Source organism: Clostridium akagii DSM 12554, assembly GCF_000686725.1.
GTDB classification, from domain to species: Bacteria; Bacillota; Clostridia; order Clostridiales; family Clostridiaceae; genus Clostridium_I; species Clostridium_I akagii.
The window spans coordinates 1-57,671 of record NZ_JMLK01000018.1 but is presented as its reverse complement, the minus strand read 5'-3'; the positions used below and the strand labels follow the sequence as shown (position 1 = coordinate 57,671).

At 30.2% G+C, this 57,671-nt stretch carries 58 protein-coding genes and 3 pseudogenes (1 of these 61 running past the window's edge); 5 read left to right on the top strand and 56 right to left on the bottom strand.

Annotated elements, in window-relative coordinates; translation table 11 throughout:
* Both BR66_RS0110875 and BR66_RS0110870 read right to left on the bottom strand, forming a co-directional pair.
* Positions 1 to 222 carry the 5' portion of a hypothetical protein gene (locus BR66_RS0110875; RefSeq protein ID WP_026882971.1) on the bottom strand. It extends 15 nt beyond the left edge of the window, so only the first 222 of its 237 coding nucleotides appear in the window; it begins with the start codon at positions 220 to 222; its stop codon lies off the left edge, out of view.
* Between the two features lie 50 nt (positions 223 to 272).
* Positions 273 to 992: a flavodoxin family protein gene (locus BR66_RS0110870; protein WP_026882970.1), complete on the bottom strand. Its 720-nt coding sequence runs from the start codon at positions 990 to 992 to the stop codon at positions 273 to 275.
* Positions 993 to 1,203: 211 nt separating this feature from the next.
* On the opposite strand from BR66_RS0110870, the gene BR66_RS0110865 reads away from it, so the two are divergent.
* On the top strand, positions 1,204 to 1,845 hold the full coding sequence (locus BR66_RS0110865) for a TetR/AcrR family transcriptional regulator (protein WP_026882969.1): 642 nt from the start codon (positions 1,204 to 1,206) through the stop codon (positions 1,843 to 1,845).
* Positions 1,846 to 1,981: 136 nt separating this feature from the next.
* Here the strand turns inward: BR66_RS0110865 and BR66_RS0110860 are convergent, their stop codons facing one another.
* The 16 genes from BR66_RS0110860 to BR66_RS0110785 all read right to left on the bottom strand — a co-directional run bounded on the left by BR66_RS0110860 (position 1,982) and on the right by BR66_RS0110785 (position 15,535).
* Positions 1,982 to 2,464, bottom strand: a complete 483-nt coding sequence (locus tag BR66_RS0110860; protein ID WP_242841145.1) for a cysteine hydrolase family protein — start codon at positions 2,462 to 2,464, stop codon at positions 1,982 to 1,984.
* A gap of 147 nt (positions 2,465 to 2,611) precedes the next feature.
* The gene (locus tag BR66_RS0110855; RefSeq protein WP_026882967.1) at positions 2,612 to 3,529 is read right to left on the bottom strand and encodes a prenyltransferase/squalene oxidase repeat-containing protein; all 918 of its coding nucleotides are present in this window, start codon (positions 3,527 to 3,529) and stop codon (positions 2,612 to 2,614) included.
* A gap of 127 nt (positions 3,530 to 3,656) precedes the next feature.
* Entirely contained in the window at positions 3,657 to 4,451 is a 795-nt protein-coding gene (locus BR66_RS0110850; RefSeq protein WP_051624194.1) for an alpha/beta hydrolase, read from the bottom strand.
* Between the two features lie 165 nt (positions 4,452 to 4,616).
* Positions 4,617 to 5,525: a PhzF family isomerase gene (locus BR66_RS0110845; RefSeq protein WP_026882965.1), complete on the bottom strand. Its 909-nt coding sequence runs from the start codon at positions 5,523 to 5,525 to the stop codon at positions 4,617 to 4,619.
* Positions 5,526 to 5,573: 48 nt separating this feature from the next.
* Entirely contained in the window at positions 5,574 to 5,996 is a 423-nt protein-coding gene (locus BR66_RS0110840) for a hypothetical protein (protein ID WP_051624193.1), read from the bottom strand.
* A 276-nt stretch (positions 5,997 to 6,272) separates the two neighbouring features.
* The gene (locus BR66_RS0110835) at positions 6,273 to 7,091 is read right to left on the bottom strand and encodes a TIM barrel protein (protein ID WP_026882963.1); all 819 of its coding nucleotides are present in this window, start codon (positions 7,089 to 7,091) and stop codon (positions 6,273 to 6,275) included.
* A 138-nt stretch (positions 7,092 to 7,229) separates the two neighbouring features.
* On the bottom strand, positions 7,230 to 7,808 hold the full coding sequence (locus BR66_RS0110830; RefSeq protein WP_026882962.1) for a hypothetical protein: 579 nt from the start codon (positions 7,806 to 7,808) through the stop codon (positions 7,230 to 7,232).
* A gap of 69 nt (positions 7,809 to 7,877) precedes the next feature.
* The gene (locus tag BR66_RS0110825) at positions 7,878 to 8,483 is read right to left on the bottom strand and encodes a DUF1847 domain-containing protein (RefSeq protein ID WP_026882961.1); all 606 of its coding nucleotides are present in this window, start codon (positions 8,481 to 8,483) and stop codon (positions 7,878 to 7,880) included.
* 34 nt (positions 8,484 to 8,517) lie between these two features.
* On the bottom strand, positions 8,518 to 8,643 hold the full coding sequence (locus BR66_RS26640) for a hypothetical protein (protein WP_278246808.1): 126 nt from the start codon (positions 8,641 to 8,643) through the stop codon (positions 8,518 to 8,520).
* A 51-nt stretch (positions 8,644 to 8,694) separates the two neighbouring features.
* Complete coding sequence (locus tag BR66_RS0110815) at positions 8,695 to 9,378, bottom strand: YjjG family noncanonical pyrimidine nucleotidase (RefSeq protein WP_026882960.1); 684 nt, start codon at positions 9,376 to 9,378, stop codon at positions 8,695 to 8,697.
* Between the two features lie 694 nt (positions 9,379 to 10,072).
* The gene (locus tag BR66_RS23620) at positions 10,073 to 12,778 is read right to left on the bottom strand and encodes a glycoside hydrolase family 48 protein (protein ID WP_242841144.1); all 2,706 of its coding nucleotides are present in this window, start codon (positions 12,776 to 12,778) and stop codon (positions 10,073 to 10,075) included.
* Positions 12,779 to 12,833: 55 nt separating this feature from the next.
* On the bottom strand, positions 12,834 to 14,159 hold the full coding sequence (locus BR66_RS23615) for a glycoside hydrolase family 9 protein (RefSeq protein WP_084156485.1): 1,326 nt from the start codon (positions 14,157 to 14,159) through the stop codon (positions 12,834 to 12,836).
* 167 nt (positions 14,160 to 14,326) lie between these two features.
* A complete protein-coding gene (locus BR66_RS0110800) occupies positions 14,327 to 14,563 on the bottom strand; it encodes a BhlA/UviB family holin-like peptide (protein WP_026882959.1) in 237 nt (78 codons plus the stop codon).
* A 14-nt stretch (positions 14,564 to 14,577) separates the two neighbouring features.
* A complete protein-coding gene (locus tag BR66_RS0110795) occupies positions 14,578 to 15,117 on the bottom strand; it encodes a sigma-70 family RNA polymerase sigma factor (RefSeq protein WP_026882958.1) in 540 nt (179 codons plus the stop codon).
* A gap of 90 nt (positions 15,118 to 15,207) precedes the next feature.
* Complete coding sequence (locus BR66_RS0110790; protein WP_026882957.1) at positions 15,208 to 15,396, bottom strand: hypothetical protein; 189 nt, start codon at positions 15,394 to 15,396, stop codon at positions 15,208 to 15,210.
* The gene (locus BR66_RS0110785) at positions 15,371 to 15,535 is read right to left on the bottom strand and encodes a hypothetical protein (protein WP_156946279.1); all 165 of its coding nucleotides are present in this window, start codon (positions 15,533 to 15,535) and stop codon (positions 15,371 to 15,373) included. Before BR66_RS0110785 ends, BR66_RS0110790 begins: the two co-directional genes overlap by 26 nt.
* 817 nt (positions 15,536 to 16,352) lie before the next feature.
* Between BR66_RS0110785 and adc the strand changes: the two genes are divergently transcribed.
* Positions 16,353 to 17,099: an acetoacetate decarboxylase gene (gene adc, locus BR66_RS0110775; RefSeq protein ID WP_026882955.1), complete on the top strand. Its 747-nt coding sequence runs from the start codon at positions 16,353 to 16,355 to the stop codon at positions 17,097 to 17,099.
* 163 nt (positions 17,100 to 17,262) lie between these two features.
* Here adc and ctfB read toward each other — a convergent pair whose 3' ends face one another.
* The 5 genes from ctfB to BR66_RS25185 form a co-directional block, all read right to left on the bottom strand.
* The gene (ctfB, locus tag BR66_RS0110770) at positions 17,263 to 17,928 is read right to left on the bottom strand and encodes a butyrate--acetoacetate CoA-transferase subunit B (protein ID WP_026882954.1); all 666 of its coding nucleotides are present in this window, start codon (positions 17,926 to 17,928) and stop codon (positions 17,263 to 17,265) included.
* Positions 17,929 to 18,582: a butyrate--acetoacetate CoA-transferase subunit A gene (gene ctfA, locus BR66_RS0110765; RefSeq protein ID WP_026882953.1), complete on the bottom strand. Its 654-nt coding sequence runs from the start codon at positions 18,580 to 18,582 to the stop codon at positions 17,929 to 17,931.
* Positions 18,583 to 18,951: 369 nt separating this feature from the next.
* Positions 18,952 to 21,531: a bifunctional acetaldehyde-CoA/alcohol dehydrogenase gene (adhE, locus tag BR66_RS0110760; RefSeq protein WP_026882952.1), complete on the bottom strand. Its 2,580-nt coding sequence runs from the start codon at positions 21,529 to 21,531 to the stop codon at positions 18,952 to 18,954.
* A 367-nt stretch (positions 21,532 to 21,898) separates the two neighbouring features.
* Positions 21,899 to 22,705: a sporulation transcription factor Spo0A gene (gene spo0A, locus BR66_RS0110755; RefSeq protein ID WP_026882951.1), complete on the bottom strand. Its 807-nt coding sequence runs from the start codon at positions 22,703 to 22,705 to the stop codon at positions 21,899 to 21,901.
* A gap of 213 nt (positions 22,706 to 22,918) precedes the next feature.
* The gene (locus BR66_RS25185) at positions 22,919 to 23,086 is read right to left on the bottom strand and encodes a winged helix-turn-helix transcriptional regulator (RefSeq protein WP_242841147.1); all 168 of its coding nucleotides are present in this window, start codon (positions 23,084 to 23,086) and stop codon (positions 22,919 to 22,921) included.
* Positions 23,087 to 23,646: 560 nt separating this feature from the next.
* Here BR66_RS25185 and BR66_RS0110750 point away from each other — a divergent pair.
* Both BR66_RS0110750 and BR66_RS0110745 read left to right on the top strand, forming a co-directional pair.
* Complete coding sequence (locus BR66_RS0110750) at positions 23,647 to 25,140, top strand: glycoside hydrolase family 43 protein (RefSeq protein WP_242841146.1); 1,494 nt, start codon at positions 23,647 to 23,649, stop codon at positions 25,138 to 25,140.
* 259 nt (positions 25,141 to 25,399) lie between these two features.
* Complete coding sequence (locus tag BR66_RS0110745; RefSeq protein WP_026882949.1) at positions 25,400 to 26,560, top strand: endo-1,4-beta-xylanase; 1,161 nt, start codon at positions 25,400 to 25,402, stop codon at positions 26,558 to 26,560.
* Positions 26,561 to 26,749: 189 nt separating this feature from the next.
* Here BR66_RS0110745 and BR66_RS26410 read toward each other — a convergent pair.
* The 7 genes and pseudogenes from BR66_RS26410 to BR66_RS23610 all read right to left on the bottom strand — a co-directional run.
* A pseudogene (locus BR66_RS26410) lies at positions 26,750 to 26,830 on the bottom strand (MBL fold metallo-hydrolase); the annotation flags it as partial.
* Positions 26,831 to 26,860: 30 nt separating this feature from the next.
* Positions 26,861 to 27,475, bottom strand: a complete 615-nt coding sequence (locus tag BR66_RS0110740; RefSeq protein WP_026882948.1) for a class I SAM-dependent methyltransferase — start codon at positions 27,473 to 27,475, stop codon at positions 26,861 to 26,863.
* 214 nt (positions 27,476 to 27,689) lie between these two features.
* On the bottom strand, positions 27,690 to 28,046 hold the full coding sequence (locus tag BR66_RS0110730; RefSeq protein WP_026882947.1) for a NifB/NifX family molybdenum-iron cluster-binding protein: 357 nt from the start codon (positions 28,044 to 28,046) through the stop codon (positions 27,690 to 27,692).
* Between the two features lie 106 nt (positions 28,047 to 28,152).
* On the bottom strand, positions 28,153 to 28,980 hold the full coding sequence (locus tag BR66_RS0110725; RefSeq protein WP_026882946.1) for an Mrp/NBP35 family ATP-binding protein: 828 nt from the start codon (positions 28,978 to 28,980) through the stop codon (positions 28,153 to 28,155).
* Between the two features lie 45 nt (positions 28,981 to 29,025).
* Positions 29,026 to 29,346: a rhodanese-like domain-containing protein gene (locus BR66_RS0110720; protein ID WP_026882945.1), complete on the bottom strand. Its 321-nt coding sequence runs from the start codon at positions 29,344 to 29,346 to the stop codon at positions 29,026 to 29,028.
* 54 nt (positions 29,347 to 29,400) lie between these two features.
* Complete coding sequence (locus BR66_RS0110715; RefSeq protein WP_026882944.1) at positions 29,401 to 29,862, bottom strand: DUF134 domain-containing protein; 462 nt, start codon at positions 29,860 to 29,862, stop codon at positions 29,401 to 29,403.
* A gap of 176 nt (positions 29,863 to 30,038) precedes the next feature.
* Positions 30,039 to 30,608: an NADPH-dependent FMN reductase gene (locus BR66_RS23610; protein WP_035796021.1), complete on the bottom strand. Its 570-nt coding sequence runs from the start codon at positions 30,606 to 30,608 to the stop codon at positions 30,039 to 30,041.
* A 168-nt stretch (positions 30,609 to 30,776) separates the two neighbouring features.
* Here BR66_RS23610 and BR66_RS0110705 point away from each other — a divergent pair, with 168 nt between their 5' ends.
* Positions 30,777 to 31,232 (top strand): MarR family winged helix-turn-helix transcriptional regulator, encoded by a 456-nt coding sequence (locus BR66_RS0110705; RefSeq protein WP_026882943.1) that lies wholly within the window; start codon positions 30,777 to 30,779, stop codon positions 31,230 to 31,232.
* A gap of 358 nt (positions 31,233 to 31,590) precedes the next feature.
* Here the strand turns inward: BR66_RS0110705 and BR66_RS26405 are convergent.
* The 26 genes and pseudogenes from BR66_RS26405 to BR66_RS0110560 form a co-directional block, all read right to left on the bottom strand.
* Positions 31,591 to 31,686, bottom strand: a pseudogene (locus tag BR66_RS26405) (RNA polymerase sporulation sigma factor SigK); the annotation flags it as partial.
* A gap of 93 nt (positions 31,687 to 31,779) precedes the next feature.
* Positions 31,780 to 32,913 (bottom strand): acyl-CoA dehydrogenase family protein, encoded by a 1,134-nt coding sequence (locus tag BR66_RS0110700; protein WP_026882942.1) that lies wholly within the window; start codon positions 32,911 to 32,913, stop codon positions 31,780 to 31,782.
* An 18-nt stretch (positions 32,914 to 32,931) separates the two neighbouring features.
* A complete protein-coding gene (locus BR66_RS0110695) occupies positions 32,932 to 33,216 on the bottom strand; it encodes an electron transfer flavoprotein subunit alpha/FixB family protein (protein ID WP_026882941.1) in 285 nt (94 codons plus the stop codon).
* Positions 33,155 to 33,883, bottom strand: a complete 729-nt coding sequence (locus BR66_RS0110690; RefSeq protein ID WP_026882940.1) for a hypothetical protein — start codon at positions 33,881 to 33,883, stop codon at positions 33,155 to 33,157. The genes BR66_RS0110695 and BR66_RS0110690 overlap by 62 nt, the downstream gene beginning before the upstream one ends.
* A gap of 14 nt (positions 33,884 to 33,897) precedes the next feature.
* Positions 33,898 to 34,668 carry an electron transfer flavoprotein subunit beta/FixA family protein gene (locus BR66_RS0110685; RefSeq protein ID WP_026882939.1) on the bottom strand — a complete coding sequence of 257 codons (771 nt, stop codon included), beginning with the start codon at positions 34,666 to 34,668 and terminating at the stop codon, positions 33,898 to 33,900.
* Positions 34,669 to 34,671: 3 nt separating this feature from the next.
* Positions 34,672 to 35,805, bottom strand: coding sequence for an acyl-CoA dehydrogenase family protein (locus BR66_RS0110680; RefSeq protein ID WP_026882938.1), 1,134 nt, complete (start codon positions 35,803 to 35,805; stop codon positions 34,672 to 34,674).
* Positions 35,806 to 35,830: 25 nt separating this feature from the next.
* Positions 35,831 to 37,525, bottom strand: coding sequence for a thiamine pyrophosphate-binding protein (locus BR66_RS0110675; protein WP_026882937.1), 1,695 nt, complete (start codon positions 37,523 to 37,525; stop codon positions 35,831 to 35,833).
* Between the two features lie 15 nt (positions 37,526 to 37,540).
* Entirely contained in the window at positions 37,541 to 38,602 is a 1,062-nt protein-coding gene (locus tag BR66_RS0110670; RefSeq protein ID WP_026882936.1) for a prephenate dehydratase domain-containing protein, read from the bottom strand.
* A 35-nt stretch (positions 38,603 to 38,637) separates the two neighbouring features.
* On the bottom strand, positions 38,638 to 39,780 hold the full coding sequence (locus tag BR66_RS0110665) for an acyl-CoA dehydrogenase family protein (RefSeq protein WP_026882935.1): 1,143 nt from the start codon (positions 39,778 to 39,780) through the stop codon (positions 38,638 to 38,640).
* A 67-nt stretch (positions 39,781 to 39,847) separates the two neighbouring features.
* Entirely contained in the window at positions 39,848 to 40,756 is a 909-nt protein-coding gene (locus BR66_RS0110660; RefSeq protein WP_026882934.1) for an amidohydrolase family protein, read from the bottom strand.
* Positions 40,757 to 40,769: 13 nt separating this feature from the next.
* Entirely contained in the window at positions 40,770 to 42,350 is a 1,581-nt protein-coding gene (locus BR66_RS0110655) for an AMP-binding protein (RefSeq protein ID WP_026882933.1), read from the bottom strand.
* Between the two features lies 1 nt (position 42,351).
* A complete protein-coding gene (locus BR66_RS23605; RefSeq protein WP_051624191.1) occupies positions 42,352 to 42,765 on the bottom strand; it encodes a VOC family protein in 414 nt (137 codons plus the stop codon).
* Positions 42,766 to 42,787: 22 nt separating this feature from the next.
* Complete coding sequence (locus BR66_RS0110645; protein ID WP_026882932.1) at positions 42,788 to 43,705, bottom strand: beta-ketoacyl-[acyl-carrier-protein] synthase family protein; 918 nt, start codon at positions 43,703 to 43,705, stop codon at positions 42,788 to 42,790.
* A 53-nt stretch (positions 43,706 to 43,758) separates the two neighbouring features.
* A complete protein-coding gene (locus BR66_RS0110640) occupies positions 43,759 to 44,103 on the bottom strand; it encodes a cupin domain-containing protein (protein ID WP_026882931.1) in 345 nt (114 codons plus the stop codon).
* Positions 44,104 to 44,143: 40 nt separating this feature from the next.
* Positions 44,144 to 44,407, bottom strand: coding sequence for an acyl carrier protein (locus BR66_RS0110635; protein WP_026882930.1), 264 nt, complete (start codon positions 44,405 to 44,407; stop codon positions 44,144 to 44,146).
* 55 nt (positions 44,408 to 44,462) lie between these two features.
* Positions 44,463 to 46,424 (bottom strand): KedN5 family methylcobalamin-dependent radical SAM C-methyltransferase, encoded by a 1,962-nt coding sequence (locus BR66_RS0110630; RefSeq protein WP_051624190.1) that lies wholly within the window; start codon positions 46,422 to 46,424, stop codon positions 44,463 to 44,465.
* Between the two features lie 23 nt (positions 46,425 to 46,447).
* Entirely contained in the window at positions 46,448 to 47,287 is an 840-nt protein-coding gene (locus BR66_RS0110625) for a class I SAM-dependent methyltransferase (RefSeq protein WP_026882928.1), read from the bottom strand.
* A gap of 54 nt (positions 47,288 to 47,341) precedes the next feature.
* A complete protein-coding gene (locus BR66_RS0110620; RefSeq protein WP_026882927.1) occupies positions 47,342 to 48,724 on the bottom strand; it encodes a phenylacetate--CoA ligase family protein in 1,383 nt (460 codons plus the stop codon).
* Positions 48,725 to 48,741: 17 nt separating this feature from the next.
* A complete protein-coding gene (locus BR66_RS0110615) occupies positions 48,742 to 49,191 on the bottom strand; it encodes a GNAT family N-acetyltransferase (protein WP_026882926.1) in 450 nt (149 codons plus the stop codon).
* A 30-nt stretch (positions 49,192 to 49,221) separates the two neighbouring features.
* Entirely contained in the window at positions 49,222 to 50,499 is a 1,278-nt protein-coding gene (locus tag BR66_RS0110610; RefSeq protein WP_026882925.1) for a PLP-dependent aminotransferase family protein, read from the bottom strand.
* Positions 50,500 to 50,519: 20 nt separating this feature from the next.
* Entirely contained in the window at positions 50,520 to 51,527 is a 1,008-nt protein-coding gene (locus BR66_RS0110605; RefSeq protein WP_026882924.1) for a radical SAM protein, read from the bottom strand.
* A 525-nt stretch (positions 51,528 to 52,052) separates the two neighbouring features.
* Positions 52,053 to 52,157: pseudogene (locus tag BR66_RS26800) on the bottom strand (IS630-like element ISBs2 family transposase); the annotation flags it as partial.
* Between the two features lie 665 nt (positions 52,158 to 52,822).
* Complete coding sequence (locus BR66_RS0110585) at positions 52,823 to 54,343, bottom strand: FAD-dependent oxidoreductase (RefSeq protein ID WP_026882922.1); 1,521 nt, start codon at positions 54,341 to 54,343, stop codon at positions 52,823 to 52,825.
* A gap of 788 nt (positions 54,344 to 55,131) precedes the next feature.
* Positions 55,132 to 56,412, bottom strand: a complete 1,281-nt coding sequence (locus tag BR66_RS0110575) for an L-cysteine desulfidase family protein (RefSeq protein ID WP_035796017.1) — start codon at positions 56,410 to 56,412, stop codon at positions 55,132 to 55,134.
* Between the two features lie 633 nt (positions 56,413 to 57,045).
* Positions 57,046 to 57,195 (bottom strand): hypothetical protein, encoded by a 150-nt coding sequence (locus BR66_RS25675; protein ID WP_156946277.1) that lies wholly within the window; start codon positions 57,193 to 57,195, stop codon positions 57,046 to 57,048.
* Between the two features lie 194 nt (positions 57,196 to 57,389).
* On the bottom strand, positions 57,390 to 57,671 hold a 282-nt coding region (locus tag BR66_RS0110560), incomplete at its 5' end, for a sigma-70 family RNA polymerase sigma factor (RefSeq protein WP_026882917.1).

Here is a 57,671-nt window from a genome sequence, read left to right as displayed (position 1 = left end):
TCCTAATCTTTTGATAATATCATATGCTTCACCTTGACTATAGCTAAACTTCATATCCAAGGGTTGAATTCCGTTACTGATTTCTTTAAGTCTAGCTGTACCTGTAACATTATTAGTAGACAGATATCCCATGAATAATAGAACTCCAATGAAAATCAAGATATATTTTTTTGTTGAAACCTTTAACATATCAGTTGATAATTTTGATAAAAATCTCCCCATAATGCTCCCCCTATGTAAGTAATTTTTTTGATTTGTATTCAAGGCTTTACTCAGATCAGACCCCTTTGGTGAAGGCTACTATACGTAGCATGTTCCCTTCCTTCTTTATTCCGCAAAATACTTTTTTTAAAAATAGGCTTTAAGGATATGGAAATAATTATCCGCATAATTAAATTCTGAAAATGATACTTATTCCCACTATTTATGTCCATTGTCATTTTTCTTCCCAGGTCATGAGCTTTATTCATGTCAGCAAGACTTTCACTAACTCTTCTTTCGACTCCTTTAACCATAGTGTTTACTCCTAGAAATCCCGAAACGTAACTCCTTTGAAATATTCCCAGCTTAAATACTCCAGTAAGACCCTTAGCTACTTTTTTTGATGAATTGCCGTAGGATGTAGATATTCCCGCACCATACTTCCCGCCAAGCAAAGAGGCATACATGGTGTAAGGTCCCAATCGTTCAAAAAAACACTTCATAATTGCATTATGTTCCATAGCATAGGTTGGAGACCCCAAAATAATTCCATCAGCTTCATAAATAAGTTTTCTAATGGCTTCAAAATCGTCAAGTACAGGACATTTCCCCTTGGCTGTACAAGTTAAACACCCTGTGCAAAATCCAAGCTTATATTTGGGAAGGAAAATTTCCATTACTGATGCACCTTCTTCTTCAGCACCCTTAAGTGCTTCTCTCACAAGTGCAGCAGTATTTCCATTAAATCTTGCACTGCTTATCACTCCAACTACTTTAATATTTTTTTTCATATTTGCATCTCCTCTTACCATATATACGCGCATAACGTTGTAATCTGCCTATTTGATCAACAAGTATGTATAACCATACTCTTCCTATTTGTTGACAGGAAAAAAATAATATCATATAATATTCGTATACATGTTGTCTACAGATGTTACACGTTGTAACCAAATTATACATCATGTTTATCACAGTTGTCAATCAAGAGGAGAAAATTTTATGGATATTATATCTAGACGAGAAAAAGAGAAAAAGACAAGAGAAGAAGATATCATAAATGCTGCAGAAAAAATATTTACTATAATGGGATTTAACGGAGCTTCAATGGAAGAAATAGCTAGAGAGGCCGAGTTTACTAGAAAGACGGTATATCAATATTTTACAGATAAAGAAGATTTGTATTTTGCAGTGGTAGTTAGAGGATTTAATCGACTTATATACTACTTTCATGAGGAGATTAATGATGGTTGTAGTACCGGCTTTGAAAAGCTTGAGAGTTTAGCATCTGCTTATTATCGATTCTATAAGGATTATCCTGGTACTTTGCAGTTAATGAACTATGTTGGATATATAAAATCAAAAAATCAAAATGTAACCCAATATCTCGAATTCAATAAGTTTACTGACTTACTAGCACAGGAGGTTCTAAATGTTATTGATGAAGGTAAAGCAGACGGAAGTATACGTACAGATCTTGACACAATGAGTGTAACTTATTCTGCTGAATTTTTAATAACAGCATTTTTTAACATGCTTTCTGTGTCCGGTAAAACATTTACAAATCATTTTTCACTCAATCAAGAAGATTTTATCTATCTCAATATGAGTTTATTATGCGATATCTTTCGTGCGAAAAAATAACATGCTTTCTGTGATTTGCTAGTATCATACCTTTTTTTAAAATGTGGGTATGGTACATATGAGTAATTGTAAATTGATGTACTACTTTTATCTCAAATATTAAATAGTTTTTTTACAAACATGAACCTTATATTGTTTAAGCGGTAAATATCACACCACTTTCCTCTAATTTCTTTTTTGTTTTTTTGAATTTGTTATAATTTCCAATACCAACAAGTGATTCATTAAATAAAATTTTATATTGATTAGTTATTCCATCAATTGCTGAAGCACCTACACAGTAATTACCATCTACACCGACTAACTCAAGTTCGCTTGCATTTACCTTTTGTAAATAATCCAATAACTTTTTATTAGAAAAACAACTTGCCTTTCTTTTTTCAAACACATTATCAGATATAACAGAAAGTCCATTAACTAATTTTTTTGGTTTTCTCCCAATTTCCCAAAAGAATCTATTTACAATGTAAATCACTGATTCTTTAGGATATTCAAAAATTTTATCATTGATAGAATGTATCAGTTTCTTAGAATCATAAGGATACATTTTTACATTCCGAGAATCTCCTACGTAGTCTTCCTGCATATCTATAACTAATAAATATTTCATTAAACCCATCAAACCACCTTTTTAAATTACTATTTGTCTGTGTATTTTTCTTCGCATTTTTCAACGATTCCTAAGTAACTTAAACTACTAATTTTTTCAGTAATTCTAACAGTTGATTGTGACTAAATTTATGAAAAATCCTTCCTATTACCTTATCTATATTCGATTAAACTTTAATAAAGATAATAAAGCCTCAAGGGTTAGGATTCCCATCCATTCATTCTTAGCAATTTCCCATTCTTCTAAATACTTGTCCCACTGCCATGTAGTCAATACTTTACCATTTTCTTCAAGTCCATCTATTAAATAATCTAAATTTTGATCTATGAATTTACACTCAATTCCAAAAAAGTTCTTAGAATCTAAGTTTATAAATTTTAATGGTGTCGGTACATAATTTATCCACTCAGATTGGTTTATGTTAACTAATTCAGAAACAGCTAATTTTAGTGTATCTACAATTTGGCTAGAAAATTCTTCGTCTAGAGTATTATACATATGAATATAACTTATTATTTCATGTTCTGAGTTAAACTCTGTACGATTATTTAAATTAGTTATAGCATAATTTCTTAAAGAATCAATATCTAGTTTATTGAGGTATTTTTTATATTTATAAACATACCCTATCAATTCAGCAGTAGGATTTCCCCATGAATAATCAATAACTGTCATATTTATATCATTTCTAAATTCCCACCAAGGTGCATGAGGATAGTTGTTAACAATACTAGGAACACTATACCAACCATTTCTATTACTATCAAAAGTCGTCTCAAGATATTCAACAGCCTTTGCAATCATATTTTGTGCCCTATCACTATTATCTAACTTGCTCAAATGTCTTAAACCAATCGATGTTGCCATTGGTGAGGACTTTATAAGTTTAAAATCGGGTTCTATACCTTTACCAAAACCTCCATCTGTATTTTGAAATGCTTCCAATGAATCTAATATATCTTCACCACTTGAATCATTAAAATAATAATTGAATATAGCTTTTTCCAATGGTCTAACGTCTTTATTCATATAGCTATTTAATTGTTCAAAAAGAGTTTTTGATAACTTTTTCATTTTTATTTCTCCTTTTTTAATTAAACTTATTTACCTTACATAAGCGATCTAATTATCTTTGATTTTCACTATATTTATCAATTGAACATTAATTTTGGGGACTCCCTGTTATATGGATAATTAGAATTTAGTTATCTATAAACTCATGGATATATGAAACAACTTCTTCGTGTTTCCAATAATCTGCATGGTCAATTCCCTTAAATTCTTTTACTATTGCATTTTTGAAATGTTTTGAAAGTGCTTGTGGGATTTTCTTGTTTATTGTTTTGTCACCATCTGATGTAATAAGTAAAGATTCTTCTTGGATGTTTGTAGCATATGTTTTTGCATCAATATTGTCTGTAACAAATATTCTAATTGGCCCAAAGAAGACAGGTATAATTTTATTGTATAAATCACAAATATCACGATAGCCAGCTATCAATACAAGTTTTGAACATTTTCTTTTTGAAGCAAGATATGTTGCAATTCCTGATCCATAGCTATATCCCATAATAACAATATGCGAAGTGTCCACATAATCTTGTTTGATTATGTAATCATATAGCTGCAATGCAGATTCTTGCATTGTCTTTAAATTCATCCTCCCTTTACTTTCTTGAGTTCCTTTATAATCTACACAAGCAAAAATGTAATCATTAAATAGCTTCCCATAACTCAAAGCAGCATTATATGCAATTTCGCCAGAACCACCAAAATAAAGTATAGTTTTCTTTTTCTCATGAAAATTAACACTTCTTACATATCCTACGAGCGAATTACCAATCTCAATTTTTTGAACAGTTTCTTCAGTCTTACCATTTTGTTTTGCACGCTTATAAAAAGAATAACTTATAAACCGCATTATATAATTGAAACCAATTCCCCCAACAAGAATCCAAAACAATACTTTCAAGATTATTTTTATCCATATTGACATTATCATTACCTCGATAATTTCCGATTTATTCGGTTATTATAAACATTTTTATAACGCATTTTCACTATTTTGTCGCTTCATAAATTAATTTATCTATAATTAAAAACCAAATAATTAAATAATAATTTTTTTATATACCTAATAAGATTAATTCACAACCGCCAATTATTTAAATAATAATTCAGATTTAAATACTATTACAGCATTTCCTGAAATTTTAACCTCCATAGGTTCATTATTTTCTATAATTACCTCGACTTCAATAATACCCGAACGTTTTATAGCCTCACCTTGTTTAGCTTTAAATAAAAATATATAATTATCATGATTGATCAATTTATGGTGAATCAAATATGCGCCCAACGGACCGTTGGCATTTCCAGTTACAGGATCTTCATTGATACCTATAGCCGGAGCGAACATTCTACCGTGAACCAAAACATCACTATCCTCGGAATCCACTGTAAAAACATAATATCCATTACATTTAATAATATTGCTCAATTTAGAAAGAGCATCGTAATTAGGTTTTATTTTATTTAATATTGCAATGTTTTTTATACCAATCATAACCTTAGAATGACCTGTTGAAACTACCTGAATTGGATAACTTTCTAATAAATCTTCATCACTTATATTCATTGATGATAAAAGGGTATTCCTGTTTATCCCTTCAATAATATCGCCAAATTCAATTTTGCCTTGCGTCATAGTAATTTTGTAATCTTTATTTTCTTTCACTATATTAACAGGCAAAACGCCTGCACCTGTCTTATGATAAATTTTTGAAGTGTTAAGTTCATTTTCAATAGCATAAGCATAGTAAGCAGCAATAGTTGCATGTCCGCAAATTGGTACTTCATTTGTTGGCGTGAAGAATCTTGTATGAACATCATACTCATTATTATTTGAAGTAAAGATAAAAGCTGTTTCAGAATTATTAAGTTCCCTAGCTATTTTCTGCATTTCCTCTGAAGTTAACCCATCAGCATTTGTTATAACTCCGGCTGGATTCCCAACAAATTTTTCCTTTGTGAATGAGTCTATTTGGTATAAATTATATTTTTTTGTCATGATTTTACCCCCTAGTTATCTTAAATGTATATCTTCCTAATGATAATATTATGCAAAAAAATATCCAATTACTGGACCAACAAAAATTGCTAGATAGATAAGTGTAATCCATGGCTGATAATCAATGTAGAATTCTTTGAAAGAAAGACTCCAAGGATGCTTAATTATCACCCAACCAAAAACATCAAATACAATACAGAGTCCTGCCCATATTGCACCAGTAATAAGAGCATCTTCAAAACTTGGCGCAGATAAACCTCGCATATATAACCAACCGAATACGGAAAAAAGAATAATATTATAAAGTGGGTGCCAAGGTTTTGTTTTTTCATATCCATCACCCATGCTTTTTTCGTCCATCCGACTCATTTTTAACACATAAATATTAAATACTGTGTGTATAACTCCAATAATTGTAACTATAAAATAGCAAGTCCAAAACCATAACATTGACATTCCAAAATTCTTCATGCGTGCCTCCTTAAGCTCAATATTATTTGCAATACAATAATTAATTTTCACCAACTATGAAAGTTATATGATTCTAACGTTTAAGTGCTAATTTCTTAAATTCTTTATATTAGTCATGAATTTTTTTTAATACATTGCATGCTTGTTTTATCCTAATTATATCAATAATTATAACAGATAATGGCTTTTCCAAAGTAGATTTAAAACTTATAAAATCAATAAATATCGGGTTGGAAAGATGCAGTGGTGAGTATATGTTAACATTATATGCGCAGTTTATATTTGCTCATAAGTATTCTTCAATAGTAATGCATCTTTTTCTACTAGAGGGCCTTCTAAAATTATACATCCTTTAACGTTAAAATCCTTTATAGCCTTTAAGCATTCTATATAATTGAAGTCACTTTCTAATAAAGAAAGATGGTTTTTCTCACCTTTCTCATTATAATTTATTCCCCCAATGTGAATATGTAGATCGTCCAGGGCGACTCTGCCCAGATTATTAAGCACGTATTCTAGTATTTTCGTAAATTCATCATAACCCTTCAAACTACCATTTCCTCTTGCATGTATATGAGAGAAATCAATACACAACTTACATGATTCTACCTCTTGGCAGAGTGACACCAATTCCTCAAGCGTACCAAATTGTGTACCTTTCCCGGTAGTTTCAAGCCTATAATCTATACCCTTATATGGAAGTTTCAATAGGTTCTTTTTTATAGTATTATACGCATCTTTCTTTGAATCTTTTAAATAGAAACCTAGATGAAATATTAAACTTCTCCCCTCAACTTTTGATAATCCCTCCACTGCCTTTATTATTCTTTCCAGTGATTGTTCTTGCTTCTCAGTTTCATCAGCATTTAAATTTATATAGTGAGATCCGTGGGCCGACAAATAAAATTCATTATCTAATTTAGTTTTTAGTATTATATGTTTGTTTTTATCTGTTACATTTACATTTCTCACAAAAAGAAGTTCCATTGCATCAAGTCCTATTGATTTTATATATTCAATACCAGAAGCATAATCAAATCGCCTTGATCCATCACCTATTGGCAAACCTGATATGCCAAATAATAATCTATCCATATTTCTTTCCTCGATTTCAACCAAGATTTTAAGATTATTATATGCAAATTGAGTACTTTATACAATAAACATTAAAGAAGCTATTGACAAATTGCTGCATCTATTATATAGCGATAAAGTTAATTAAATTCATCTGCATCACAATAAACTTTTTACGGCTCTCTTTAAAACAGTATCCCAAGGTCTTGATTCAATCACTCTAATACCATTCTGATTACAAGTATCTGCTATCCACTTTCCATATGCAATGCTTATTTCTGCTCTATAATGTTGTAAATCTCCACCTTCTCGTGACAAATAATTCTTCAATATTTGATTTATGTCTGATTCATTCACAAAAATAGATTTTACCTCTGGATTATCGAAAGACATTGTAAATTCGGGATAAATAAAATCGCCTTCAATAATAATAGGTAATTTATCTTCAATATGCCTGTTTACAAGCTCTTGCAATATTGGAATCATTTCTTTGCTTACATCAATCAACCAGTTTACATTGCCATCGATTCCGATATTTTCCCAATTTACACTAGTATTCCAATAGTGTATTGCAGGAAAGCTTTCCTTTGTTGTAACTGTTTTTACGGATATGTGAACATCATCTACTTCCAACACATTCACACCATAGAATCGAGCGATTTCATAAGCTATGCTTGATTTTCCTATTCCTGAAGCCCCACCAATAAATAAAACTGTCCAGTTTCTATCATTATTCACTTGTTGACCTCCTCTACAAATTACTATAATAGATAGATATACATTAATTGTTTTATTACAAAAATATCATTATTTCTTTTTAGGAAATAGCTTGTCTTTATAGTAAGAGTCTGCCTGATATATTGCTCCTAATGGATTATGTGCTAAAACTCTATCTTTTACTGCAAAAACTGTTATTGGAGCTTCTGAATATTTTATAAACAAAGAATCATGTCCAACACATAAGCCCAAAACAATATTTAAATCTGTTTTAGCTTCATTTAAAAAATCCGCTTGCCCTATTGGATTACACATTGGTACATTTGAATCTACATCAATAAAATCTTTTGATATACCTCCATTTTTACAAATTACAGAATTTACAGTAAATCCATTATAACTAAGAACTTTACTTAAAATCTTAGCTTCATTAGATAACCCAACACAAAATGCAATTCCTATATTTTTATACTGACATCTTTTAGCAAAATCTATTGTTTCTTCTAATCTCGTCTTCTCACCATATCCATCACTCACAACTAATGCTGATGCTTTAGCAATTTTAAAATTTTCTTCATCTTTATAAACTTCTTTAATTTTTTTCATTTTATCATCAAGACTTGGACAATTTTTAGGTGCTTTGTCCAGTTCTTTTTTATTACAAGCATGAATAGAACATAACGCACAATTATACATAAAAACCCTTCTTTCATATAATCTTTATAATTATTTAAATACCATAATTAATCCCTCTTCTAGCTGTTTCTATATCTACAGTTCCCCAACCTACCATTTTTCTCAATTTAATGTATTGAGCAATATTGGGTAATTTTTCGATGATTTTTAAATTCTCCATTTGTTTCACCTCTGTTTTCTCAACAAATTTGTATGTTATCTTAGATATATTTTAAAGTAATTTAAATAATTCCTTTAAATCTTTAATCTCATAATCTGGTTTTAACCCAGTTTTATTTTCTTCTCCTATTGAATTATACCAACAGGTGGAAATTTTATAATTTATTCCACCTTGAATATCAGAAGTTAAAGAATCTCCAACAATTAAAGTTGTCCCTTTATTAGCATGTCCAATTTTATTAAAGGCATAATTGAAAATTCCTATATCAGGCTTTTTATATCCAGTTTCTTCTGATACTATTATTTGGTGAATATATTTATTCAGTGGCGAATTTTCAATTCTTGAAATCTGAACATCTTTAAATCCATTGGTCAAAATAGCGATTTTGTATTTAGTAAAAAGATACTTGCATACCTCCTCCGCACCATCTTTCAAATAAGTGCCTCCTGCAAGTAAAGAAAGATATATTTTACTAAACTCATTATAATCAACTTTTTCTTCATCATTTTGAAATAATCTTCTGAATCTTTCAATTCTTAAATCCTCAAAGCCAATCTTATCATTCTCATAATCAGCCCATATTTGTTTATTTATCATTCTATATTTTTCCAGCTCAACCTCTTCCACATATTTGATATTAAAATAATTGAAGGCTTTTTCTAGTGCATTTGCTTCTGCCATATCATAATCAAATAATGTACCATCAGCATCAAGTAAAATCAACTCATAATTCATAACGATTCCCCCTTGTAGTTTATATAACCAATTGTTATTGCCAAAAGTTTGAGCATTTCATCAGATAACTTTCATGATTACAAATTTACAAACTGGCTATTATTAGCCTAATCAGTATATGGATAATGGATATTTAAATAAGTAAGTGAGAGTTTAACCTTATTTGCCATAAAATAAAGTCTATTTTTTTAGTATCTGAAATGCATGTATTTTGATATTCGTTATTGAACAATTCTATCAATACTTTTGCATTATTAAAATACTATTTTTCTAACTTTGTATACTGTTTGCGATTGTACTGAACATATCCTAATACTTCAAGTACACCACCTATACTGGTGAAATTGCATGTTTTGCTACTTGCTCTCTTGGGAAATGATTGTTTATACCACTTCCTATTTATTGATCCTTTTGCTTATAACTCTTTTATTGTTTTTTCTACTTCTTCAAACGTAACTTTCTTCTTATTTCCGTTATTACCTATAGCATAATATTCTTAATTTATCCCATTATACTCCAAATTACGCTCTAAAACTATGCATTAATTCAATATTTTTCTTCATTTAAATCATTAGATTAATTGAGTTATTTTGATTTATATATTCATTTAATTTCATGGCTATGTGATACTGCCTCAAAAGAAAAATAGCACATGGAATCATCCATATGCTATTTTACGTCTTATAATATAATTTTATGGTTCCACTCCACTAATCAACTTGCCACCAATATATGAAGTTATTTTATTTGTAACTGCATAGCTTGATGAAACAGAGTCAAAAGAGTAATCATTACTTTGATTGAAGTTTGACCAATCATTTTTAGCAAATCTTGAAGCTAATTCAAAACTAGCTCCTTGTGCTAAAGTACCTGCTGAGGTTAAAAATCCAATCTCTAAGTAATAGTCAGCATTAGTAGCTGCTGGGGAAAGTTTTACGAAATTTCCAGTGACACTACTAGAACCTGCTGTTGCCCAATCACACCAAAAACTTTGATTTTGAGATCCATCATCAGTAAAGTAATATCTTAGAGTAACATCTGACAAACTAATTGAAGTTGTTCCGTTATTTGTTATCTCTATCTTTGGACTTATAGTGTTCACAGTAGCTTGAGTATTGCTATTATATGCAGCAACCTGTAAATTCCCTACTGGAACCGGTTTTATTGGCAATTTAACCTTGATGTTTATTGCACTTGAAGTGCCTACTACTCCAGAACTATCAGTGGCTTTTGCAGTTATGGCAAAGCTATCTACTCCACTGGAACTAGTGGCATAACCAGATGGTATCCATGAAAAGCTATATGGTGCAGTAGTACTCTCCCCAACCTTAGTGCCATTAACAAAAAAGTCGACTTTTGTTATACTTCCACCATCCTCAGTTGCCGTAGCATTCAAAACTACTGGGCTATAGCTTGTACTATCATCAAAGGATTGTCCATCCAGTGGTGCCGTTATACTTACAGCTATTTGACTACTTGGCAGTGGAGAATTATCAAATAATATCCCATAAGTTCCATTAGCTATAGCTATTTCGCATTGAGCCCAAAAGCGGTGATAATTAAATACTGGAGCTACACCTGAATTATATGCTGTTTGAACTTTTTCAAAATCTGGATCTTTCTTATATTGGCTCCTTATATCAATAAATTTTACTCCTGGCTTAATGGCATCACCATCTGGCATTTTTCCAGAAAAAGTACTTGGAATATAGACTTCTTGATCAAAAATACGATGATAATCTGATCTTGGCTCTTCAACAGATAGACCTTTTTCATCAACATAAGATGTCCACATACTATCTAATAATTTTTGTGCCAAAACTCTTGATGCATCGTCATATTTTGCTGGGGTCCATTTTTTCGTTGCTGCACTATAATAAGATAATGCATTTGCCAGTGAAGCTGCTGGTCCAAGGTCTGTGCTATATACAGTTACATCTACATGCAAATTTGAGTTTCCAGTATAGGTGCCAGTCCATGTATCTGGTTGACCTGTCCAAGCTAGTGTGGATGGTATTTTGAATGTTCCATCACTATTAAATGTAACTTGAGTTTTTATCCAGACAATCCATTTATCTAAGATATTTTTAGCCTTTACATCACCTGAATTATAATAATATTCAGCTACACGCTGCATAGACCAAGCTTGAAAACCAAACCAAGTATTGCTACCAGGATCAGCATATACTGGATTTTCTTGATAAGCCATTCCATAAAAAGTAGCCGTTCCAGCAGGATATTTTTCATATCTTCCATTGTATGAATTAGTAGCTCCACCAGCAATAGCACCTTCATCTGATTGAAGCCATTGGTAAAATTCAATTTGGCGTGTAAGGCTCTTGCCCCAGTCTGTTGCTCCATTTTGTGATTTTGGTTTAAAATCTGCATTATTTGAAAGTATCCATGCTGCCATAGGATTTTGATATCCAAAGTGGCTATGGCTGCAACCTATTCTCCATGCCCAATTAGCTGCAACTCCACCGCCCCAAGCATAATACCAAGATAACAAATAATGTGAAGCATCATAGCCTGTCCCAGCATTATTTACATCCTGTGAACCTATTTGCTTAAAGTATTTATCAAAGAAAGAATATCTTAAATAATCTCCCATCTTTGAAGCTTTTTGAACATAAGTTGAAACATCACTTCCTTGTGCTTTTGCCCAAGTATCTGCCAAATACATAGCTTGTACACAACGAGCATCTGCATCAGGTGCATTTGTATACCTCCACTGCTTTGAATAGCTATTATCTTTCGTAAACAAATCTAAATAGCCATTAGGTCCTCCCCATTTAAAAGCTTCCCAAGATGGTTGTGGAACAGTTTCAAACACAGATTCCTGTTTTCCTCTTTGAAATGTATTAATGTATGATGGTGAAGTTGTTCCATCGCCCCTACTTCCAAACCCATACCAATTGTCCACATCTAAGAGCCAATGCATTCCATATAAATTACTCGTATTGTATGCAGTATTAAGATCCTGACTGATGGGATCTTTTCCAACTTGAACAGAAGTCATAAGCTGGCTTGGATAGTCATCTGGCAACTCATATTCACCAGCATAGGTAGCTGGTTTGCTTGAATTATAACCTGAATTGCCTGGTTGATCTGCGTCAGTTGGAATCATGTATTGCTCCATTGTATTCCATACTGCTCCAATAGTTGAAAAGTCACCAGTAAATCTACCATGCATAGCTTCAAGCCATAGATAATAGCTCAATGCTTCACTAGTTGTTTCATGCCCATAATCTGGAGCTTCACACATAAGTGTCTCAGCAGAATGGTAAGGTATCCCTTTTGAACTAAAGTAACCATTTGTTGCATCATGCAATTTGCTGTAAAGTTCATTGAATCTCCCTTGATAAACACCTGTAACTGAATTAGTAACTGATTTTTTCATAATAATACTTCCTTTCATTTTTTATGATAAAAGAACTTTAAGTTCTAAACCATATTCATATTAATTCTGATATATTTTCTGGTACCTGATTTTGACCATAATATTCAGTCATGCCAGCTAAAGCTCCAACAAAGCCAGAATTATAGTCAATGGCTACCTCAGAATGTTGGTAGTCTTCTATATTGTCCTTATAATTGTCGCTTTGATCTGGTCCACCAACAAGCCCTCCGTATAATATGTGTTTTTCAGGTTGACCATCGGTTTCAATCTGAGACCATCCACTAGCGGCCCTATGGTGTGGGAACATAGGATATTTATCTCCAAAACCAACTTCATAGGACATATTCATAGGATTGCTACCAAGCATATAATCAATTTGTCCTTTAGCAAAATTTAGGTACTTAGGATTATTTGAAGTTTTATAGTATACCTCAGCAAGCATACATTCGGCTGCAGTATATCTTAGTGTTCCCCAAGAATTAATGTACTTTAATCCGCCTGGTGTTGTGGTAACACTGTTTATCCAATAATTAAGATTTTCTTCTATTATTGTTTTATAAATATCATTGGCTGAAATCTGGGCAAGCTTTAAAAATACACCGCCAAGTACATCATCCCAACAATGTGTCCAATGATATTGATAATATTGATTTATGCCCTTTGAAGACATAAAAGAATTAATATCATCCATGTAACTATTATTATTGGTAACAACATAAAGCCATATGCCAGCCCATGCCAGTTCATCCCAGTAACCTGAAGATGTGTAAAATCCACCACTTTGACTAAGTCCTTTATAGTTTTTAGCATAATTATAAAGATTCTTAGCTGCCACAATGCATTGGTTTGCATAATTTAAATCTACATCCTTATAATTAAGATACATAAGTGAAAGTGCAGCCGATATATCACCGCACACATCAGAAGCTGGTGCTCCTGTATTTGCTACATACAATGTTGGACGTGATGTTGTTTGAAGCTCTGGTGGTCCCCAATATGCATGGTCTGTATTTCCGTCTCCGCACTGATAGTAACATGTAGTCGTATTAGCGTAACATTTTAGAAAATAATCGGTGAAATGCTTTAGTACATTTAGCATATATTTATCTTGTCCTTTTTTAACAAATGTGTCTTTAAATTCATAATAAGCCCAGCCAAGAGTAGATGCTGAATAAGCTTGAGGTAGTCCAAATTTAACATGATCTCCTGCATCATGGAAACCTCCTGTAAGATCAATGTTAGCATCTGCACCATCATTTACATGACATGCTCCCCGCCATGGTAACCTATTGTTTCCAGCATCTTTTCCACACCAATTAGCTTCATAAAACAATATTGACTTAGCAAAAGCATCTGCGTAATTATAATTTCCTGTACTCATAATCCCCACCCCTTTGTATAATTTCTGTTAAAAAAATATCACATCACTCCCCTTCGTATAATAGTGTAAGATTTTTTAATCAGCTAATTATGATTGTTACATCTATAAAGAAGATAAAAAATTAAAAATTGTAACCCTGACATATAAAAAGCACTCTTTCTTTTATATTATTTAAAATTATGATTATCTATAGTTTCCTTAATTTCACTAATATTTCGCTCTATATCTTCTATTACTTCAAATTGTTTGGTCAATTTTAAAATTATTTTTTGATAGTTTTTTTCCCTTACTTCTTGTTTCAAATCTCGTTTTTCTTGATTTTTTAATATATAAAATATTAATATTACGGCAAGTGTTGCCCATACTCCTTGAGATGCAGCTAATTTTAGTAGATTAGTGTCCATTTTCTTTCACCCCACTATTCACCAGCATATTTTTTTAAATTAGATAAAGCTCTATTTTTAGCTCTGTTCACAGATTGTCTAGATATATGCAAACGTTTACTTAAATCAGTTACTGGTATATTATCTATAAAAATATTTTCGATGATTTGTTTTTGATAATGTGGAAGCTTGTCCAATAAAAAAGTTACGAATATATGATTATCTATTGATTTTTGTTCATCTTGTAATGTACAACATAAAAGAATGTTAACATTTAATTCGGTTTCTTCACTGGCTATACTTATATATTTCTTAGAAAGACTTATATACCTATTTTTTATTGAAGTGTTAATATATCCAACTATACATTCATCTTTGTTTAAATTACTATTATTAAATATAGGTATCTTTTTTATAGTTTCAATTAGAAATATTATAATATCAGCTTCTGCATCATCATAGTTTAATTTTCTACTGTATTTCCTTATTAAAGGTCTAAACTTTTCGATAATCTCTATCATAGATTCTTCATTACCGCCCTTTGCTTTTTTAACCATATCATTTAACTTCTCCATAATATCCCTCCTTCTACAATCTAATATATAAAAAGAGATTTTCAATATAATTGTAACCCTATTTTTATAAAATTGTTGCTTTTTATTATTTTAAACAATTATGTCAAATACCGTTGCTGACTTTGGGTTATAATTAACCTCACTTATATTGCTTAATGAGAGTAAAACTGATCTTGTTGAATAAGCTTGTACATTAAAAAGACCTTGACTAATTCCTAAATTATATTGATTGGCTGCAAGATCACCATTTTGTTTAACTAAAGAAACCACTTTGTCCATAAAAATTAGCAGCTATTTCAAATACAAAATATCTAATATCATCAAAATTTTCATCATATGTAATACTAATAAAAGGTGTTTCTTGAGCTTCTTTAGCTTCAGGCATCTTGATAATAATTAATGATTTACCATTTGCCATATTCTTTACATTCATCTCAAAATTAGGAGACTCACTATTAATACCACTTTCTGTTTCTTATGATCTAAACATGTATATTTAAACCAATCAGCAGATTTTTAGCTTTTACGCTGTTTACAGTATAAAGAGCGTCTGGCCAATAGTTTTATAGCTTCTACGGTTTAAACGATGTAAGTACAATATGTGGAATTAATCTTATTAATGTGTACAGCCAACCTAATAGATTATATTTTATATATAAAATATTCAACGTATTAACTATAATATAATAATTTTTTGGGGGATTGCTTTTTAATATGAATATTGAGTAAGAGAAAATGCTTAAGAAGATTTTAATGGAGATTGAAAACATTAAGTGTTGAAACAAAGTTTTATATACAAATCAATTGTTTTGTATAAAGTAGATCAAGTTAATTTCACACAACTGTTATTGTGTGGAACTCATTTTTTATAATATAAATTCCTCAAAGAGCGTACCAAATGTTCTTTGAAGTAATCTAATACCTTATTTGACTCCATTGTGCTTTCCTTAATCAATTTTATAAGTTGTTCTCCATCCACAAGTCTACCTCTTTAATTTTATTTTTTTATTTGAACTATAGCCTATCATAATAAATGCTAATAATATTATATATATGTTTTTGGTAAACACAAAAACAATTAAAAACACAGGCCAGCTAATATTTCTAGTACCGGGCTTGTATATGTATTTTACTTTTTATGTATTTTATGTTATATTATATTTGTATATTAGTAATCAATCACACATTTATTTATTATTGTAATACCAAAATTGATTAAAAAGAAGATGTATTTTATGTTAAAAAGTGAAATATCTACAAAGATTACAATGCCACTTACTTCTCCAGCATTTCCTAAAGGTCCATATAAATTTCATAACCGTGAATATCTTAATATAGTATACCGCACCAATGCTGATGACTTACTCAAAGTTGTCCCAGAACCCTTAGCTTTAGATTTAAATGAACCTTTAGTTAGATTTGAAATGATGTTTATGCCGGATTCAAGTGGACTCGGCTCTTATACCGAATGTGGACAGGCTATTCCCGTAAATTTTAATGGTGTAAAAGGTGATTATTTGCATATGATGTATTTAGATAATCATCCGGCAATTGCCGTTGGTAGAGAATTTAGTTCCTACCCTAAGAAACTTGGTTATCCAAAACTATTTGTTGATTCAGATACATTAGTTGGTACATTAGATTATGGAAAATTAAGAGTATTAACTGCTACAATGGGATATAAACACCAACCTTTAGATATAAATGAGGCACGTAATGAAATTTGCCGTCCTAACTTTATGTTGAAAATCATACCTAATTATGATGGAACTCAACGAATTTGCGAGCTAGTATCTGCACAGATTACGGATATTACCATACACGAGGCATGGACTGGACCTGCAAGATTACAATTATTTGATCATGCTATGGCACCATTTAATGATTTACCTGTAAAAGAAATAATATCCTGTTCTCATATCGTTACAGACTTAATTCTTCCTACTCCTAACGTTATATACGATTATCTGAAAAATAATTAAGACCATAAAAAATACCACCAACTGGCTGGCGGTATTTTTTATGGTCTTTTTTAATATTAGATGATCAAAAATATAAAATCTTGTTACTGCCAACTATCCTATAGCAATATTTACAATATATTTATTAATGTTAATTATATAAATCAATTTTTACGATACTAATTTAAACATCCATAAATTTAACTTTATCGTCGATAATTAAATCTGCATCTGTTACAGATTTAATTTCATCAATAGTTGTATCTTTATAAATTTCTTTTAGAATTAACCCCTCAGGTTTTACTTCTATTACGCAAAGTTCTGTAACGATTAAATTTACTTGACCTTTTGCAGTAAGTGGAAGTGTGCACTTTTTTAGAATTTTAGGTTTACCTTTACGTGTGTGCTGCATAGCTATAATTACTGTTTTAGCACCAGTTACTAAATCCATAGCTCCTCCCATCCCAGCTATCATCTTTTTGGGAACAATCCAATTAGCTAGGTTACCATATTGATCCACTTCTAAAGCTCCAAGTACAGTAACATCAACATGACCTCCTCTAATTAAACCAAATGATGTAGAACTATCAAAGAAAACGCCTTCTGGCAATACTGTTGCAAATTGTCCACCTGAATTTATTATATTTGAGTCTTCATAACCAGGTTTTGGAGTTGAGCCCATTCCAACCATTCCGTTTTCTGATTGAAAAGTAATTTTGTACTCCTTAGGAATATAATTTGTAACTAAAGTTGGAAGTCCTATTCCTAAATTTACAAGTTGACCATCTTTTAGTTCTTTAGCAACTCGTTTTGCTATAATTGCCTTAATTAATTTTGTATCTGTAATCAATTAAGCCACCCCTTTTACTATATAATTTACTAATACTCCTGGTGTCATTGCCTCTTCTGTTTCTAGTAGCTCACATTTCACTAAATTTTCCGCTTCAACTATTACTGTTTTAGCTGCCATTGCCATATAAGGATTGAAGTTCTTAGTAGTTCCCTTATAGCAAGTGTTTCCAAACTCATCTACTGTGCTTCCTTTTACTAAAGCTACGTCTGCTTTTAATGGAAGTTCTAATAAATATTCTTTACCATTTATTTTTATCTTTTGTTTTCCATTCTCTACAACTGTTCCCAGACCTGTTTGAGTTAATACTCCACCTAGCCCTGATCCACCTGCACGAATCCTTTCTATTAATGTTCCTTGAGGTGATAGTTCTACATTCATATCACCGTTAATTATTTTTCTTCCTGTTTCAGGATTTGTACCAATATGAGATGCAATAACTTTTTTAACTTGACCATTTACTATTAGTTTTCCTATTCCCTTATCTGGGAAACCAGTATCATTCCCTATAATTGTTAGATTCCTTATATTTAAATTAATTAACATGTCAATTAACCCATCAGGTGTTCCACAATCTAAAAAGCCACCAATCATAATGGTCATCTCATCTTTAAAAATAGGTTTTAGCTCTTGAAATTTAACTACCTTATTCATTTTAATCCCCTCTTTTAATACTTTATTAGTGATTATTTTTTACACTAATTAACATTAATAAGAACTGCCGTCAAATTTTTTATTAAATTATTATAGTCTAGTAACCTTGATCATATAATGTCAAAAGATCATATGAGACTTGTATATTAGTCATCAATACAGTATTGTATCACTAATAATTGTAAATTTAACATTTAAATCCAATAAGTTATTCAAATGTAGTTAAAACGTTATCAAATAAAGTAACAAACATATAATCCCATTGTTTTTAAAACAATGGGATTATATGACGCTATATACTGATTTTTCAGGCTGATTTTTCAGGCTGATTATTTAAAGATAGGAACTAACTAGCTGTAACCCATATCCTTAGTTAAAGGCATTTATGAATATTTCTTTAATTTCACTTGTTAATGGCGATCTAGGATTAGACCCTGTACATTGATCATCAAGTGCTAGTTCTGATATTTTATCTAAAGTTGCATAAAAATTTTTTTCTGAAACTCCAGCCTCCTTAATATTTACCGGCATATCTAACTTTTCTTTTAATTCATGAATTGACTTAATTAAAAGTTCTACTTTTTCACTGTCTGTGTTACCACCAAGTTTTAGATAATCTGAAATTCTTGCATATCTCCATATGACATTGGGATATTTATATTGAGGAAATGATGCTTGTTTTACTGGATTATCTACTGCATTAAATCTAATAACTTCTTCAATTAATAATCCATTGGCAATTCCATGCTGGATGTGATGTTCTGAACCTAAATTATGTGCCATAGAATGACAAATTCCTAAAAATGCATTTGCAAAGGCCATCCCTGCCATAGTTGATGCATGAGCCATCTTTTCTCTTGCTTTCTCATTAGTAGTACCTTCTGAATATGCTTGTGGCAAATACTTAAATATTAGTCTTATTGATTCTAGTGCTAGTCCATTTGTATATTCTGAAGCAAGCACTGATGTATATGCTTCTATGCCATGAACCAAAGCATCTATACCTGATGCTGCCGTTAAATCTTTTGGCATATTCATCATTAATTCCGCATCAACTATAGCCATATCTGGAGTTAATTCATAATCTCCTAATGGATACTTAATTCCTGTTTTTTCATCTGTAATTACAGCAAAAGGAGTAACTTCTGATCCTGAACCTGCTGAAGTGGCAATAGCAATCATCATAGCTTTTTGTCTAAGCTTTGGAAAAGTATATATTCTTTTTCTTATATCCATAAATCTCATTGCTAAATCTTCAAACTTAACTTCAGGATGTTCATATAACACCCACATTATTTTTGCAGCGTCCATTGAAGAACCACCACCAATAGATACTATGGTATCTGGCTTAAATCTTAACATTTCCTCAGCACCTCTTCTAGCTGTAGCTAAAGTTGGAGCTTGCTCTACTTCAGTAAATATCTTAAACTCAATATCCATTTTTTCAAGAATTTTTGTAATAAAATCAACATAGCCTAGTCCATAAATTACTTTATCCGTTACTATAAAAGCTCTTTTTTTATTTAAATCCTTCAATTCTCTTAATGCAAATTGAAGACAACCAAATTTAAAATAAGCTTTTGGTGGTACCCTAAACCAAAGCATATTTTCTCTCCTTTCAGCTATAGTCTTAATATTCAAGAGATGTTTAGGTCCAACATTTTCTGATACAGAATTTCCACCCCAAGAACCACAACCTAGCGTAAAAGACGGCGCAATTTTAAAATTATATAAATCTCCACTTGCTCCTTGTGCTGTTGGTATATTAACAAATGTTCTTACAGTCTTCATAGCATTACTAAATCTATTTATCTTGTCCTTTGCCTTTACCACATCTGCATAAATTGCTGATGTATGTCCAAGTCCTCCTAAATTAACAAGAATTACTGCTTTGTTCAATGCAACATCAAAGTTTTTTGCATTATACATTGCTAGAACTGGAGATAATTTTTCATGTGCAAACGGTTCTTCTTCCCCTAATGAATTAACTTCACCAATAAGAATTCTTGTTGATTTTGGAACATTGATTCCTGCCATTGAAGCTATTTTAACTGCAGATTGTCCTACAATTTTGGAGTTTATACTTCCATCTACGAAAATTGTATTCCTTACTTTATCCATATCATTTTTGTTAATTATATACGCTCCCCTATTTTCAAATTCACTTCTAACCTTATCATATATGGAATCTAAAACTATTACCGATTGCTCCGATGCACAAATAACTCCATTATCATATGTTTTTGAAAGGATAATTGAACTTACCGCCATCTTAATGTGCGCCGTTTCATCAATTATAACGGGAGTATTTCCTGGCCCAACTCCTATTGCTGGTTTACCAGATGAGTAGGCGGATTTAACCATAGATGGACCACCTGTAGCTAGTGTTATATCTGCTTTTTTCATTAACATTTGAGTTGATTCAATTGAAGGTTCTTCTATCCATCCTATTATTCCTTCTGGTGCACCTGCTTTAACTGCTGCCTCAAGTATTATTTTAGCTGCTGCTATTGTTGATTTTTTAGCTCTTGGATGAGGTGAGAAGAGTATACCATTTCTTGTTTTTAACGCTATTAATGATTTGAATATTGTGGTTGATGTAGGATTGGTTACAGGTATTATCGCTGCTATAACACCAATTGGTTCCGCTATTTTAGTAATGCCATAAGGTTCACTCTTTTCAATAACACCGCAAGTTTTCTCATCCTTATACTCATTATAAATATATTCGCCTGCGAAATGATTTTTTATAACCTTATCTTCTACAAGTCCCATACCAGTTTCTTCTACAGCTAGTTTTGCAAGTGGTATTCTTGCATCAATTGCTGCCATTGCAGCTTTTCTAAAGATTTCGTCAACTTGCTCTTGGGAATAAGTTGAAAACTTTCTTTGGGCAAATCTAACTTTTTCTAATTTTCTGTCTAACTCATCAGTTTTTGTAATGTTCATAAATATACACTTCTTTCTTAAATATTTATTATATTCCAAAAACAATGTCTATAGATAAAGTATAGATATTATTTAATGAAAACCTAGTTATATTATTGATAATTATTTAACATTAATATGACAAACCATAAATCATTCTACCAGTTGTATACAATAATCAATATTTTTATTTCATTTTTATTTCGTTGTTATTATATTACAATATTGTAATAATGTCAAAATTTTAACAATTTCAATCACATTTTTGTTTTTTTCTATATTTTGTCATATTTAATTTGTATTACTTTTTAATACAGTTTTAAACAAAAATCCATTGTTTATTTTAATATCTTTGATTAGTATATCACTATGTAAAAAATACTATAACTTATTTTTGTATTTTATTACTAAGCCTCACATTATCAGCAATTGTGGCAATAAATTCACTGTTTGTAGGCTTTACTTTTCCATTTTTCATTACGTATCCAAATAAATTATTGATGGTTTCAGATTTCCCTCTGCTACATGCTACTCCTATTGCATGTCTCATAGATCTTTCAACACGATTAGCTGTAGTATTATGTTTTTCAGCAATTGAAGGATACAGCTTTTTAATAACCCCAGACATTAGTTCCATATCATTCACTACCATCATTATAGCTTCCCTTAAATATATATAGCCTTTAATATGTGCAGGGACACCAATTTCATGAATAATATTGGTTATATGTATTTCTAAGTCACCTTTAGTCTTAGATGATGATGCAGCCTTAAATTTATTTGTTCTCACAAATGAATCCTCTATTTTAACTTCATCATTTGATATTTCCTTAATTCTTTTAATCAAAACCTCCAAATTGAAAGGTTTAACTATATAATAATCTGCTCCTAATTCTAATGTTCTATGAGTAATTTGATCTTGCCCTACTGCTGATAATACAATAAACTTTGGCATTGGCTGAAACTTCCTACTGTTTAATCTTTCAAGAACTCCTATTCCATCTAAATGGGGCATTATAATATCTAACAGTACCAAGTCAGGTCTTTTTTTCTCAATTAAATCTAAACATTCTAAGCCATCTTTTGCTATTCCGGTTACAATTATATCTTCCTTGCCTGACAAAAAATCATTAAGAATATCACAAAATTCCTTGTTATCATCCACTATAATTACATTAATCTTACTATTATTCATGTTATCAGTGTCCTTTCTATACTATGGTAATTATATAATTCGACAATTACCATAATAATTCCTTTAGGCTTCATGTGGTATCTGCATGAAAACGCATAAATTATACGCTAAGGATAAAAATCATAAAGTTCTTAATTTGTCTACAATTCCAATAAATATAAAATAATGTCTTATGCCTGTTTTTCACGAATCGTTGCCGTATATAGCTATTACTTACGAATTTTCATCACAGTGATTTTTCTGGCCGGTTGTTTCAAGATAGTATACGCCCCATTCACAGATTTCCTTTATCAGAAGAATCAATGTGGAACCAAGTTGTGTAAAAGAATATTCTGTCTTAGGCGGAACTACAGGAAATACTTCTCTGTGAATGAGCCACATCATGTATAATATTCACACAACGTGTGCCTTAGTCGGTTGTACCTGGAGGGACGCCATACACGTGATTAAAGGAATGTGACGTATTGAAAAAACTATTTTGACTTAGTTTCATTATTATTTTATCTTGTATATTAATTGAAATTTTTTGCTGAACATCTTAATTATAATTTTGGTATGGATTTATATGATTTCAGACAAATATTATATTAATAAATAAGAATGGTTTACAATAATTTAATATTTCAACGCCTCCTTTGAAATATTTACTGAATACTTGTACTATTAAACAATTAATAATTTGCAAAAATTCCATTTATATGCTAATATACAATTATCAACATATAGCGTAGCCAATAAGTTGCAATTTTAATAAAGGGAGGCGATTTATACAAATGTTTAAAAAATCAAAAGTTTTTTTATTAGCTTTTTCAGTACTATTTGGATTCTCAGTGAATACGTATACAGCTAAGGCAAGTATAACAAAAAAAAATATTACCAATAGTTCAGTTAAAAGCAAATTAGATTCATCTAAGAAAGTTTTGAATTCAGTCTCAGATTTAATGAATCTTTCCACAAGTGACATTCTGCTTACTGGACAAGCTACTTCAACTACTATTACGAGTGCTCTTGCCAAGATTCCAGGATACTCAAATCCTCTTATTACTCATAAGTTCGGAGCAGATCCATATGCCCTGGTTTATAACGGTAGAGTATATGTTTATATGTCTAGTGATGCTTTTGAATATGACAGCAGTGGTAATATAATTGACAACGATTATAGCAATATAAAGACAATTTCTGTTATATCTTCTAGCGATATGGTTAATTGGACAGATCATGGTGAAATTCAAGTATCTGGTTCAAATGGTGCAGCAAAATGGGCCACTAATTCCTGGGCTCCTGCTGTTACTCATAAAGTTATAAATGGTAAAGATAAATTTTTTCTTTATTTTGCAAACAATGCAGGGAGTATTGGTGTGTTAACTGCAGATAGTCCAATTGGTCCATGGGCAGATCCTCTTGGAAAACCTATTATTACAAGTAGTACTCCTGGAGTTAGTGGAGTTACATGGCTTTTCGATCCGACAGTATTGATAGATGATGATGGTACAGGCTACTTATATTTTGGTGGAGGAATACCTGGTGGCAGTAGTTCTACACAAGGTCAAATTGCAAATCCTAAAACAGCTAGAGTTATAAAATTAAGTAGTGATATGATAACCACTACAGGAAGTGCAAGTACAATTGATTCTCCATTTATGTTTGAAGATTCAGGTATACACAAATATAATGGACAATATTATTATTCATATTGCTCTAACTTCTCTGGTACGCATCCTGCAGGAAGCCCTCCTAAAGGTGACATAGCTTATATGACAAGTAGTAATCCTATGGGACCATTTACTTATGTTGGTACTTTTCTTAAGAATCCAGCAACATATTTTGGTGTTGGTGGAAACAACCACCATGCTGTTTTTGAGTTTAATAATCAATGGTATGTTGTATATCATGCTCAGACCCTAGGAAAAGCTATGGGAATTGTAAAAGGATATCGTTCTCCTCATATTAATAAACTCACATATTCAGGAAGTACTATAAATAATGTAACTGAGGATATGCAAGGTATATCACAAGTTGCTAATTTAAATCCATATCAAAGAACCGAAGGTGAGACAATTGGTTGGAATGGTGGCATTGGAACTTCCTGGTGTCAGGCACCAGGAAATCTGGTAAGTAGTATTAATCTGGCCGCTACAAATATAAACAATGGAGATTGGCTTGCAGTATCAAAAGCTGACTTTGGAAGTGGAGCTAAAACCTTTGAAGCTAATATATCATCAACTGTTGGAGGAAACATGGAAATACATTTAGATAGTGTGGATGGACAGCTTATCGGTACTCTTAATGTAAGTTCTACAGGTGGAGAACAAACTTGGAAGCAAATGCAGTGTAACGTGAATACCGTTAGTGGTGTCCACAATGTTTACTTCAAGTTTACTGGGAATAGTACTAAGAATCTATTTAATATTGATTATTGGCAATTTAGTAAATAAAAATAAGAATATAACGTGGGCATGATTTGCCAGTAACAAAATTATAATATATATTTCACTAACAAGAAATCCTTTTCAGCTTATTGATTTTAACAAAATAAATATTCACGAAATAGGACGAATTGGTTGATATATGAGGAGCAAAGAAAGGGGGTTATCGGACTTATAATAGTGTGCTGAGCACATGCAACTTGTAACGACTTATTTCGAAGAATAGACATTTTGTTATTATATAAATATTAACAGGGGGTATTGTTTTATGAAGAAATCACTGAAACATCTACTAATGGCAATGTTAACAATCACAATTTTCATTTCATCCTTTGGAACTATACAGGTTAAAGCCGCAACATCTGACCAGACTTTGTTAAATACGTATGGATCTAAATTGGGGAGGGTTGGTACATGTGTATCATTATCTCAGTTACAAAACTCAGCTACGTTAAGTGTGATTAAACAAAGATATAACAGCATTACTCTTGAAAACGAAATGAAGCCGGATGCATTACTTGGTTCATCTCCGACTTTACTTACTGTTTCACAAGCAAAAGCATTAGGATACTATATTCCAAGTAATTATACAGAGAGTACAGTACCATCGATAAATTTTGCTACAATTGATAAGGTATTGCAAATTTGTTATAACAACGGTTTAGGCGTACGTGGACACACTTTAGTATGGCAATCCCAGACTCCATCTTGGTTATTTAATACAAACTACAGCTCCAGTGGAAATTACGTAAGTTCAACTGTTATGGATGCACGTATGGAATTTTATATAAAAACAGTTATGAATCATGTTTTTTCTAGCAAGTACGGCAGTGTTGTTTATGCATGGGATGTTGTAAATGAATACTTACATTCTCCATCCACCTCAGGATGGGTTCATATTTATGGAAATGTTTCAGATTCTCCTCAATTTGTAAAGAATGCATTCCGTTATGCTTACGAGGCAAAAAGTTCTTTTGGTCTTACTAGCAAAGTAAGTCTATTCTACAATGACTATAATGAATATATGGAATCTTCTGATATCATAAAGATGATTAATTATATTAACTCAGGTACTCGTTATTGTAGTGGTATAGGTTGCCAATCTCACCTCAGTAGTTCATTCCCAAGTGCTGCCTCTTACAAGTTAGCGTTACAGGCATTTGTGAATGCAGGATTAGAAATTCAGATTACAGAACTAGATGCAGGTGCAAATTCAGAAACAGAACAAGCATCCTATTTATATAGTATTATGAAATCAATCTGTGAAGTTAAGCAGGCAGGCGGAAATATTACAGGCATTACATGGTGGGGACTCTCTGATGATTTATCCTGGAGACAACAAGATCATCCGCTACTCTTCTCAACCTTATATGCTCCGAAAGCTTCTTACTATAAAACCCTAGATGCTTTTACAGATGTATTTAATTGACACCAATACCAGTAGCAACTAAAACTCTAATTTGCTCTAGTGCGAGTTCTGATGTTTCCGCTAAGTTGATAGCTGGTTTAATGGTTACCTAATTACAGTAACAAAAATGACAATTTTCTTGGTCATTAAATTAACCATAGGCATTTTATGGCTCCTTCACTAATTTCACATAGTGAAGGAGTCTTTCATGATATAATAAGATACTCCTGGTTCGCCATAAAAATAACGGTCTATAAATGTATTGTTATCAACAAGGACTGTTAACTTCATATTCACTAGTCCTCTTTTCAAATAAATTTATCACTTTTTCCCTATCATTAAAAATAAAGAATACTTCACTGCCGTTTCTTCTAAAATTTTTTCATCATTATAGAAAGTATTAACTTCAATTTCTTTAAACCCAATTTTCAGAGATAATTCTTTTAACTCATTTTGATTAAAACCATTATGACCTTTAAAATCTTTTTCTTCTCTATGAAAACTTCCATCTTCCTCGTCTAAATCAATAATACATAAATATCCATCTTTTTTTAGCAACCTATACAGATTTTTAAGAGTTGTTTCAGTGTCAATAATATGATGTAATGCCATAGATGCATATACTACATCATAACTACTTTCTGGTAGAATATGTTCATTGTTTATATCTGTATTATAAGCTTTCATGTTATGAATTTTATGTTCTTCAATTTTTGAATTCAGCATATTAATCATACCTTTTGATATATCAACAAGAGTTATGCTTTTAAATTTATCATAAAGATTAAAACTTACAAGTCCTGTCCCACAACCAAATTCAAGTGCATTATATCGTTTCTTTATTTGAATAGTCTTACTTATTTCTTCTGCAATTACTTTTGCTCTACTCTTTCTTTTTTCATTATCCCAAGTTATAGCTTTAATATCAAAACCCATAGTAGCCTCCAATTAACTTAACTATTTTTTAGACATAAAAAAAGACCAACAAAGAAAATAAAATTTCAATGTTAGCCTATGATATGTTAGGTTCAATAACTTTGAAACGTATACTTTTTATTTAAGTTCTATTTCTATTATTTTGAAAATATCCTTTTTAATGATACTAATAAAATCAATAACATTTGCACTTATTTTAATTTTCTTTTCATTATTAATGTTTATCATGCTCACAATGATGATTGCAAACTACGTTTTTATCTTCTAAGTTTCCATCAATATATTCTTCAATAACTTTTATGTATTCACCTGATGCTCCTTTTATTACTTGAAGCCCATTTTGCTGTAAACATTGAATTGCACCGTTACCTATACCACCAGTAATAACCACATTTGTTCCCTGACGTAAAAGTAAATCTGCCAAACCCTGATGCTCATGTGCAAGCTCTGCAGTAGATACTTCTTCAGTTTTAATGATTTTTTTGTCTTCTATTGATACTATAACAAAGCTTTTACTGGTTCCAAAATGTTGATTTACCATATTTTCACTATTAGGTATTGCTATTTTCATATTATTATTCCTCCATTTATTATTGTCATATGCTATTTATATTATATGTTATCAATTAGTTATTGTCAAATGCCAATTATTCGATTTATAATCGTAGCCTGTTTGCCTACTCTAGATCTTTAATTATACTATTAGTTATAGGTTTAAAAATTAATTCAACACTTTCATCTCTACTATCATATTCATTTTCATCTAAATTTCTTATACTATTTAGCATAGGAAGTTCTCCAAGAAGTTTCAAATCCATTTCTTTTAGAAACTTATCGGTGTTGTCCCCACTAAAAAGCTTTATTTTTTTGCCACAATCTGGACAAGCTATGTAACTCATATTTTCTATAACCCCTATAACATTAATATTTAACTTTTTTGCCATGTTTACAGCTTTAGAAACTATCATAGAAACAAAATCTTGAGGAACTGATACCATAACTATGCCGTCTATTGGAATAGTTTGCAAAACTGTTAGTGCAACATCACCTGTTCCAGGTGGCATATCAATCACTAGAAAATCAAGATCTCCCCATAATACCCCTGTCCAAAACTGTTTTACCATATTAGAAATTATAGGTCCTCTACTAATAACAGGATCCTCTTCATTTTCTGCTACAAAATTTAATGACATTACCTTCATACCATCACTTGTTTCAACAGGCAAAATCATATCATTATTACCATAAGCTTTTTTATCTTTTAAACCAAGAAGTCTTGGAATACTAGGCCCTGTTATATCTGCATCTAAAACGCCTACGCTATATCCTAATTGTTTTAATTGTTTTGCTATAAGAACAGAAATTGAAGATTTTCCAACTCCACCTTTACCACTCATAACAGCAATTATCTTTTTTACATTATTTAAAGGATTATTTTCAATCATGCACCTTTTTTTATCCTTAGAACATCCATCATTTGACGGACATGAATCACACTCTGCCATAATATCATCTCCTGTATTTATATTAGCTCTACCTCTACTTTCAAGTTATCTTTCTAGTGGCAAAAGAAAAGACCCTGTTCCTCCTGAAATATTAACAACTTTATATCCTTCATCTGATAATTGCGTGCATGTTCTTTCACTTCTTGAACCAGATTGACAAATTATATGGTATTCATTTGATTTATCAATGTATTTTTCTGGATCGGCTAAAATCCTACCCATTGGTATATTTTTTGCTGTTGGTACATGTCCACCTTCATATTCGTACCCTTCCCTAACATCTATTAAATTAATACTTCCTAGTTTACCATCCAAATCATGAACACTTATTGTATTAAAATTATTCTTGTCAAAAATCGAAAACATATTAACCCTCCTGAATTTTTATCTTTAAGTATATCAGTAATTCATTATATATTTTTATAGACTCAATTTATCATCAAAATTCTGCTTATTACATTTCTTGTGACAAAAATTATTAATTTTGTTGCATACTACTTCTTTACTACCACATGATGGACAAACGTTTCTATCCTCTTCATATTTTATTTCATAAATATTACTGCAAGAACTACATTTGAATTTGCATATGTTTCTTGAATAATTTCCACCACTTATATTTATAGCTTTACCGTATGTTAACGCCATAGCAATTTTCTTTCTTGCACTATCAATAATATTCTGAAAAGTTTGCCTTGAAACTTGCATTCTTTCAGCACATTGTTCTTGGTTAAGGTCCTCAATATCTTTAAGCCTCATAGCTTCAAACTCTTCAACTTTTATTAATATTTCTTCTGTTTCACATTTTCTTCTACCCGCTGGTACAAAATAAGTGAAGCTTGGTAAATTTTCTATTCTTCTACACTTTATTGGTCTTGGCATTTTTCCCCTCCATGCTTATGTTGAATAAGCTAATAATACGTTTAAATGGTGTTATTGTCAAATGCCAATATGATCTATCCTTTTCTAATTACTTCACATTAACCATAAAAAAGAGGTGGAAAGCCACCCCTTTTACTTGTGATTCTAGAAAATGTTTATTAAGAAATTGATTGGTCTTATTTGCTTAATAAATCTATAAATTCTGATGATAGGGCCTGAATAGGCTGTCTGTAACGAGCAAAAGCCGCATCAATATCTTTAAACTGACCATACTCATCAAAAAATTGTTCATCAATATTTAGTGGTGGATTTATAGACATGTTATACATATTAAGTCCTTGCGTAACAAGCTTCATTCCAAGTGATGCTTGAAAACCACCATGTCCCCCATAACACATTATGCTAACAGGTTTATTTGCCCACTCGTCATACAGGTAGTCCATAGCATTTTTTAAAACGGCAGGGTATCCCCAGTTATATTGTGGAAATACCAGTACAAACCCATCATACGCACTGATTGTTTCACTCCAAGATTTAGTGTGCTGGTTCTGGTAATTGTGGTGCGCAGGTATCTCGGGTTCATCGAGAAACGGCAGATTTATTTCTGCTAGATCTATTAAATTGAGATTTAAGCCGTTGTTCCTCATTTCTTTTAATACCCATTCGGCTACCGTGCGACCAATACGGCTTGGTCGGTTGCTTCCAATGATTATTCCAATATTAGGTTTTTTATCATTAGTCTTCATTAAATTACCCCATTCGTAGTTTTGAATTTAGTTCGTGTTACAAACAATTATAGTTTGTTTCACGTACAAAGTCAATGGATTCTATGGTATAATGTAAAAAGAAAAAAGTTTTAACCACAAGTTATCGTCCCCTTTTATTCGAATACAATTAAGTCAGGAGTTGAAAACATGAACAATGATTTATTTGAAAATCAAAGCGAACTTTCAAACGTGGATGGTTTGGTACAGCTTTCGTACCTTGTGCAAACCGTTATCGGCAGAGTTGGAGCCACCCATAACCTCTCGATAATTCAAATTCGACTACTCGGAATTTTACGGGATCGTGAGCCAACCATGTTACACCTAGCTCAGTATCTCAACCTCAACAAATCCAGCATAACCGGTCTAGTCGATCGTGCTGAACGTCGTGGACTCGTGGAACGCACAATTTCTCTAAACGATCGGCGTGGATTCAACGTGAAAATAACTTCCGCCGGACTGAAACTTGCACATGTGATTAGTTCTGAGATTGAGTGTCAAGTAAACTCTATAATCGAAGGCCTAACAGAGACTGAACGCTCACATCTCACTGCCATTGAGACCAAAATTTTATGCACTACTAAATCCACAGTTAAAACACCTTAAATGTCCGGTATATTTAATTTTATCACTACCAATACACAAGTTATTTATTTAAAGTTCTCTTATTAAATGTTATATATAAACAAAATTTAAGACAACTCCTAAAACTAAGCAGTAACTACTTTTTTATTTAATTTAATCAATTTTTTCTTTTCCCCTTTAGTAATATTATAAATGTAATTATAGTGCCGCATTGTATTCAATTTTCAAAGGCAATTATTTGATACTTCCTTATTAAGTTTATTATAGATGATTTTTCTGAACTTATTTCTAATTTTAGCATTTTTTAGGTATGAAAAGCTAGCACTAACACTTAATTTATATTTAAAATGTTAATGCTAGCTTTTTATTTATTTGTGACATATAATTTTTTAACCTGAATTTTATTCTGAGCAATCTCCATTACTGAGTCACCTTTACGGCTTAATACATCCATTAGCAAAATTTCATTACCCTCAACATGTTAGATGTATAAGAATATTGTTTAACTAATTAATTATTTTTCCTTCCATATTTTTATTTATTAATTATGCTTATCTCTAATTTAATATTAATATCTATTTAATAAACTTTTTGCAGCTAAGTTATTTAATATTTGATTTGTGCCTTCGTATATTTGAGTAACCTTAGCATCTCTCATTCTTTTTTCCATAGGATATTCCTTTATATAGCCATATCCTCCAAGAATTTGTATAGCATTAGTTGTGACCTTCATTGCTGTATTAGATGCAAAAACCTTACTTATAGAAGCCTCAACCTGTATATCTTCATCATTATCATCTATTTTTTTACATGCATTATATACAAGCCACCTAGCTGCTTCAATTTCAGTATACATATCTACCAATATATGTTTTATAATTTGAAAAGAAGAAATACTTTTACCAAATTGTTTTCTTTCTTTTGCATATCTAATTGAATCTTCAAAGGCACCTTCAGCTATACCTAATGCCTGTGCTCCTATTATAGGTCTAGAATAATTTAAAATCTTTCCTGCCATATGCATTCCTTCCCCAGACTTGTACAATAAGTTTTCCTTTGGAATAATACAATTTTGAAAAATCAACTCACCAGTACTGGAACTTCTCATTCCTAATTTGTCTTCTTTTTTACCAAACTTAAAACCTTCAAATTCTTTCTCTACAATAAATGTAGAGTATTTATCTCCTTTTCCCTTACTTAATACTACATATATATCTGCAATTTCAGCGTTTGTAATCCAACACTTTGAACCATTCATTATATATTTATCATCACATTCTTCAACAATAGTTTTCATTGATGATATATCACTTCCTGCAGAACTTTCACTTACAGCAAATGTTGCTAACTTTTTACCATCAGCAATATCCGGCAGATACTTCTTCTTTTGGCTTTCGTTACCATATAGATCTATCGCTATTGCGCCTAACGAAGATCCAATTAAAGTTAATGCAGTAGATCCACAAACCTTACTTATTTCCTCAATCACTACAGCGAAATCTAGCATGCCGCATCCTAAACCATTATATTCCTCTTCTATTGTAATTGCCCCAAATCCATGATCATAAAGCTGCTTAATTATCTCAGTAGGAACCTGCTGATTCTCATCAAAAAATTTCACTTTATCCTTTAATACTTCATTAGAAAACTTTTTAGCTATTCTCTTAAATTCCTTTTGTCTATCACTTAAATTAAATTCCATTTATCCACCCCCATACTTTTATTTAATGCATTTATTGATACATTTTAATACATCGAAAACATCAGCTACAAAACCTATATCAGAGTAATTAAATATCTCAGCATCTTTGTCTTTATTAACAGCTATAACTTTACTGCTTTTTATCATTCCACAAATATGTTGAGGAGCTCCTGAAATACCTAATGCAATGTATAATTTAGGTGAAATAGTCCTTCCTGTTTGTCCAACTTGATAACGTAAATCAATAATTTCTGCATCTACTAATGGTCTTGTTGCTCCTACTACTGCCCCGATTTTTTTCAACCAATTCAAATACCATCTTCAAATCAGATTCACATGTGAATGCACGTCCCACTCCAATTACAATATCACTATTACATATATCTTTAGTCTTATTTTGTTTTTTTACACTTTCTATTACATTTATTAACTCACTAGTTTCAATCCTTGCTTCTTCAATCTCCAATACTTCACACTCTCTTGAATTATTAACTGTACACTTTAATATATTGCTTATTCCAATAGATATGAAATTAATATTTTCGACTTTATAGGTAGATAATATGTTTCCATAATAACCTTCTTTAATCACAAAAAGGCTGTTTTCTTTCACATATAACGAACTACAATTATAGATGACATCACCAGTAAACTTCGCTGAGAGCTTAGGTAATAAAACTTTATTATTTTCATTTCCCTTTGCAATAACTACATTTATATTATTTCCCTTTACGATATTTGAAATAGTATTTATTTCATTAACTTTATTGTCTGCAACTCTATCAACTACATATAGTTTGTCTAAGTTTAATTTATTCAAATTATTAATTGTTGCATTTTTGTTTTTAAATAATACACCATTAACTTTATAATCACTAAATTCATTACTAATATTATCAATTAAATTTTTAGAATTATCATTAATATTTCCATTATCGCACTCAATAATTATTAAGACTTCTTTTATCATAGCTGCATATTCTCCTACACATTTTTTATACTATTTTTTAAAATACTCACAAACAATTCCATATTATCTTCTTGTTCATTAGTAATTAAATTACACTTTTTTTTATTATTATTTATAATTCTTGTCACACATTCTATACTTGCACTAATATTTTCTCTATCCTTTGCCTTTAATGTTTCAACATTTTTCTTTCTAGCTTTCATAATATCTCTTAATGTGGGATACCTAGGGATATTAATTCCCTTAGTAACCCCTATAATAGCAGGCAGATTACATTTGATTACCTGATGTGTACCTTCTGCTAACTGCTTATCAACGCAAAGTTTTTTATTAGTTAATTGTAACTTTATTACCGAATCAACACTTGAAATATCAAGTATTCCGCCTAAATAATCAACTAATCCAATTATCTTTTTATCAACTATTTCTTTTCCTGTTATAATTAAGTCTATATTTTTTGATATAAATATATCTTTTAAAATTGAAGCAATATTAGATGTAGTTAATTCTGCATTATAATCATCTATATATATACCACTATCTGCACCTATAGCTAATGCATTCATTATTACATCTTTACTGTTTTCATCACCAATAGCAATACAAATAACTTCAACATCTTCATTTTCATAATTTTCTCCAATTCTAAGTGCTTCCTCCAATGCATAGAGATCATAAGCATTAAAATCATATTTCTTGTTTTTATTCACAAGCTTGCATCCATCTTCCACCATTAATTTGCTTTCAATGTGCATAACACTATTAATAAAAACTCCAATTCTCATCACTTAATCCTCATAATTTAGGTTAAATGCTATCATTGATTTCATTCCCGCTAAATGACCTCCAGTAATACTCATTGCTCTTACATCTCTAAATATTTTTTCAATGATATTTCCTTTGATATATCCAAAACCACCAAACATTTGAAGACAAGCATCACAAATTTTCTTAGCTTCAGTCGTATTATATAATTTAAGCATACTTGTATCTTCTGAAATATTAGCATCCTGCTTTTCTATATTTTCGCAAACAGTATACGTTAGTAACCTCATTAAACTTAGTTTAGTTTTCATTTCAGCTAAATCAAACTGCACACTCTGCATATTTATTAATGCATTATTATCAGCTTTTCTAATCTTCATATATTCTAAGGCTTCTTTATAAGCTCTTTCAGCTAATCCTAATGCTATTGAACTATCTCCTAACTTCATTAAGTTGAAAATATCCATCAGAACTTGTCCACCCTGGTTAATTTCTCCTAATACATTATCTTTATTTAACTCAACATCCTTAAAAGAAATTTCTACTAAACCTATTTGTTTTAATCCCATAGGTTCTTGTTCTTTACTTATAGTAACTCCTTTTGCTTTTAGGTCTACAATTAAGAAAGTTAATCTATTAAATTCCATTCCTTCAAATGAATTTGTTGCTTGAACTAAAGCATAATCCGCAATTTTTCCTGATGTAACAAATGATTTAACACCATTTAATATTATTTTATCTCCCTTACCGCTGAAAATAGTTTTTGTTTCAATTTGAGGTTCTGTACAAGACAAAACACCGAGCTTTTCTCCTGTAACGCATTTTGTTAAATACTTTTTCTTTTGCTCCTCTGTTCCAAACTTTAACAATGGATAGCAGAAAGTATAGTTAGCACTTGATACAATATGCGCTAATGATGCATTCACCTTTGCAAGTTCATTTATAACTAAAGTACTAGATACTAAATCCATTTCACTTCCATTATATTTTTCAGGTACCACCATTCCAAAATATCCAACATGAGCTACTCCCTTTAAAATATCTTGAAACTCTTTATCATTTATTTTTTCGCCATTAGATTTACTTTCAATGTTATCCTTTATATATTTTTTGACACTTTCTTTAAGTTCTTTGTGTATCTTTGTAAAATTATACATATTACTCATCCTCTCTATTTATCTCTTATTTTTGTCCCTTTAAAATTTCATTGAAAACTATAGTGCCAGGACTATATTCTTTTTCATCCATTATAAGGTTAAAACATACAGTTTTATTATTATTGTAATTTTTATCCATGCATTCTTTAAACTTCATTATGTCAGTTACTAAAAAACCTATTCCACCAAATGCATTAACCCATTTATCATATCTGACTAATCCTAAATCAGTAGCTTCCGTATCTTTATATAAAATTAATTGTGTACTTTTGCATAATCCCCATGTACTATCATTATGAATAAATATTTTTATTCCTAAACCTGCTCTTCTCAATGTATCTAAATCTACAACATCAAATCCAAAAGATCCATCCCCTGTATATAAAATAACATCATAATTAGGATTTGCTATTTTAGCTCCAATAGCTAGTCCAACGCCAGTGCCCATAGGTCCATACATTCCATCTGGTGCTATTATCAGCTGTCCAGGGAACTGGCATTTTAACAATACTGATGCCCAAAACATTGCATTAGATCCATCAATGACAATAATAGTATTTTGCTTCATATGTTGTTGTATTGCATCAAAGACATCAACAGCTTTTAATTTATTTTCTTCATTAGAGCTATAGCTTTTTAGTAATCTATAGAAATTATCTCTATGCTCACTTAGTTCTTTTAACCAGGATTTGTAATTAAACTCATAATTATTACTTTCGATAATTTTAGTTAATTTTTCTAAATTAATTTTTAAGCTTCCACTGACTTGTACATCGCTTCTAAAATTTGAATTTAGGTTAACTTCTGAATTAATATTAAAACTTACTATCTTATTCACATTTTTAAAATACTTTGAGGAGAATTGACCCATTTGGTAGTCTGAAAAAACTCCAATTGTGATAACTAAATCAGCTTCTTTGTAAGAATATAACTGATTTCCTCCTTCAATCACTCTCCCTGAACCAAAGCATAAACCATCATCAGGAATTACTCCTCTTGCCTTATTTATAGTATAAACAGGAATATTAACCTGCTTTATAAAGTCAAACACTTCTTTTTCTGCCCTGGTATAATATACCTCATCGCCAATAATCACCATTGGTTTTTTAGATGCTTTTATAATATTAATAACTTGTGCCAAATTTTGGTCTGATGAAGATATTAATAAATCAACCGCAAACTTTCTTTCAACTTTCACATCATACTTTATAGAATTTCGTAGTACATCAATTGGAATTTCAAGTACAACTGGCCCTCTAGTTCCAGTATTGGCAATTGTCAAAGCTCGCTCAATATATTCAGGAATTCGATCTGTTGAATATACTACCTTGCTCCATTTAGTGTACTTTTGTACTATTTCCAACTGATCTATATCTTGTAGAACTCCATTATCTTTTTGAGATTTTACTACATTTCCTATTATCACTAACAACGGTGTATGAGCATAAAACGATTTTATGATTCCTGTTAAAGCATTAGTAAACCCTGGCCCACCACTTACAATTGCTACACCAGCCTTTCTTTTCACCTGTGCCCATCCATCAGCCATATATACAGCACCTTGCTCGTGCCTTGTAGAAATTACATTTAAATTATACTGAGAAGCATGTACAAGAATTGGTGAAACCTGGTTACCAACTAGGGTGAATATATCTTTTATGCCCTCTTTGGATAATTCTTGTATAACCAACTCCCCTCCACTAATTAAACTTTTATTCATAACTACACCCTTTTCCTAAAAAGTAATTATTAATAATTTTCCTTCATCTTCTTTAAACTTAACTTTAACATCCAATTTTTTTAATCCTTTATACATTTTTAACGCTTCTAGTAAACATTCTGAATTTCTATCATATATTACTGCATCTTTAGTAACTGCAATAATGCTCTCCTTGCTTAAATTAATAATATTATCCAAATCTTTTGACTTTAGTATTTTTACCTTAGTATTGTTTTTATTTTCTGAGATATTCATATCCTTTTTAACATCTATCGATATGAAATCAGTTACCGGAACTGCTGAATGAGGAATATTGCTTTTAATAAATTGATAGTCTCCTTCACTTATAAAGCAACTATTCTCACCTACTATTAATTGAAATTGTCCATCTACACCTAATACTTCTTGTGCTTCTTCATGGTTATGCATTTGAAATAATGATTTTTCACTTATAAAATTTACTATTAATTCTCTATTTCTTTCAATATATATCTCTTGTATATCACCTTTTTGTGTAAATTTTCTTTTTGATACGCATTCCATCACATTAACATTCACCCTTTCAAATATATTCCAGCTCATTGATACAACTCCAAAATCTTTGATAACTCTAAATTTATATTTATCTGAACATATTTCTGTTGTAATACATGCATCAACTTCACCATCATTAAGCATTCTTGCTGCTTCACTATTACTTTTAGCATAGATTACTTCTGCATCCTTAAACTCATTAATTATCAAACTACTTGGTGATGGATGAGTGGCTATTTTTTTTACATTCCCCATAAAACCTGCCTTTTTAACACTCACCATTCTTGGAGTATTATATACAAATGATTTTAAAATCTTTATCCTGCTAAGATTTTCAAACACAATCTCAGCAAATTTTACATATGCTGATGGAATTAATACATAATTAACATTTCCCTCTATTAATTCATTTATTGTTGCTTCGAAAGTATCTAATAACAGTATATCCGCATCTATATCTTCCTTACTCAAAAAAAACTTGGCACAATATTCACTGCAAGTCCCAGTTGGTCCTAAGGTAGCTAAAACACATTTTTTTCTCACTGCTCTTTCAACACCTCCTCCATATAAAATCTATCTTACATAAATTCATTTACCAAACTGCCAATTACTAATTTTAAAATTTCTGAAGTACCTCCATTAATTGTAGTTATTCGAATATCTCTATATAACTGCTCAATTGGAATACCTTTTATATATCCATAACCACCATGTATTTGCAATGAATCATTACATATTTGTGCAGCTGATTCTGTTACTATATATTTAACTATTGATGAATTAACGAAGATATCTTTTCCCTCCTCTTCATCTAACAGCTTATATAGATTAAATACAATCACTTCTATGCTCTTTAACTTACTGTACATTTCTCCTATTTTACTTTTACAAATACCTTCTTCAATTAAACTTTTTCCATCAATAATCCTATTTTTAGCATATTTAACAGCTTCATTGAAGGCACTATCAGCAATTCCTAATGCAATAGCAGCATTTCCAGCTCTTAAATAACCCACTATATCTCCACTAATTTCCCCAAATTCTTTCTTTTCTCCTATTTTATTTTGTAAATCAATCTTACAATTAATAAAATTAATTTCTCCCAAACGAACTCCATCCATGCCTAATGTTTTCTCATTTTTACTAAAACTAATTTCCTTAGTATTTTTTAAATCCACAACAAAATATGAATAATGATTTTCCTCACCTTCAACTTTTGCTCCAATGATAGCATAGTCAGCTTTATCTGCATAAGTAATCATAGTTTTTCTTCCATTTATAATATAATAACTTCCGCTTTTTTTAGCTGATAATTTTATATCGCTTAAATTACTTCCACTAGCTTCATGAAATGCAAATATTCCAATTTCACCTTCACTTTGTACTTTTGCTAAATACTTTTCCTTTTGTGCTTCACTCCCATATAAGTCTATTAATTTGCAAAATCCAAAATTATGAACCATCAAAATTTGTGCCAGGGATGGATTTAACTTTGACACTTCATAAAGTATGGTAAATGCTAACTTATTACTTAGTAAACAACCGCCATATTCTTCTGGAATCGTACAAGAAAATAAGTAGTTATCCATCAGTACCTTTATAGCATTGTCCATAAAATCGCTTATATCGCTATTGTTATTGTTATTAAAAATACATATTTTACTTTTTAACATATTTATAAGATTATGAATGTCTTTTTGTTCATCATCAAACTTAAACATGCCCACACCCCCTTTTGCGTTATTCTGCATTTTTTCAATTATTAGTCAGTGCGTATTAAAAAACATCTTAAATATCGATAATTTTTCTAGCATTTGTATCAAATAATTTTTCTAGTTTCTTGTCACTTAAGCCTGAATTTTCCTTAACATAATTCACCCATGTCTTTTGAGTAACATTGAAACTATATAAAGGCCAATCAGTACCAAACAGTACTTTATCTGGAGCATACTTAAATAAGCTTTTCATTTTTTCTTGAAATTCAGTTTTATTCTTAGACACCCTCTCAAACCCGGATATATCCAAATATATATTTTTATAATTTTGTATTAATTTTAATCCTTCTTCATAATACAAAATACCTGCATGCGCTAAAATAAAGTTAACATTTTTATACTTTTTAGCTACTTCAATTAATGTATAAGGATACTTAGTTGATAAATACATATCTTTTAACGATGGACCAGTATGTATTAAAACAGGAAGGTGATAATAATCACATAATTCATAATATGGATCTAAACTTTTATCATTAATTTCAAATCCACATGGGGGATATAGTTTTAATCCCTTAAAATTATATTCTTTTATATCTTTCTCAAATAAATCCACTCCACTTTTACCTCTTCTTGGATCTATTCCAGCAAAAACAATAAATCTATCTGGATACTTTTTTAATAGGGATAAATAATATTCATGCACCTGCTTTATTTTTTCTCCTCCATCACATTCAGCAGAGTTATAAAATAAATCTATTATCAATAAAACAGATTTATCTATTCCTGCATCATCCATTTGTTTTATTATTTTTTTCCCTTCATTATCTGATAACACATTCATGGACATAATTTTTACAAAATCACTTACATTACTATCATTACCTATACTTATTGAGTCATTTAAATCTTTAATTATCCCATTTATAAAATATTTAGAAAATACTTTTATATTTGCCATATGACAGTGCACATCTATCATTTAATTATCTCCTTTAATAAAGATTTTCAAGTTCTATTTTATATGTGGCTATAATTTTTTTTCTATTTAATTTCATATTCGGTGTTATCTGGTTATTCTCACGAGAAAAGGGCTCATTTACTATAATGAAATCATGTACTTCTGCATCCTTATTTAAAGAAACATTCAATTTATTTAGCTCTTCCTTTATTTCTGCACGACTTGTTTTTTCATCGTTTTTCACTATAACTGCAATAATATACTGATGATTATCTCCATATACAACAGATTGTTTTACTAAATCAATTTTATTGATTTTTGATTCAAGTGATACTGGCGATACTTTTTTGCCATTAGATAAAACTATAATATCTTTTGACCTTCCATCTAAATATAAAAAGCCATCTTTATCTATATGTCCTGTATCTCCCGTCGCTAAAGTTCCATCTTCTCTAAACATCTCTTTATTTGTCTTATCATCAGTATTTATATAACTTCTTGCCCACGCATAATCACTTCTTATATAAATATTGTTGTCTTTATCCAAAATAAGTTCTACATCATCTAGTACTTTTCCTACACTGCCTATTTTTTCGTATCCAGGGTAATTCATTGTTATAAGTCCAGTTTCAACTAATCCGTATACTTCGTATAATATAATTCCTATATCATTAAAAAATTCTAGTACTTCTTTTCTTATTGGTGCTGAACCAGTAATTAAATACTTCATTCGTCCACCCCAGAAATCATATATACCCTTAAATAACTTTTTCTGTGTTTCTCTGAGTACATGTTTAGGTATAATATTCTTATTATTTATGAAATCCTTATATAGTTTATAACTCTGCTCATCATTTTTAATTTTTGAGTAAAATGTTTCATATAAACTTTCAAAAAAGTATGGAACTCCTTGTAATACTGTAGGTTTATAATACTGTAAATCAAACATTACTGTTGTAGGAATGCTCAAACACATATTAATTCCTAATAAGATTGCACTATAGTAATAACATCTTGAAGAGAATTGTGTTAAAGGAAGGAATATTATTACTTTATCATCTTGTTCAAAGTTGAACTTACTTATACATGTCTTTATAAAATGACTAGGTGACTTCAATTTTACATACATTCCTTTAGGTTCTCCTGTTGAACCTGATGTTAGAATAACTGTATAATCATCATTATCGTCAAAAGCACATTGAGTATCTAGATTATTCAATTCTTTAGCTGGAATTTTATTAAATGATTTTGTTATTTCTTTAATATTTATAATATAATCATTTTGAATATTTATTTCTTCATCTGCCACTAAAAATGATAAATCAAATATAGTTTTAGCTCTTTCAATCTTATTCTTAAATATTTCATAGTTAAGTGGTACAAAAATATAGCCTCCATATAAACAAGCTAAATCTAATATTATAAATTCATATCTATTCTTACATAATAAGCCTATTTTTTGTCCTATTTTTAATCCTATTTTTTCTAAGTGTTTATATACGTTCATAGTATCATTATACATTTCTCTATATGTCTTTTTACGTTTCTTTTTATTTTCTACATATTCTATAGTATTAACTTCATTATCTCTTAATTTTTGTATTAAATCTTTCATATTAACAGCTACCTCCCTTACACAAAATCTCTGTTACTCCACTATAAGGATTAAAGAAATGACATACTAATGTTCCCTTTTCATATTCAGGTTCAAAAGGCTTTGTGACCATAAAAAAGCCTCTTTTTGTAAGGTATTCCTTTGCTTCTTTTAAATCATCAACTTCATAACATATATGATACAGTACACAATCAGAATTTTTTAAAATATTATCAATTGGTGTGCTTTCACCGTAAGGCTCAACTAATTCAATCATTTGCTGATCAACTTCACTACCTAAATATGTGTAATAAACATTCTGACTTTTTTCTAACTTCTTATATGTAATGATATTACAATATATATTTTTAAAAGATTCAATGGATTTATCTGTTGATTTTGTTGCATATGCAATATGATGTAATTTAAATTTCATCTTTATTCCTACTTTAACTTTTTTATATTTCTAATAACATTGCGTAATAAGTTATATCGTACAACTTGTATCCTAAAGAATAAATTATTACTTTATCACCCTTTTGCAAATTGTAATTTCTAATAACATCAGTTAGATTTCTAATTGTGTCAACATCACCTAAATGGCCGCCCTTGGGGATATTATCCATATAGAATTTATTTAGGTTAACTTTCAACAAGCTGCTGTATAAATCCATAGATGCATAGCTAATATTTAGGGGAATAATTAGTTCTATATCATACATTTTTAAATTATTTTTCAATAAAATATTATTAATGATAGACGATCCTTTTAATATTACATTATAAACTTGTAGATTAAATTTTTTATTTTCATACATGTCTAAACTATATTGTCCATCAGTAAAACTAATCGTATCAGAAATCTTCATTCCCCTACTCTTAGCCGAAATATACATAATTCCTACTGCATCTCCAAGTATTGTTGTATCTATAAATCTATCTTTTTCACTAATTACAGTGGATAATATCAAAACTTTTTTAGAAGCATCTTTTTCAATTAAAGCATCTGTAAGCTCAAGAGCTTGTACAGTTGCTCCACATTTTTCATTTAATAAAATTACTGTTGCCTTGTCCATCTTATATTTCTTTTGTATGGCATATGGTAGACATTCTTTGTTTTCAAAACCTAACATATTTATATACATAATATTTGTAATATCTTTTGTTTCAACTTCTGGCAGTATAAAAAAGTCACTTAATAATTCATTATATATATCAAATTCACTTTTTGATTTAATTATAGAAATGTTTTTTAATCCTGTTTTCTTATTAAATTTTTTTGCCTCTTCATCACTAAAACCATATTCTTTTAGTATTTTTGTTGACTTCTCCATATTACTTGAAATATAGTAATTTAAATAATTTATATATGCCATATACACACCTCTTTAAATAACTAAAGAAATTATAGTAAAATGTTTATACATTACTATAATTTTTTTATTCTTGTTCCACCAAATGCATGTATTGTTCTAGTTCCTGCTTTACAACTTCCACCTTGTAGTACACCCTTAGGAATGAATAATTCATTTCCTGGATGAAGGACATACTCTTTGCCATTCATTGTTACGATATACTCTCCAGAAACACAAATCATGTATTCATCAAATTCATGTTGATGCTCTTTGGAAATTCTATTTTCATAACATGTCCAAAACGCCATCTGGCTTCCATCTTCTCCTGTATAGTAATATCCATCAATATCTTTAGTATTTTGCTGTGAACTATCAATACGATTTTTCTGACTTTTCATAAACTTTGGGAATTCTTTCATCAAATATCACCTCATTATATAATTAAATTTATAGTATAAATTATTCGTTTTTTATGCACTTTTCAATAAGTGAAACTACATCTGACACCTTTTTAATGTCACTAAAATTTAAATCATCACTTATTTCTGCTAAATTAATATTAAATTCTTCATTTAACTCTATCATCATCTTTATTGTCATTATAGAATCAAATCTAAGTTCGTTTACCAAATCGGTGTCCAGATTTATTAGAATATTATCTTCTGTATCTTTTGAAAATTTTTTCATTATCTTCATAACTTTATTTACTATTAAGTCATCCATAAAACTTTTACATCCTTTCAAGAAACATTCAATCATGCAATTGCAAGTTTACTCATTAAACTAATGCTAATTCCTTACTATGTTCCTTAATATTATTCTCAAACATCCCTACAAATTGATTATAAAATTCATGATTAGCAATATAATCAGAAAAACCAACTTTATAATATAATGTAGTTGTATATATATTCTTCTCTATTTTTTCAGGGATTTCTCCAAAATTAATTTCTTTCTCTAATTCAGGTATATCATATTCAAACTTAACATCTTGTAGCATATAGTAATTATCATTTCCTACTTTTTTTAAAGGATAACCATCTAAATACTGTATGTCACTTTTATCACTAATTTTCATAGTTCCTGTTCCATATATAGGCATAGTCAACAAATCATATATCATTAATTCCTTAAAGAAGTCCTTATATTTATTAGGTACCTTTTTTATTATCTCTTCATTCCACCACTTATTAACTATCTCTTTTACCTTTTTAGTTTTAAAAAAATAATTAAGTTCATCTTCTATTCGATAAGCATCCAAACTTTTAACTACTTCATCACGATATTCTCTTAACATCTTACATGTATCATCAGATTGTTGATCTATCCAATTATCAAAATTCAATAAAACTTGAGATTGTGTTATATTAGCAATTTTTCTGATTGGTATCCATATATGTCTAAGTAAAGAATATTCAGCAAGAAGCCTAGCCCAAAATATAAATCTATGCATTTTACAATTTTCTTCGAAAGTCATTGTATTATGCTTAAGTACATATTCAAAGTCATCTTTACCTGCTTTCCAACCAACAATTCCATATTGATTTTTATTCATTGAATACTTTGTATTTGGAATTAATAAGTGAGGATAAACTGCTATACGTGTAACTTCTTCTGACATAATATCATATCCCTTGAAAAATGAATCCGGAGTTTCACCTGGAAGTCCCCATATTAACTCACCATAAACATCAAGTCCATCTTTTCTTAAATCCTTGGCTACCTTTTTCCAATCATCACGCTTCATGTTAACTCTCCCCATGTTTTTTAAAACATCTTCAGACAATGATTGCAACGATATAGAGAACGATGTCATAAACCTGCTATCTTTCACTTTTTTTAGTATTCTTGAAAATATTTGTGTCTTATTTTTAGCCCATGATGTAATAATACATTTTGGATATCCGTACTTTTCACGTGCCTCTAATAAAATATCGAAAAATTGTTCATCGTGTTCTGTTAACCCAAAATTTGAATCACACAAACAAATATCATTAACTTTAAGTTTTGCAAATAACTCTATTTCAGCCCTTAGTCGTTCAATTGAAAAATTATAAATCTTTTGACCTGTTGCACCACCCCAAAAACAATATCCGCATTTATACGGACAACCTCTATTGGTTTCTATAAGTGCAACATCATATTTAAACTTTCCCTCTTCATTGGTTAGGTCAATTGCTCCAGTTAGAAATGGTGAAGGTATTATATCTAAGTTTTTAATTCTTTCTCTTGGTTCTGTTGTTACTATTTCCCTATCTTCATTTCTAAATGAAATTCCTTTTATATAGCTCAATTCACTTATAGACTTATTATTTAAATATGCTAGTAAAACCTCACAAAAAGTTAATTCTCCTTCGCCATTAATAATTATGTCTACAGCAGGATACTTCTTAAATACTTTAGTAGCTTGATTTGTTACATGTGTACCTCCGAAAATAACCCATCCCTTTGGGTTTAATTGTTTAAATGTATCTGCCACATTTGCAAATTGATTATAATTCCATCCAAACATGGAAAAACAAGCTATTTCTACATGCTGTTCAGCAAACATATCTCTAATTATTGATATTGTTTCAGCTGATCCATTAAAATTGCATATATCAATATCAATATTTGACTTGATATATTGATTGTCATAAGCCATGCTTTTTAGATAACCCGCAGCCAATGGTATAGATTCATATCCTGTATTATCATTATTCCAAGCAGCCTTTTGAGCTATCTTCACTTTTATTTTCACTTAACACTCCCCCCAATATTTCATTATTTCTTTATTGCCTTAATAACACCATATGATGAAATTCCCTCGTCACATAATATTTTAGTAGTTTTCCAAGCTTCCATAAAATTATCAACATTCTCTTTACCTAATTCGCATACTAAGTTATCATAGTTATTAATTATATTATTAATAACATAATTAATGGTTTGATAAACTTGATCACCCAATTTAATTACTTCAACATTAGAAAATCCAATTTTATTAGCAATGTCTATATATTCATTTAAAGTTATATATTGACCTTGACCAAATATTTTTTTCAATGCAATGATTCCTTCGTTATGCTTTATCATCTCTTTAATAGTCATTTTCCTCAAACTCATATTGTCACAAATTAGCATAATACCGCCTTTTTTAAGTACTCTATAATTCTCTGCAAACAACTTTTCTTTATTTGGTATCATATATGCTGCTTCTATCATAATAAGTACGTCAAAAGAATTATCTGGAAGATTGTTATCTAAAGCATCTTCCACCTTAAAAGAAACATTTTTCAATTGATTGTCATCATTTAATCCTTTTGTTGCTTCATCCATTCCAACTTTGCTATTACTAATCCCCATTGCTGTACATCCATACTTTTTACACATATACTTAACAGTACCGCCTACTCCGCAACCAACATCAAGTACGCTTTTTTCTTTATCTATTTTTGATATTTTCACCAATTCATCAATCAATCTTGACTGTGCTAGATGTAATTCACAAATTCCTGGCTTAAAATATCCCCAATGAAAATGTTCTCCCATGATAGCTTGAAATATATTAGTAACTTTATTCATATGTTTTTTATTAAAATCAACTACCTCTTCTACTTCCATTATTAATCCTCCTAATAGATGCTTATATTTTATTTAAATATTTCTGCAATATTTTTATAGGTGAAATGTAACTTGTATCTTTCCTGCACTATTAGGGTTTATTTTTGATACAGTTTCATATTTTATCTGCAGGCTCTCCTTCAAACCCTTATATCCATCTAATATACGATATAATTTCTTATTAAAAGCTCCAAATACTTTTTCTTTTTCTTCTTCTTTAATATTTTCTTCCCATTGAATTTTAATTTGTAATGTAGAACTTTCTTTTTGTATTACTTGATATCTTGTTATACCTGGAACATATAAACTCCAGAAAGGATATTCAGATACCTTTATTTCTTTTCCTTGTAAATCTTTAAATATAAAGAATGATGTTCCTCTACCCAAAATGTAACTTATTTTGTTTAACCTATCATCAACTTTATTAGGTATAAAAAAGGCTCTATCTGCCAAATTGTACCTTATAAATGGCATTGTTTTATTATATAAATTTGTGACTACAATATTTCCTTCTTTATAATACTCATTTATTCTTTTTCCATTATCATTAACTAGTTCAACATAAACCATATCCTCAAATATACTTAATTCCTCTATTGATTCATTAAATTGAAATGCAATAGGTCCTGTTTCACATGTTGAATAACTATTACTTGCTTTTACCCCAAAATATTTTTCTATATCTCTTGAATCATTTGGAGATATCATCTCTCCAGCAAAGATTACCTTTTTAAGATTTAAACTAATCTTTCCATCTCTCTGCTTTCTTGCAAGCTCTCCTAATAAACTTGGTTTTGTCATAAGCAAATTAGGTTTAAATTCATTGAGCTGCTTATAAAGTTCTTCTTTTGGGGAAAATACTGAAAACATCCTCAAATTCACAAGATTCTTCATGGAATAAGCCCATGAATTTCCCCCTACATAGTCATCCATTATGCCAATATATGCAATCTTATTAATATCATTATTAGCCTTAATTTTTGATTTAATTAAATCTATAAGTTTTAGATAATAACTTGCTGTAGTAATTGCAAATTCTCGTTCTCCCCATATTATATAGGCTGGATTTCCTGTGGATCCGGAAGTATGAAAAGCTAAATACTTATCTAAATATCTCTTTTCAAAATCAAATGGACTCTTGAAATATTCTTTTAACTGTACTTTTGATATATCATTATATGTTACAACATCTTCAAAGTTTTCTTTTATACTATCCTTATTTATTATTGGAAATTTCTCAAGATCCACATCGTCATTCAAATCAATACTACTATATAATTTTTTGTAAAACTTAGAATTAAGCGCAGCATATCTAACTATTTCATTTATCTTCTTTTGTCTATTAAGATCTTTTTCTTCATTACTATATTTTTTAAACTCTTCATATTCATTACTATATTTTTTAAAATTTTCTTTAAATTCGGATTTTTCCAGCATAATCACCTCTATTTTTATTAAATAATCATTTTTATTCTTCTGTGAGGTATTCCTGTTTTCTTAGAAGCAAAGACCTCATCTGATACTTCAAATCCATAAAGTTTAGCTGTTTTTGCAACATGAAGACGTATTTCTCCCCATATTTCATGAACTGATAGTTCCTTAGCTTTTGTAACAAGTCTCTCAACTAACCCTCTTGATATTGCTATTTGTCCTCTTTTACTTTCATCAACAACAAACTGAGATAATTGACCTCTATCACCTTTTACTGTTAACCTTAAATATCCAACAACTTTATCAGCCATTACTGCCACTAAATGAATACTCGCATTTTCCACAGCATCATAGACTCCTTCCAATCCTACGCCAGAAGGCTCATAAAAGACCTCGTATCTCAACTTAACTGCTTGTTTATAATAATTACTATTTGTATCTATATAACAAAATTTCAACTCACTTGGATTCATTTAATCACCAACTTACTTAGATATATGAAATTAATTTATAGTATTTTTTATATATTCAATTAACTTTTTACCTTCTGGAGTTTTATCGAAATTATATTTAATATCTCCTAAACTTCTCTTAAAATCAACGCTTTCATCATGTAATTTCTCTATGCTTTTTCTTTCTAAGAATAAATTGCTTAATATTCTTGCCAACTTATCAAATTCATCTTTTCCTGTTCCATATCTTGTTAATTCATTTCCTGCAAGTCTTAATCCCCATTCATTTTTAGGTAGGAATATCATATTAGCAGATACATTTATCTTTTCTAGTTTTTTAAATTGTCTTATTGCTTCCCCTTTAGTACCAAAATTAATCCATAGTTGATTTGATTGTGTAAATCCATACTCTTTTGCTGATATGTCTAAACCATAGTTACTCAAACTTTCTGCAAAACTCCTTGTATTATTTTGAAGATTAATAGCATACTCTTTTCCAAAATACTTGTACTCTAATAGTGCTATATAAAGCGCTAGAATATGATGTAAATGAGTATTTGACACAAAATCTTTTATTATATTTCGTACTTTATCTACAGATTCATCCTTTTTCTTAAATAATATCATTGCCTTTTGTGGCCCCCACAATGCTTTATGCGTAGTTGAATGTATAATGTTAGCTCCTTCTTTAAAAGGATCTTGGAATAATGATGCTCCAATAAGTGCTGTAATATGAGAAGCATCATATATTATTGTTGTGTCTTCTCCTACAATTTCTCTAATTTCCTTAACAGGATAAGGGAATAAAACATAACTTGAATCTAAAAACACAACTTTAGGTTTATGTTCTTTATTTAATTTATAAATTGTATCTAAATTCAATCTATAATTATCTGCTAAATTCATATTATAGTAATTTATATTCATACTTTTACATAAAGGTGCAGTAGATAAATGACCTCCATGATTATCTTCTACTTTAAACAAAGTATCACCACAATTTAATAATGAAGCTAATAAAACTGTCATTCCACTTAATCCTGAAAGTGGTCTAACATCACATTCTTCTGCATTAAATAAATCCATAACTAATTCTCTAGTTTTGTAGTTTATTTCATCTAATGGAGAGATATTACTAAATGTCAAATTATCAACTTTATCAGCATCTGAAGGTAACCTTGAACAATATTGATCACTTAATCCTAAGCTTAAGGATAATCTCATCAAATTAGATGTTACATTTTCAGATGAAATTAAAGATATTCTGTCTTTTCTATATTTCTTATATCCACTAATGATATCAGATAAGTTCTTTATATCTTCTTCCATTTTATTACCTCCCTTTGTAACTACTTACTTTCACAAGTTGAACAACAGTCACTATCTAGAATTAAATACTCTTTAGCCCTTTCTTCATCGTAAATTCCAAAGCATAAAAAGCCTCTCTTATATGCTGATGAATTTATTCCTTTTACTTTAAAATAGTTACATATACTTACTGTTGCGCCCATACTTTCAGCATAGTCCTTAATCAAATTAAAGTTTTTCTTTAAATATTCATTTGATGGAGCATATCTACGAACTACTTCTCTCTTATATGGGCCTGTCTCAAAATCTTGTGCTACTGCATCATCACGATAATAAATATCTCTTAGTTCACTTAATTCTGGTACTTTTGCTATTAAATCTTCAAGGCAAACTTTACTAATTCTAGCAAAATCAATTGCAAAATGATCTATTCCTAAATCAACAAATTTCTTAAGAATACCTTTTACGTAACTTAAATCTTTTAATGGCAAAATCGGTTCAATTATTCCCATTGCTGGAATATTATTTTCTGCACATATTTTAGCTAATTCATACCTTTCGTCTAAGGTTGCAGCATTAGGCTCTAATGCATCAGCATATTCTTGACATTTCATACCATAAGAAATAAGTACTCTACCTTTACTCTTCTTCAACAGTTCCAATATTTCATTATCTGGTAATTTCCCTTTTGTTACTAAAATAAATGGTGCCTCTTCTTCTATAAGTACCTTTAAGATTTCATGTGTTACTCTAGTTTCTATTAATGGTCTTTGAAATATATCTGTTTTAGGTGAAAAGTAATATACTGGCTTTTCTCCTTTTTCACGATGTTCCTTTATTGTTTTTCTTACTAATCCAGGATAGTTCTTAAATACTTTTACAGGCAAAAATGTCTTCTCTTTCTTCAAGCTATATACATTACAATATGTACATTGAAATTCACATCCATGTGCTGGTATTAATTCATAAATTAATGGACAAAACTCCGTATTGGAATGTGCTTTAATTTCTGGTAATTCATCTGATAAATAATAATTTTCTTTTTTCATTTTTTTACACCTCTTGTTATTATTTGTATTTTTATACTTATATTATAAAACTCAATTTGCACTTTTTCAATACATATTTTATTTATTTTACCAATTATTTATATTTATGTTTTCATTTTAACATTTATTTTTGACTAATTTTAACTTTTTATCCATGTTTGGTATAGTCCTGAATATAATAATTTCTGTCTTATCTAATTTAATAATATCTTCATTGTTAGCCTTGCTGATTGCATACACTAACTGTGGTATAAAATTTTTCTTATTTGGTTTTATCATATTCCTTCCAAAATCCATCAATGTCTACACACAGCTGTATTGATAGCATCCTGCTACTTTGCTAACTTCATTATTGGCTTGATTTAAAGGCTCTGTTGATTGACACTTATTAATCCCTTTAGTTTCTGCAACTACCTCGGGATTTTCATTATACATTTATCGGAGTATTCCCATCAATTATAAATATTAGTTGATGACCATCTGTCTTTATGCTAAGAATAGCCATGAAAATCATTATTCATGATCTTCATGGCTATTCTTGTGTGTATTAAAAAATGGTTGTACTAATTTTGCGTGATGAATTCTAGCATTATCTAGAATCATAATTATCTTCCCTTCGTGATACTTTTTATTGGCACCTGGAATATGTTTCATTCTGAACCCTGTCTATCAATTTAATTTGCAATTTCTAATATAATTGCCTACGGGACGGGCTTCTAAGCTATCCATTTTGCCTATTTCTTTATTGTTAACCCCTTCAAGGGTTCTTAGTATAACAGAGTATCTTTTATACATACTTACGCTTTTTGTTTATTTATATCATTAAAAGATAAAGTATCCATGTAAAATCCTCACTCTAAAAGTTTTTTTATTAGTTTGGATTTATATAAAATTATATTGATGGTGTTTTACGGCATGTATTGTTTTATATACAACTTATATATTTAAAGTTCTCTTATTAAATGTTTTGTACGTAAAGTCTATTATAAATGCCAATATAATAGACTTTACTGTACTTGCTAAACTATAAGAACTTCCGCGCCCATTATCAATACTCGAATATATTCTTAAAAAATCAATATAACACTTCTAAATTTATTTATCTTAAAAAGTTGAATACAAACCAATAATATAACACATATACTACCTAATATAGCTACAAAATGATTGCCAGTTCCATATTGATATTGTTTACCTACTAATATTATTTGAATTTAATCCCGTATCATTTAACACATGATATGGGATTAAACGTTGAGATATAAATTTTTGAAATCTATTGTGCGCAATATGAGTTATAAATCCGCTAAATATTTACCTACGTGGCGACCAAATGTCATAGATCTGCCTGCTGCAACTCCTGGAGCTAGTTCTGGATACGAATATGCAAAGAAGCCGCCACTATCGTTTCCAACTGCAAATAGTCCTTTAATTGGCTCCATATTTTTATCTAATACCTGCATATTTATATTAATTCTCAAGCCGTCTAATGTACATAATAAATTACCACCTACAGTTATACCATAAAATGGTGCCTTAACAATAGGTCTCATACGAAAAGATGTCTTTCCGAAATCTTTATCTTCACCCTTTTCACATAATTCATTATAACGATATATGTTTGTCTTTAATGTTTGAGGAGGAAGCATTAATTTTTCAGCAAGTTCTTCAATTGTGTTGGCCTGTTGCATATAACCAGCTTTTAACAATTGTTCATTCATTCCTTCTATAATTTCCATATTAAAGTTACATGGATATTTTTCATTATCTTCTGGAAGTACAACTCGTGAACAACCAATTGTATGAAATTTAAGTACGTCTTTCCTCCAATTTGAATCGAATATAGAGCACCACACTTTACCTGGCTGCATACTAGCAGCATGTATACAAAAATCATATGGAACTGATTCATTTGTATAACGCTCACCTAATTTATTTACCTTGAGGAATGGCTGACTACCTAACCAAAACATTTTACCTTCAAATGGTTCTCCTGCTACTTTACCTGGTTTTACTGCTTCACGATCAAAAATCATTGCTGTGGAAATAGGATCCATTTCAGCTCCTATTTCTTTAGCAGCTTTAATTCCATCACCTGTTACACCTTGTGTTAATGGGAGTGAAGTTATATTAGATGCAGCAATTGGATTTAATTCCTTTAACATTTCCATATTATTAGAATAACCACCCGTGGCGAGAACAACTCCCTTACTTGCATTTATTTGAATATATTCTCCATCCGAATTTTTAGCAATAACGCCTGATACTTTATCATCATCAGTTGCCAACTGAATCACTGGGGTTCTTGTCATTATCTTAACTCCATGTGCTTTCATTCTTTCTTCAAGTATTTTTACAGGCTTTCTTTTATCTTCTGAATTATCATTATAAAAACTATGGCATGTTGACCACTCTCTTATATTCATATTATTATTTATATCGGTTTCAAGTGTGACTTTCATACCATTATCTGTCATTATGTTGCACAACCAATCCATCATCTCCCCACTTTCATCTGCCCAAAGATTAATTAATCTTTGATCTATCCTATAACAGGCATGACGACATAATTCATTTACAATTTTATTTCTGTCTATTTCTACTCCATGTTCCTTCTGTACTTTTGAACCTATTGCTCCAATAAAAGTACGTGGTGGATAACAATTATTTCCCTTTTCAAGCAAAATAACTTTAGCATTATTTTCTGCGGCTGTTAGCGCTGTAATAATACCAGCGGTACCACCTCCACAGACTACCACCTCTGTTTCAATCGTCTTTGTAATTGTTCCTATTTCGTTTTCCTCTTTCTTGTACATAAAATACCTCCTCATATATTAATATTAACATCAAATATTGCCATGCCCTTAATTTACTGTTACTCAGCCTCCTTTATGATGGTAACTTATATAATTATCGATAGTATAATAGCAATGCATTATTAGCCTAATGGAAAGTTGTATGACTGAAAATTTAAGCCAAAGTTGCCTCTAATACAAGAAATAAATTTACATGATCCAACCTTCGCTATCCCTTACATAATAATTAAAATATTTTTTATACTTTATCAAAGTATTGTAAATATTCATTAAGATTTTTTTTATCATGATTATTACTTTCTAACGCTTTCCTATAAACCTTTTTAATTTCTCTAAAGGCTGTTATATTTTATACTATATTTTCTTTTAATGCTTTATTTGCACGTGTAAACCACGAAAGTTCAAATTTGTTATAGTCAAAATTGTTCATATCATATAATAAATCTATTTCTGGAAAATTTTCAATATATATCTTAAATCTATCCTTATAAATCATTTTTCCATTTAAGAGTAGCGTTATATAATAAGTAAGTATATTTTCTAGCAGATTGGGATAGTACTTTACTGACAAAATTTTATTATTGTAAATTTATTAAACTCACCATTCTCCAACATTGATATCACATCACTTTTTATCTTTTGTTGTATACTATCCGATGCTATAGGATAATAAGGGTTGAATATACCAGAAAATAATGTTATAAGCTAACAAAGCACCAGCTATTGCTGGTGCTAATAATTAAAACTTTTTGATACATTTTCAAAATCAGTTAACATACAGAACACTTTTAATTCTCCATCATGATTGAGATAATTTCCTTGTCAGTTTCTTTCATTCCTTCTTTTGCCAGTTTACCTACATTTGATATAGTAGCTTCAACACCTTTTTTCACAATACCATCGCCACCCCTAAACTGCTGTCCTTCCTTAAACATATGATATCCTAGAATTCCAGCATCTACAGCTGTAGCAATTTTAGCCGCACATGATGCTTTAGCACCATCACAAATCATTCCAGATACAATTGACAATGCATTAACAATTGTATGAGAAATCTCTCTATAACCACCACCATATAAGTAAGCAATACCCGCTCCACTTCCAGCTCCTGCACAAACAGCACCGCAATATGCTGAAAGTCTTCCTATACCAGTCTTTTGATGTATCGTAACTAAATCTGAAATAATCAAAGCTCTATAAAGTTTTTCTTTTGAAACCTTTAATTCATTACCATATTCAATAACTGGAAGTGAAGCTGTCATTCCCTGATTACCACTACCGGAAATGATAATAACAGGCAATTCACATCCATTCATTCTGGCATCTGAGCCTGCTGCTGCTTTCGCCTTGGCTCTTACTTTAATATCAGAACCATATGTTGAAATTAAAACACTTCCGATATTAGCACCATAATTATTTTTCAATCCTTCTTCTGCAATTTTTGAATTGTATTCAATCTGTCTACCAATAATATCTTGTATATCTTGTATATCCACAGAATTAGCAAAATCAACAATATCTTCTACGTTAAGTAATTCCTTGCCACTAAGTCCTTCTTCTTTTGATTCAGTTGCTTCTTTGTGATAAAGTACCTTACCATTCTTTTCAATCAGAATAATATTAGTATGATAGTTTACAATTCTTACCTTTACAGATGAATCTTTATAAAACACATTCATCTGTATATCAAATATAAATGGGGTATCTACAAGTTTAACTTCTATAGGATAAGTAGATAAGTATTCTTTAATCTTTTCTTTATCTTTTTCAGTTACGTCTGAAATAACTTCTAGTTTCTTTTCAGATTTGCCTGCTATAATACCAGCAGCTGTTGCTGCAAATATTCCTTTTAAATGACCTGTATTAGGAACTATAACACTTTTAACATTTTTAATAATATTTCCACTTACTTCTACTATAGTTTTTTCAGGCACATAACCTAATACTTTTTTAGCTTTTGCTGCCGCATATGCAATTGCAATTGGTTCAGTACATCCCATGGCCGGTATTAGCTCCTCTTTTAAAATCTGTAAGAAATTTCTATACCTTAAATCATTATTTTCCACCATATTACCTCCTTTGTATAATTTACTTATAATTTACATGCAAGTTAAAGTTAATATTATCTCATATATCATGGTATCGCAAGCATTTTCGACTTAGTTGGCTATGTACCTCCACCCATATATGATACATTATCATTTTTTTGATAGTTGCACACATTCCTTTATTAGTCTTTAGATAGTCTTAATAACATTGCTGAATGATCACTTATATTTTTAAACCTTTGTTCATGAATATAGTTACATTCTAATATACTGTTTCTTATGTTTTTTGAAATAAAAAGATATTCTAACCCTTGAGGTTTACAATAATAAGCGATTACAAAAAGATTACGCGGCCTTAGCCCATGGAATTTAGGGCTTTAGTCGCGTAACTCAATTTTATTATTTCAACTGCCTACTTGACAGGGGCAGTTGATATTTAAGGCTTCTACGCATGTTTTATCGTAATCATATTTCGTTATAATTGGTGTTTTTTATATTTAATTAATGATTTGAAATTTTCTTCATTACTTCTTTTCTTTTGCCAAATGATATAAACTATTAAATTTATTACCCAATTAAAAAATGAAAAGTAAGAACTTGTAGATACAAGATAATTAAAGAGTTTTGCACTCAACAAAAAAGATCCCATTACAATTAGCATTGATGTGGTTCCTGTAAAGATCCACGCATCATTGCTAATTCTTTATAATCTTGTTCTTCTACATTTTTATCAGTCCATATCCATGCAGGGAGTTGTGGTGAAGTTTGTGCAATAATAATTTTCCCATTTCCATTTTTCATCATAATAGGATTTTCAGAATCCTTAATAAGATGCATTAAATTAATTGTATTCAATTATCAAAGAGAATTATTTGATAGTTTTTATTAAGTTTACTTTAGATGATTTTTCTGAACTTATTTCTAATTCTAGCATTTTTTACATATAAAAAAGCTAGCACCAACACTTAATTTATATTTAAAATGTTAATGCTAGTTTTTTATTTATTTGTGACATTTAATTGGTTGAACAGTTTTTTTAGAGCTCGTTTTTCTATCCTTGACACATAAGACCTTGAGATTCCAAGCTGTGCTGCAATTTCTCTTTGAGTTTTGGGATTTCCATCATGCAGACCATATCTCATTAAAATAATTAGCTTTTCTCTTCCTTTTAGGCAGTTCTCTATTTCTTCATATAATTTTTTAACCTGAATTTTATTCTCAACAATCTCCATTACTGAGTCGCCTTCACAGCTTAATACATCCATTAGTGAAATTTCATT

Coding starts and splice junctions, on each gene's coding strand:
- BR66_RS0110715 (WP_026882944.1), bottom strand. CDS start 29,862: ATGCCAAGACCAATAAAGTGTAGAAGAATAGAAAATTTACCAAGCTTC.
- BR66_RS0110870 (WP_026882970.1), bottom strand. CDS start 992: ATGAAAAAAAATATTAAAGTAGTTGGAGTGATAAGCAGTGCAAGATTT.
- BR66_RS0110660 (WP_026882934.1), bottom strand. CDS start 40,756: ATGATAGATGTGCACTGTCATATGGCAAATATAAAAGTATTTTCTAAA.
- BR66_RS0110625 (WP_026882928.1), bottom strand. CDS start 47,287: ATGGAAGTAGAAGAGGTAGTTGATTTTAATAAAAAACATATGAATAAA.
- BR66_RS0110790 (WP_026882957.1), bottom strand. CDS start 15,396: ATGGACAAAGTGGTTTCTTTAGTTAAACAAAATGGTGATCTTGCAGCC.
- BR66_RS0110585 (WP_026882922.1), bottom strand. CDS start 54,343: ATGTACAAGAAAGAGGAAAACGAAATAGGAACAATTACAAAGACGATT.
- adhE (WP_026882952.1), bottom strand. CDS start 21,531: ATGAACATTACAAAAACTGATGAGTTAGACAGAAAATTAGAAAAAGTT.
- BR66_RS0110705 (WP_026882943.1), top strand. CDS start 30,777: ATGAACAATGATTTATTTGAAAATCAAAGCGAACTTTCAAACGTGGAT.
- spo0A (WP_026882951.1), bottom strand. CDS start 22,705: ATGAATAATAGTAAGATTAATGTAATTATAGTGGATGATAACAAGGAA.
- BR66_RS0110860 (WP_242841145.1), bottom strand. CDS start 2,464: ATGGGTTTAATGAAATATTTATTAGTTATAGATATGCAGGAAGACTAC.
- BR66_RS0110610 (WP_026882925.1), bottom strand. CDS start 50,499: ATGGAAGAAGATATAAAGAACTTATCTGATATCATTAGTGGATATAAG.
- BR66_RS0110845 (WP_026882965.1), bottom strand. CDS start 5,525: ATGACAAAAAAATATAATTTATACCAAATAGACTCATTCACAAAGGAA.
- BR66_RS0110575 (WP_035796017.1), bottom strand. CDS start 56,412: ATGGTGGAAAATAATGATTTAAGGTATAGAAATTTCTTACAGATTTTA.
- BR66_RS0110645 (WP_026882932.1), bottom strand. CDS start 43,705: ATGGCATATATAAATTATTTAAATTACTATATTTCAAGTAATATGGAG.
- BR66_RS0110720 (WP_026882945.1), bottom strand. CDS start 29,346: ATGTTTTCGATTTTTGACAAGAATAATTTTAATACAATAAGTGTTCAT.
- BR66_RS23610 (WP_035796021.1), bottom strand. CDS start 30,608: ATGAAGACTAATGATAAAAAACCTAATATTGGAATAATCATTGGAAGC.
- BR66_RS0110750 (WP_242841146.1), top strand. CDS start 23,647: ATGAATCTTTCCACAAGTGACATTCTGCTTACTGGACAAGCTACTTCA.
- BR66_RS23605 (WP_051624191.1), bottom strand. CDS start 42,765: ATGAAATTTAAATTACATCATATTGCATATGCAACAAAATCAACAGAT.
- BR66_RS0110615 (WP_026882926.1), bottom strand. CDS start 49,191: ATGAATCCAAGTGAGTTGAAATTTTGTTATATAGATACAAATAGTAAT.
- BR66_RS26640 (WP_278246808.1), bottom strand. CDS start 8,643: ATGGAGAATTTAAAAATCATCGAAAAATTACCCAATATTGCTCAATAC.
- BR66_RS0110795 (WP_026882958.1), bottom strand. CDS start 15,117: ATGGAGAAGTTAAATGATATGGTTAAAAAAGCAAAGGGCGGTAATGAA.
- BR66_RS25675 (WP_156946277.1), bottom strand. CDS start 57,195: ATGATGAAAAATGGAAATGGGAAAATTATTATTGCACAAACTTCACCA.
- BR66_RS0110835 (WP_026882963.1), bottom strand. CDS start 7,091: ATGGATAGATTATTATTTGGCATATCAGGTTTGCCAATAGGTGATGGA.
- BR66_RS0110675 (WP_026882937.1), bottom strand. CDS start 37,525: ATGAATAAAAGTTTAATTAGTGGAGGGGAGTTGGTTATACAAGAATTA.
- BR66_RS23615 (WP_084156485.1), bottom strand. CDS start 14,159: ATGAGTACAGGAAATTATAATTACGCAGATGCTTTTGCTAAGTCAATA.
- BR66_RS0110655 (WP_026882933.1), bottom strand. CDS start 42,350: ATGAAAGATTTAATACAAAAATTAAGAGATAATGAAGTTAATACTATA.
- BR66_RS0110680 (WP_026882938.1), bottom strand. CDS start 35,805: ATGTATAATTTTACAAAGATACACAAAGAACTTAAAGAAAGTGTCAAA.
- BR66_RS0110640 (WP_026882931.1), bottom strand. CDS start 44,103: ATGAAAGAATTCCCAAAGTTTATGAAAAGTCAGAAAAATCGTATTGAT.
- BR66_RS0110850 (WP_051624194.1), bottom strand. CDS start 4,451: ATGTCAATATGGATAAAAATAATCTTGAAAGTATTGTTTTGGATTCTT.
- BR66_RS0110620 (WP_026882927.1), bottom strand. CDS start 48,724: ATGCTGGAAAAATCCGAATTTAAAGAAAATTTTAAAAAATATAGTAAT.
- BR66_RS0110725 (WP_026882946.1), bottom strand. CDS start 28,980: ATGGCAGAGTGTGATTCATGTCCGTCAAATGATGGATGTTCTAAGGAT.
- BR66_RS0110690 (WP_026882940.1), bottom strand. CDS start 33,883: ATGATAAAAGAAGTCTTAATAATTATTGAGTGCGATAATGGAAATATT.
- BR66_RS0110700 (WP_026882942.1), bottom strand. CDS start 32,913: ATGGAATTTAATTTAAGTGATAGACAAAAGGAATTTAAGAGAATAGCT.
- BR66_RS0110605 (WP_026882924.1), bottom strand. CDS start 51,527: ATGAAAAAAGAAAATTATTATTTATCAGATGAATTACCAGAAATTAAA.
- BR66_RS0110665 (WP_026882935.1), bottom strand. CDS start 39,780: ATGTTTAAGTTTGATGATGAACAAAAAGACATTCATAATCTTATAAAT.
- BR66_RS0110740 (WP_026882948.1), bottom strand. CDS start 27,475: ATGGGTTTTGATATTAAAGCTATAACTTGGGATAATGAAAAAAGAAAG.
- BR66_RS0110855 (WP_026882967.1), bottom strand. CDS start 3,529: ATGAAAAAGTTATCAAAAACTCTTTTTGAACAATTAAATAGCTATATG.
- BR66_RS23620 (WP_242841144.1), bottom strand. CDS start 12,778: ATGAAAAAATCAGTTACTAATTCAGTTACAGGTGTTTATCAAGGGAGA.
- BR66_RS0110825 (WP_026882961.1), bottom strand. CDS start 8,483: ATGTATAATTGTGCGTTATGTTCTATTCATGCTTGTAATAAAAAAGAA.
- BR66_RS0110840 (WP_051624193.1), bottom strand. CDS start 5,996: ATGAAGAATTTTGGAATGTCAATGTTATGGTTTTGGACTTGCTATTTT.
- adc (WP_026882955.1), top strand. CDS start 16,353: ATGTTAAAAAGTGAAATATCTACAAAGATTACAATGCCACTTACTTCT.
- BR66_RS0110785 (WP_156946279.1), bottom strand. CDS start 15,535: ATGGCAAATGGTAAATCATTAATTATTATCAAGATGCCTGAAGCTAAA.
- BR66_RS0110800 (WP_026882959.1), bottom strand. CDS start 14,563: ATGGACACTAATCTACTAAAATTAGCTGCATCTCAAGGAGTATGGGCA.
- BR66_RS0110745 (WP_026882949.1), top strand. CDS start 25,400: ATGAAGAAATCACTGAAACATCTACTAATGGCAATGTTAACAATCACA.
- BR66_RS0110815 (WP_026882960.1), bottom strand. CDS start 9,378: ATGAATTATGAGTTGATTTTACTTGATGCTGATGGTACATTATTTGAT.
- BR66_RS0110685 (WP_026882939.1), bottom strand. CDS start 34,668: ATGAGAATTGGAGTTTTTATTAATAGTGTTATGCACATTGAAAGCAAA.
- BR66_RS0110730 (WP_026882947.1), bottom strand. CDS start 28,046: ATGAAAATAGCAATACCTAATAGTGAAAATATGGTAAATCAACATTTT.
- BR66_RS0110635 (WP_026882930.1), bottom strand. CDS start 44,407: ATGGATGACTTAATAGTAAATAAAGTTATGAAGATAATGAAAAAATTT.
- ctfA (WP_026882953.1), bottom strand. CDS start 18,582: ATGAATAAGGTAGTTAAATTTCAAGAGCTAAAACCTATTTTTAAAGAT.
- BR66_RS25185 (WP_242841147.1), bottom strand. CDS start 23,086: ATGTGGCTCATTCACAGAGAAGTATTTCCTGTAGTTCCGCCTAAGACA.
- BR66_RS0110865 (WP_026882969.1), top strand. CDS start 1,204: ATGGATATTATATCTAGACGAGAAAAAGAGAAAAAGACAAGAGAAGAA.